37 protein-coding genes (1 of these 37 only partly in view) are annotated in these 53,510 nt (G+C 59.0%); 17 read left to right on the forward strand and 20 right to left on the reverse strand.

Translation table 11 applies throughout. The features are described 5' to 3' along the window. Together PZA18_RS14180 and PZA18_RS14185 are read right to left on the reverse strand one after the other, a co-directional pair. Nucleotides 1–324, reverse strand: the start of a protein-coding gene (locus PZA18_RS14180) for an aspartate aminotransferase family protein (RefSeq protein ID WP_284101512.1). It extends 1,032 nt beyond the left edge of the window; 324 of the gene's 1,356 nt are visible here — the first part of the coding sequence; the start codon lies at nucleotides 322–324; its stop codon lies beyond the left edge, outside the window. 34 nt (nucleotides 325–358) lie between these two features. Next, the gene (locus PZA18_RS14185) at nucleotides 359–1,159 is read right to left on the reverse strand and encodes a TatD family hydrolase (RefSeq protein ID WP_284101513.1); all 801 of its coding nucleotides are present in this window, start codon (nucleotides 1,157–1,159) and stop codon (nucleotides 359–361) included. A 104-nt stretch (nucleotides 1,160–1,263) separates the two neighbouring features. Here PZA18_RS14185 and PZA18_RS14190 point away from each other — a divergent pair, with 104 nt between their 5' ends. Both PZA18_RS14190 and PZA18_RS14195 read left to right on the forward strand, forming a co-directional pair. After that, on the forward strand, nucleotides 1,264–1,773 hold the full coding sequence (locus PZA18_RS14190; RefSeq protein WP_284101514.1) for a Crp/Fnr family transcriptional regulator: 510 nt from the start codon (nucleotides 1,264–1,266) through the stop codon (nucleotides 1,771–1,773). An 81-nt stretch (nucleotides 1,774–1,854) separates the two neighbouring features. Next, on the forward strand, nucleotides 1,855–2,313 hold the full coding sequence (locus PZA18_RS14195) for a DUF2147 domain-containing protein (protein WP_284101515.1): 459 nt from the start codon (nucleotides 1,855–1,857) through the stop codon (nucleotides 2,311–2,313). 94 nt (nucleotides 2,314–2,407) lie between these two features. Here PZA18_RS14195 and PZA18_RS14200 read toward each other — a convergent pair whose 3' ends face one another. From PZA18_RS14200 to apbC, 9 genes are all read right to left on the reverse strand, one after another. Continuing rightward, nucleotides 2,408–2,977: a chalcone isomerase family protein gene (locus PZA18_RS14200; RefSeq protein WP_284101516.1), complete on the reverse strand. Its 570-nt coding sequence runs from the start codon at nucleotides 2,975–2,977 to the stop codon at nucleotides 2,408–2,410. A 365-nt stretch (nucleotides 2,978–3,342) separates the two neighbouring features. Then, entirely contained in the window at nucleotides 3,343–4,548 is a 1,206-nt protein-coding gene (locus PZA18_RS14205) for an acetyl-CoA C-acyltransferase (protein ID WP_284101517.1), read from the reverse strand. Nucleotides 4,549–4,705: 157 nt separating this feature from the next. Next, the gene (locus PZA18_RS14210; protein ID WP_308447390.1) at nucleotides 4,706–7,081 is read right to left on the reverse strand and encodes a 3-hydroxyacyl-CoA dehydrogenase/enoyl-CoA hydratase family protein; all 2,376 of its coding nucleotides are present in this window, start codon (nucleotides 7,079–7,081) and stop codon (nucleotides 4,706–4,708) included. A 180-nt stretch (nucleotides 7,082–7,261) separates the two neighbouring features. Further along, nucleotides 7,262–8,710, reverse strand: coding sequence for an OmpP1/FadL family transporter (locus PZA18_RS14215; RefSeq protein ID WP_284101519.1), 1,449 nt, complete (start codon nucleotides 8,708–8,710; stop codon nucleotides 7,262–7,264). Nucleotides 8,711–8,958: 248 nt separating this feature from the next. Then, nucleotides 8,959–11,406, reverse strand: a complete 2,448-nt coding sequence (locus tag PZA18_RS14220; RefSeq protein ID WP_284101520.1) for an acyl-CoA dehydrogenase — start codon at nucleotides 11,404–11,406, stop codon at nucleotides 8,959–8,961. Between the two features lie 39 nt (nucleotides 11,407–11,445). Beyond that, complete coding sequence (locus PZA18_RS14225; RefSeq protein ID WP_284101521.1) at nucleotides 11,446–12,138, reverse strand: TetR/AcrR family transcriptional regulator; 693 nt, start codon at nucleotides 12,136–12,138, stop codon at nucleotides 11,446–11,448. A gap of 306 nt (nucleotides 12,139–12,444) precedes the next feature. Next, nucleotides 12,445–13,020: a dCTP deaminase gene (gene dcd, locus PZA18_RS14230; protein ID WP_284101522.1), complete on the reverse strand. Its 576-nt coding sequence runs from the start codon at nucleotides 13,018–13,020 to the stop codon at nucleotides 12,445–12,447. Between the two features lie 126 nt (nucleotides 13,021–13,146). Next, entirely contained in the window at nucleotides 13,147–13,800 is a 654-nt protein-coding gene (locus PZA18_RS14235) for a double zinc ribbon domain-containing protein (protein ID WP_284101523.1), read from the reverse strand. Between the two features lie 136 nt (nucleotides 13,801–13,936). Next, the gene (apbC, locus tag PZA18_RS14240) at nucleotides 13,937–15,043 is read right to left on the reverse strand and encodes an iron-sulfur cluster carrier protein ApbC (RefSeq protein WP_284101524.1); all 1,107 of its coding nucleotides are present in this window, start codon (nucleotides 15,041–15,043) and stop codon (nucleotides 13,937–13,939) included. Nucleotides 15,044–15,372: 329 nt separating this feature from the next. On the opposite strand from apbC, the gene metG reads away from it, so the two are divergent. Then, nucleotides 15,373–17,409 (forward strand): methionine--tRNA ligase, encoded by a 2,037-nt coding sequence (gene metG / locus PZA18_RS14245; protein WP_284101525.1) that lies wholly within the window; start codon nucleotides 15,373–15,375, stop codon nucleotides 17,407–17,409. 247 nt (nucleotides 17,410–17,656) lie between these two features. On the opposite strand, the gene PZA18_RS14250 is transcribed toward metG, so the two are convergent. The 4 genes from PZA18_RS14250 to PZA18_RS14265 all read right to left on the reverse strand — a co-directional run bounded on the left by PZA18_RS14250 (nucleotide 17,657) and on the right by PZA18_RS14265 (nucleotide 24,830). Further along, complete coding sequence (locus PZA18_RS14250; protein WP_284101526.1) at nucleotides 17,657–18,016, reverse strand: TfoX/Sxy family protein; 360 nt, start codon at nucleotides 18,014–18,016, stop codon at nucleotides 17,657–17,659. 245 nt (nucleotides 18,017–18,261) lie between these two features. After that, complete coding sequence (locus tag PZA18_RS14255; protein WP_284101527.1) at nucleotides 18,262–21,399, reverse strand: glycosyl hydrolase family 18 protein; 3,138 nt, start codon at nucleotides 21,397–21,399, stop codon at nucleotides 18,262–18,264. Nucleotides 21,400–21,735: 336 nt separating this feature from the next. Further along, nucleotides 21,736–22,062: a hypothetical protein gene (locus PZA18_RS14260; RefSeq protein WP_284101528.1), complete on the reverse strand. Its 327-nt coding sequence runs from the start codon at nucleotides 22,060–22,062 to the stop codon at nucleotides 21,736–21,738. A gap of 254 nt (nucleotides 22,063–22,316) precedes the next feature. Further along, complete coding sequence (locus PZA18_RS14265) at nucleotides 22,317–24,830, reverse strand: ATP-binding protein (RefSeq protein WP_284101529.1); 2,514 nt, start codon at nucleotides 24,828–24,830, stop codon at nucleotides 22,317–22,319. A gap of 318 nt (nucleotides 24,831–25,148) precedes the next feature. Between PZA18_RS14265 and PZA18_RS14270 the strand changes: the two genes are divergently transcribed. From PZA18_RS14270 to PZA18_RS14285, 4 genes are all read left to right on the forward strand, one after another. Beyond that, a complete protein-coding gene (locus tag PZA18_RS14270; protein WP_284101530.1) occupies nucleotides 25,149–25,988 on the forward strand; it encodes a CHAD domain-containing protein in 840 nt (279 codons plus the stop codon). A 136-nt stretch (nucleotides 25,989–26,124) separates the two neighbouring features. After that, entirely contained in the window at nucleotides 26,125–27,147 is a 1,023-nt protein-coding gene (locus PZA18_RS14275; protein WP_284101531.1) for a nucleoid-associated protein, read from the forward strand. 52 nt (nucleotides 27,148–27,199) lie between these two features. Next, the gene (locus PZA18_RS14280) at nucleotides 27,200–28,090 is read left to right on the forward strand and encodes a GNAT family N-acetyltransferase (protein ID WP_284101532.1); all 891 of its coding nucleotides are present in this window, start codon (nucleotides 27,200–27,202) and stop codon (nucleotides 28,088–28,090) included. 402 nt (nucleotides 28,091–28,492) lie between these two features. Then, nucleotides 28,493–29,506, forward strand: a complete 1,014-nt coding sequence (locus tag PZA18_RS14285; RefSeq protein WP_284101533.1) for a response regulator transcription factor — start codon at nucleotides 28,493–28,495, stop codon at nucleotides 29,504–29,506. A 21-nt stretch (nucleotides 29,507–29,527) separates the two neighbouring features. Here the strand turns inward: PZA18_RS14285 and PZA18_RS14290 are convergent, their stop codons facing one another. Further along, nucleotides 29,528–32,431, reverse strand: a complete 2,904-nt coding sequence (locus PZA18_RS14290) for an ATP-binding protein (RefSeq protein ID WP_284101534.1) — start codon at nucleotides 32,429–32,431, stop codon at nucleotides 29,528–29,530. Nucleotides 32,432–32,639: 208 nt separating this feature from the next. Here PZA18_RS14290 and PZA18_RS14295 point away from each other — a divergent pair, with 208 nt between their 5' ends. Further along, nucleotides 32,640–33,080, forward strand: coding sequence for a YybH family protein (locus PZA18_RS14295; RefSeq protein WP_284101535.1), 441 nt, complete (start codon nucleotides 32,640–32,642; stop codon nucleotides 33,078–33,080). Between the two features lie 10 nt (nucleotides 33,081–33,090). Here PZA18_RS14295 and rtcA read toward each other — a convergent pair whose 3' ends face one another. Then, nucleotides 33,091–34,113 (reverse strand): RNA 3'-terminal phosphate cyclase, encoded by a 1,023-nt coding sequence (gene rtcA / locus PZA18_RS14300; protein WP_284101536.1) that lies wholly within the window; start codon nucleotides 34,111–34,113, stop codon nucleotides 33,091–33,093. A gap of 607 nt (nucleotides 34,114–34,720) precedes the next feature. Here rtcA and PZA18_RS14305 point away from each other — a divergent pair. Further along, nucleotides 34,721–35,560 (forward strand): HEAT repeat domain-containing protein, encoded by an 840-nt coding sequence (locus tag PZA18_RS14305; protein WP_284101537.1) that lies wholly within the window; start codon nucleotides 34,721–34,723, stop codon nucleotides 35,558–35,560. A 142-nt stretch (nucleotides 35,561–35,702) separates the two neighbouring features. Next, nucleotides 35,703–37,001: a tryptophan--tRNA ligase gene (locus tag PZA18_RS14310; RefSeq protein WP_284101538.1), complete on the forward strand. Its 1,299-nt coding sequence runs from the start codon at nucleotides 35,703–35,705 to the stop codon at nucleotides 36,999–37,001. 204 nt (nucleotides 37,002–37,205) lie between these two features. Here PZA18_RS14310 and PZA18_RS14315 read toward each other — a convergent pair whose 3' ends face one another. Further along, the gene (locus PZA18_RS14315) at nucleotides 37,206–37,739 is read right to left on the reverse strand and encodes a GNAT family N-acetyltransferase (RefSeq protein WP_284101539.1); all 534 of its coding nucleotides are present in this window, start codon (nucleotides 37,737–37,739) and stop codon (nucleotides 37,206–37,208) included. Nucleotides 37,740–38,412: 673 nt separating this feature from the next. On the opposite strand from PZA18_RS14315, the gene PZA18_RS14320 reads away from it, so the two are divergent. From PZA18_RS14320 to PZA18_RS14340, 5 genes are all read left to right on the forward strand, one after another. Beyond that, nucleotides 38,413–39,153: a superoxide dismutase gene (locus tag PZA18_RS14320; RefSeq protein ID WP_284101540.1), complete on the forward strand. Its 741-nt coding sequence runs from the start codon at nucleotides 38,413–38,415 to the stop codon at nucleotides 39,151–39,153. Between the two features lie 25 nt (nucleotides 39,154–39,178). After that, entirely contained in the window at nucleotides 39,179–39,835 is a 657-nt protein-coding gene (locus PZA18_RS14325) for a response regulator (protein ID WP_284101541.1), read from the forward strand. A 2-nt stretch (nucleotides 39,836–39,837) separates the two neighbouring features. Further along, entirely contained in the window at nucleotides 39,838–40,854 is a 1,017-nt protein-coding gene (locus PZA18_RS14330) for a Tll0287-like domain-containing protein (protein WP_284101542.1), read from the forward strand. Nucleotides 40,855–41,077: 223 nt separating this feature from the next. After that, a complete protein-coding gene (locus PZA18_RS14335; RefSeq protein ID WP_284101543.1) occupies nucleotides 41,078–41,830 on the forward strand; it encodes a substrate-binding periplasmic protein in 753 nt (250 codons plus the stop codon). 25 nt (nucleotides 41,831–41,855) lie between these two features. Further along, nucleotides 41,856–42,299: a DUF4214 domain-containing protein gene (locus tag PZA18_RS14340; protein WP_284101544.1), complete on the forward strand. Its 444-nt coding sequence runs from the start codon at nucleotides 41,856–41,858 to the stop codon at nucleotides 42,297–42,299. Between the two features lie 131 nt (nucleotides 42,300–42,430). Here the strand turns inward: PZA18_RS14340 and PZA18_RS14345 are convergent, their stop codons facing one another. Next, nucleotides 42,431–49,690 carry a non-ribosomal peptide synthetase gene (locus PZA18_RS14345; RefSeq protein ID WP_284101545.1) on the reverse strand — a complete coding sequence of 2,420 codons (7,260 nt, stop codon included), beginning with the start codon at nucleotides 49,688–49,690 and terminating at the stop codon, nucleotides 42,431–42,433. A 701-nt stretch (nucleotides 49,691–50,391) separates the two neighbouring features. Between PZA18_RS14345 and PZA18_RS14350 the strand changes: the two genes are divergently transcribed. Next, complete coding sequence (locus PZA18_RS14350; protein ID WP_284101546.1) at nucleotides 50,392–51,504, forward strand: site-specific integrase; 1,113 nt, start codon at nucleotides 50,392–50,394, stop codon at nucleotides 51,502–51,504. 255 nt (nucleotides 51,505–51,759) lie between these two features. Here the strand turns inward: PZA18_RS14350 and PZA18_RS14355 are convergent, their stop codons facing one another. Beyond that, entirely contained in the window at nucleotides 51,760–52,008 is a 249-nt protein-coding gene (locus tag PZA18_RS14355; protein WP_016445613.1) for a helix-turn-helix domain-containing protein, read from the reverse strand. Between the two features lie 119 nt (nucleotides 52,009–52,127). Here PZA18_RS14355 and PZA18_RS14360 point away from each other — a divergent pair, with 119 nt between their 5' ends. Next, nucleotides 52,128–53,261, forward strand: coding sequence for a hypothetical protein (locus PZA18_RS14360; protein ID WP_284101547.1), 1,134 nt, complete (start codon nucleotides 52,128–52,130; stop codon nucleotides 53,259–53,261). Nucleotides 53,262–53,510 lie beyond the last annotated feature (249 nt).

Below are 53,510 nucleotides of genomic sequence, written 5' to 3' on the forward strand. Positions count from 1 at the left end.
GGCGGTCATGCCAAGAGCGACCTGCGAGGCGAGTGCGTCGGCCAGCGCTGGCGGGGCATGGCCAAACATCGCACCAGTATCGCCAAGGCAGAAGTCAACGTAGCGGTGGCCATCGACGTCAGTCAGGTGTGCTCCTTGTGCCTGGTCGATAAACAGGGTGAAAGGTAGTGGCCAGTCACGCATCCAATGCAGCGGGACGCCGTACAGCATGTGCTCGCTGGCCTCAACCGACAAAGCCTGGGACTGGGGGCGGGCCAGTGCAAATTGCCGTTGCTCGATCTGAGTCAGATCCTGGATACGCTGGGGCGAGAGTATCGCGGGCATCGGGATTTCCTTTCTGAAAGCGCAGCGGATGAACTCACTGCGGCAGGGATGCGGCCATCGGTTTCGTGATAGCCACGGGACCCAATACTTGGCGCGCATTCTCGCTGGTCTGGGCGGCAACGGTGGCGATGTCGATCTGGCGTAGCTCGGCGAGTACCGTGGCAATCCGGGGCAGGTAGGCCGGCTCGTTGCGCTGCTTGTAGGCCCATTCCGGAGAGATGTCAGGCGCGTCGGTTTCAAGCACGATGCTCTCCAGCGGCAGCTCAACGGCGTGACGGCGCAAATTCAAGGCTCGCTCGAAGGTCATGGCGCCACCGAATCCCAGCTTGAAGCCGAGTTTGATAAAGGCATCGGCCTGCTGCCGGCTGCCGTTGAAGGCGTGGGCAATGCCGGCACGAGGCCGATAGCGACGCAGCTCGCGCAGTACCTCATCCTGTGCGCGTCGCACATGCAGCAATACTGGCAAGTCGAATTCCAGTGCCAGCTTGAGCTGGGCACGAAAGACCTCCAGCTGACGCTCTCGATCCAGCCCATCCACAAAGAAGTCCAGGCCGATTTCTCCAATCGCCACGGGCATTTCCTGTTCGACCCTGGCTCTGAGCGTTGTGAGTGCAGCAGTATCGTGCTGGTCGACGTAGATAGGATGCAGGCCCAGCGCAAGGGGACAGCCATAGGCACGCCGCATTGCCAAGGTCAAATCGAGCGTGCCAGCAGTGATGGCCGGAACCACCAGTGTCTGTACGCCGGCTGCCTGGGCGCGCGCTACCACGGCGTCGCGGTCGGCAGTGAACTCTGGCGCATCCAGATGGCAGTGGGTGTCGATGAAAGACAACATGAAATGTCTGTAAAACCTGAACCAAAACTCCAGTATAAATCGGGCAGGGACGGCCTGATGGGACGAACTATACTTGGTAGATAGCCGAGCCAGAGGGCTGTGCCATGCTGCAGGATCACTCACTCAAGACTATGAAGGTGGATGTCTTTGATCTGCTGCGCGACAAGGCAGCGCGGGAGAAGCTCGACATTGCCGAGGCCCTGGCGGATTTGGATAAGCAGGAAATGAACTACTTTGCCGGCGTGATCAAGGCCTATCAGCTACCGGCTGGCACGGTCCTGTTCCGTGAGGGGGATCCGGCCTCATATATGGGGGTGGTGCTGGACGGCCGGTTGACCGTTTCCAAGCGGAATGACGAAAACACCGGCAAGCCGGTTTACAGCATGTCGGTTGGCAAAATGTTTGGAGAGATGGCCATTCTGGACGGCGAGCCGCGCTCGGCCACAGTAACCGCCGCAACGGACTCGGTGATTGCCATCCTGTCTCGCGACGCATTTCAGGCTTTGTGTCGGGACCGCCCTGGCATTGCCCTGAAGATCATGCTACGGCTTGGCCGCTTGCTGTCCCAGCGATTAAGGCGAGCGACTGGCTTGCTCGTAGACTACTTGCCTTGAACCCGGTGGATTGATGGATTGCATGGCGAGCGCTTGCTTTGTAATCTGCTGCTTTCGCAAAAATCAAACCGGAGACAACTGATGCGTGCTTTACCTTTGGCAGCCACCCTTCTTGCAGGTCTGCTCTGTTCCTCGGCCTGGGCCGCCGAATCCCCATCCCCGATCGGTAACTGGAAGACTATTGACGATAACACCGGCAAGCCTCGTGGCTTGGTGCAGATCTATGAAGAAGCGGGTGAGATCAAGGGCAAGATCCTTAAAAACTACCCCAAACCCGGTGAGCCCGATAACCCCGTCTGCGATAAGTGCAAGGGGGATCGCAAGGATAAGCCTGTGATCGGGATGGTGTTTCTGTGGGGGATGAAAAAGAATGGTGAGAGTTGGGCCGGCGGCGAGATCCTTGATCCGGATAATGGCAGTGTTTATAGCGCCAAGATGGAAGTGATCGAGGGCGGTAGCAAGCTGAAGGTCAGGGGTTTTCTAGGCTTCTCCCTGCTGGGCCGCAGTCAGATCTGGCTGCGCGATACCGAAGCGAAATAGGGCAGTAAGCAGGCCTCTGTCAGCGCGCAATGTGTACTGACAAACAAAAAGAGCGGACCTTGTGTCCGCTCTTTTTCAATGTGGCTGCTGTGGCTTATTTGCTGCCCAGCAAGCCGGCTTTCAGGTCATTGCTGACGGCATTCTTGCCAAGCCAGATTTTGAGCATGGCTTTCGCAAAGTCATCGCCACCGATAACGTCTTTGAGCTGGCCCTTCAGTGAAATCTGGGTGCCTTTGCCAGGCAGGAAATCCAGCGTCACCACATCCCCTTTGTTGACTTCCTTAACCGAAGAGAAAATGGCGTTCATTTCGCGGATTTTCGGTTGCAGGGCTGCGAGTTCTGATTCGCTGGTGTTGTCCTTGAGGCCATCCATCAGGGAGTCATGCAGCTTTTCCGACTCGACATCGCGCAGCATGGATAGGACGATCCGGCGCGGGGTATTGGCGTTGATGATTGCGTCGGCATTGGCGTTCTTCTGGGGCAAGTACAGCGCGGCCACGTATACCTTGGCAATGCCGAACTTGGTCCGCAAGCCTGCGCCATTCAATACCAGCTCGGTGTTGGCTAACTTGGTAGCGTCTTCGAGTTTGACTCCCTGCAACTCCAAAGCTGCAGCGGAAAGGCTCGCCGTGGCGAGGCAGGCAGCAACAAGCAGTTTGCGCACAATATTCTCCTTATCTGGCCATTTGAAACGTGGCAACGCCTATTGGGCTTGGGCGTTTTATGCAGCCCTGAAAACCGGATCCCGGTTTGTCAGGGGAGGCGAAACCACCACGCCGAGCGCTGACGGCGCCGAGCTATGATAGTCGAATGCAGTGAAATTGTTACAGCAATTGACGCAAAAAGCGGCCTTTTCATTGCACAACGAAGCGGATAGCGAATTTTCATCGCAGGTACGGTTTACGGCATAGATGCTTGTGCCAATCGCTTAAGCTTTGTTTATGCGGGGAAATTTTTTGCAGAGTAAAGGCCGGGTGTTTTGCGACGTGCCAAGAAAAAAGCCGGCGTCACAAACGCCGGCTTTTCTTGTTACAGGGCCTGGATGATCCCGGCGGCACCCATACCGGTACCGATACACATGGTGACCATGCCGTACTTGCCGGCCATGCCACGGCGACGCATGCCATGAACCACGGTAGCGGCGCGGATTGCGCCGGTTGCGCCCAATGGGTGGCCCAGAGCAATAGCGCCGCCCAGCGGATTGACGCGGCTGGTATCAAGACCCAGGTCACGAATGACGGCCAAGGCTTGAGCAGCAAACGCTTCGTTCAGTTCCATCCAGCCGATATCGTCGAGTGTCAGTCCGGCCTGGCGCAAAGCGGCAGGGATGGCTTCCTTCGGGCCGATCCCCATGATGGCGGGCGGCACGCCCTTGACGGCGAAAGTGACATAACGCGCCAGCGGCGTCAGGCCATACTGCTTCAGGGCCTTCTCAGAGACCAGAATGACGGCACCTGCGCCATCCGACATCTGCGAGCTGTTACCGGCAGTGACCGAACCTTTGGCCGCAAAAACAGTTTTCAGCTTGGCCAGACCTTCTGGTGTGGTATCACGGCGTGGGCCTTCATCGGTGTCGAGCAGCTTTTCGAGGATATCGACTTCACCGGTCGCCAGATTCGGGGTGCGATATTGCACCTTGAGCGGGCTGATTTCGTCGCGGAATTCACCAGACTCGATTGCGGCAATGGCACGGCGATGGGACTCAACGGCAAAGGCGTCCTGATCTTCGCGGCTGACTTTCCATTGTTCGGCTACTTTTTCGGCGGTCAGGCCCATGCCATAGGCAATGCCGACGTTTTCATCCCTGGAGAAAATGTCGGGGTTGAGGGCAATCTTGTTACCCATCATCGGCACCATCGACATCGACTCTGCACCTGCAGCGATCATTACATCAGCCTCACCCATACGGATGCGGTCTGCAGCCATCTGTACGGCGTTTATGCCGGACGAGCAGTAGCGGTTGATGGTAATGCCACCAACAGTATTGGGCAGGCCAGCCAGCAGAACGCCGATACGGGCAAAGTTCAGCCCTTGTTCGCCTTCGGGGAAGGCACAGCCGACAACGGCATCTTCCACGCTGGCAGGGTCCAGCGATGGCACTTGGGCCATGGCAGAGCGGATGACATGTGCCAGCATGTCGTCTGGGCGCACATGCTTCATCATTCCGCGCGGGGCTTTGCCGACCGGGGTGCGCGTGGCGGCAACGATATACGCTTCTTGTACTTGCTTGGTCATTTCGGATTCTCCAAATCGGTACGCTCATCCCTCGTCTCGAGGGGTGGTCGGGGGTCGTTTCCCCGACCGGTCAGCCTTCCTGACGGCAGAAGGCCGGAGGTTCAAACCGTTGCGGTCGGGCACGGTGGCCACCGACTGCAACGGATGTCCTGCGTGTTTAGTTTCTCAGTGGCTTGTTGTATTGCAGCATGTAGGCAATACGTTCCTGGGTCTTGGGGTTCTTCAGCAAGGTCAGGAAGTTGCGGCGCTCAATTTCGAGCAGCCACTGCTCGTCAACCAGCGTACCGGCTTCGACGTCACCACCGGTCATGACTTCAGCAATCAGGTCGGAGATGAAGTAGTCGTGCTCGCTGATGAAGCCACCTTCCTTCATATTGGTCAGCTGGCCACGGATCGAGGCACGACCGGTGCGGCCGGCTACGGCAAAGCCGGTAACGCGCAGCGGTGGGCGATAGCCGGACTCGGCCATTGCCAAGGCTTGTTGCTTGGCAACGTGCAGAAGTTCGTACTGGTTGAATACCACAAGGTCCGACTTGCGCAGATAGCCAATCTCCTGGCCTTCCATGGCGCTGGTGCCAACCTTGGCAGTCGCGATGGCCATGTAGTAGTCCTTGAGCGCGGCGAACAGGTCACCCTTCTGCTCTTGCGCGGCCCGCAGCGCAAATTCCTTGCAGCCACCACCACCCGGCAACAGGCCGACACCCACTTCAACCAGGCCGATATAGGTTTCGAGATGGGAAACCACGCGATCACAGTGCATCAGGAACTCGCAACCCCCACCGAATGCGTAGCCCTGTGTGGCGGCTACAACCGGAATCTGGCTGTAGCGGATGCGCATCGAGGTGTCCTGGAAGGACTTGATCATCGACTCGATCGAGGCCCAGTCCTGCTGCATGAAGGCGGGCAGCATCGAGGACAGATCAGCACCTACCGACCACGGCTCTTCGGTATGCCACATCACCAGGCCCTTGTACTGGGCTTCTGCAAGGTCAATGGCCTTGTTGACGCCTTCGAGTACCGCTGGGCCGATTGAGTGAGCCTTGGACTTGAACGAAACAACCAGCAGCTCGTCGCCAGTGGTCCAGGCGCGTACACCATCGTTTTCGAATACGGTTTCGCCATAGACGGGCGCTGCTTCGCCAACCAGACGGGCAGGGAACAGCTGGCGCTTGTATATATCGAGCTGGGAACGGCCAACCAGCTTGTTGCCGCTGGCACTGTAAGAGCCTTCCGGTGCGTGAACGCCGGTACGGCCATCAAACACCCATGCCGGCAATTCGGCATTGACAATGCCCTTGCCCGCGGCGATGTCTTCCTTGACCCATTCCGCAATCTGCTGCCAGCCAGCGGCTTGCCAGGTTTCGAATGGGCCTTCCGACCAGCCAAAGCCCCAGCGGATTGCTAGATCCACATCGCGGGCGTTATCGGCAATATCCGACAGGTGGTAGGCAATGTAATGCCAGACATCACGGAAGCAGGCCCACAGGAACTGGGCTTCTGCATTCTTGGACTCGCGCAGCTTGGCAAAACGCTTGGCCGGGTCTTTGATCTTCATCAGCTCCTTGACCGCGTCATCGCCCTTCTTGTTGGCTTCAACGTAGTTGCCGGCGGCCGGATCAAGGACCAGTTTGGTCTTGCCTTCCTTCTTGTAGATACCGACCTTGGTCTTGGCGCCCAGCGCACCGGCCTCAATCAGCTTGGTCAGCCACTCGGGTGACTTGAACAGCTCGGCATGCCAAGGATCGTTTGGCAGGGTGTCCTGCATGGTTTTGACCACATGAGCGAAGGTGTCCAGGCCAACGACGTCTGCAGTGCGGAAGGTGGCAGATTTGGGCCGACCGAGGCGCGGGCCGGTCAAGTCGTCAACCACATCAAAACGGATGCCGAACTTGGCTGCGTTGTGAATGGCAGCCAGCATCGAGAACACCCCAATGCGGTTGGCAACAAAGTTGGGGGTGTCCTTGGCGCGGACAACACCCTTGCCCAGTGTCGTGACCAGGAAGCCTTCGAGCTGATCCAGCATCTCGGCATCAGAGGTCACACAAGGGATGATTTCAACCAGATGCATATAGCGCGGCGGGTTGAAGAAGTGGATACCGCAAAAGCGGGGGCGCATGCTGGCCGGGCAACCTTCGGCTAGCTTGTTGATGCTGAGGCCGGATGTATTGGTCGCGAAAATCGTCTTCTCGCCCAGATGCGGCGCAACTTTCTCGTACAGACCCAACTTCCAGTCCATGCGTTCGGCAATGGCTTCGATTACCAGATCGCAGTCTTTCAGCAAGTGCAGGTGCTGGTCGTAATTGGCAGGTTTGATGGCCTCGGCACGGGACCGGACGCCAACTGGGGACGGATTCTGTTTCTTGAGGTTTTCAATCGCCCGCAGCACGATGCCGTTCGGGTTGCCCTCCTTGGCCGGAAGGTCGAACAGAATCGCTTCGACATTAGCGTTGGCGAGGTGTGCGGCGATTTGAGCGCCCATGACACCGGCGCCAAGCACCGCCACCTTACGGACGACGAACTTGTTATGAGACATCGTGCTTTGAGACATGGTCTTCCTCGAAGTCTGAGTGAGTCGGAGGCTCGCAAAATCCAGCTTTCTGCCAAGCGCTTGCTTTAAAAGTGCATGCAAGCTGAATTTTCCGAGCATCCGTTACGAGCGGGTTTCAAAACTGCTGGCGCGGCAGCTCGTGTTGTCGCGCCAGCAAAACGGCTATCAGAAGCGATAGTTGTACTGAATTCCAATGATGCTCGACTTGACGTCGTATTCACCGACGATGGTCGCGCAGCTGGAGGTGTTACGGGTTGAATCGCAAGTCGGCTTGCCATCTTTGTCGGTCACACCACCGTTGTCGAAGGTGTTGATCGTCGATTTGTTGAGCTTGACAAAAGAGTAGGCGAAGTCGAGCGAACTGTCTTTATTGATTGCCCAGTTTCCGCCCAGCGAGAACCACTTGCGGTCGTTGTCAGGAATCGACGGCGTGCGATTCTGATCGGTGACTGGCGAGCGGTCGTACGAAATACCGGCACGCAACAATAGAGCGTCGGACAAGCGATAGGTTCCGCCAAACGATACCTTGGTGGTGTCACTCCAGTTTTCCGGGGTGTTTGAATCCGCCAGGGTCGAATGGAAGTCGATTCTCAATTCCTTGAAGCGGGAATGGCGTGTGCGGGTGATGTCGGCCATCAGCGCTGCTTTGTCACCAATCTGCTTATAGGCGGAGATGGAGAATGATTCTGGTGTATCAATGTTGAGCGATGCACCGCTATCAACATAGCGGCCATTCAGATCGGCCAGAACCAATGCGCCTGCAGCCCCCAGAGGGCTAGTGGCCAGGGATTGCGGAACGGTCCAGTCAGCGGTACCAGCCAGCTCGTGCTTGATGGCAGAGCGGTAGGCGATGCCGAAGCGAGTACCAGCATCGAGTTCAAACATCAGGCCGAGGTTGTAGCCGTAGCCCCAGTCATCCCCCTTCACGACAACGCTGCCGTCATAGGTCGGGTTGCCAGACATGACGGGTGTCAGTGCGGCGGCTTGCGCGGCGCTGATCTGGCCGGCGCGGGCCAGTGCTGCAACGGCGCCAGAACCGAAATCGGCGCTCTTGGTCAGCTTGCCTTCAATATATTGGGCAGTTACACCCCCACCCAGCGTAATGCTGTCAGTTAGCTTGAAAGCCACCGAAGGGTTGATTGCCAGCGTCTTCAGATCGGTTTCCTTGACGTTGTAGCGACCTACCCAGTTGTCGTCATATTTGGTGTGCGAACCAAACGGAACGAATGTGCCAAGGCCAAACGTCACTTTGTCGCTGATCTGGTGCGACAGGAAGAAGTGCGGCACGGCAGTGGTGCTGGCGAATTTGCCGCCATCGCCGCCACCTGTAGGCTTGCCGAGCAGGGTACGAGAACCTTTGTCGGTGAAGCTTGCCTCAGGAATCACGATGTCGAGCACGGCTGAGGCAGTTGTGCCTTTGACGTGGCTCAGGCCGGCTGGGTTGGAGAAAATCACGGTTGCGTCGTTTGCCTCGACACCACTCGCATTCGCAGTCCCCTGAGAGCTGACGGACTGGGTACCGAAATGGTAGCCAGAAGCCATTGCACCGCCAGAAACAACAGCGGCGCCAAGGCCAATCAGCATGATGGAAAGGCTTAGCGGGGTTTTCCTCATTTTGTCATCGCTCCTTACTAATCAGGGATGGGTGTATCTAGTTGTTGCTCGGCCGGTGTTCCGGCTCGCTTTCAAACCAACCCACGACCGCTGGGCTATACAACTTGCGGCGGTGCTTGATGGCGGGATGCTTCGAATGCAGTCCGGAGGCACTTCCCAGACCGCCAAACAAACTGGCCGAGCATAACACAAGGCTAGAGTGTTTGATCTACGCTGCACGCGGCTTCCCGCCTGGCGTGACGTTCCCGCTACACTGCTTCGCGCACCCCTACGCCAGCGTCATGAGACTGGAGTTCCTGATCGAAGTCATCAACCATGACAACTTCACGTTTGAGCTGCCTTGCCCGCACCACCGCGTCGCGTTCGGCCGTGGTAAGCAGGCCTGCCGCAACCGCTTCGTCAAGGCGATCCTTGGCGCGTATAGCCTTCAGCTTGCCATCACGCTGTGCCTTACGAAGCTTGCCCTCTAAAGCCTCTGTTTCAATCACGGCTTTCAGGGCGAGATCCAGAACGCCGACCGAATCGGACTCGGACTTGGGCACAAATACGTTCTGCGTCAGACGTGCGCGGCTAGCGCTTGGCTCCATCAGCAGCCGGGCGATCTGGGTGCCCGTGTGATCTGACGGCTGCTGGAAGCGACGGCCCAATGGGAAAATCACCTTGGACAGCACAAAGGCCAGCGGACGACTTGGCAGGTTGGCCAGGAAACCGTCCATTGCTTGCTGGCAGTCATACAGTGCTTGCTCTACGGCCCAGCGTACCAATGGCAGATCTTCCTGCGGCGCGCCGTCATCCTCAAAACGCTTGAGCGAAGCGGTGGCGATGTAGAGGTTGGACAGCATGTCGCCCAGACGTGCTGACAGCTTTTCCTTGAACTTGAGCGAGCCGCCGAGGCTGAACATTGCCATGTCTGACAGCAGCGCAAAGGCTGAAGACAGGCGTGTGATGTCGCGGTAGTACCCGGCTGTCGGGCCGCTGCGTGGACTGCTGGCTATCAGCGAGCCGGTCAGGCCCAGAACCAGTGAGCGAATCATATTGCTGCCGACAAACCCGAGGTGTCCGACGAATGCGTCATCGAAATCCTTCAGGTCCTTGTTCATGGCAGCCCGCATTTCCCGCAGAACGTACGGATGGCAACGGATGGCGCCTTGGCCGTAGATGATCATGCTACGGGTAAGGATGTTGGCGCCTTCAACGGTGATGGCGACGGGAATGGCCTGATAACCACGCGCCAGGTAGTTGCGAGGGCCCACGCAGACACCCTTGCCGCCGTGTACGTCCATGGCGTCGTTGATGGTCTTACGCATGCGCTCAGTGTTATGGTACTTGAGGATGCCTGACAGTACGGAAGGCTTTTCGCCCATATCAAGGCCGCTCAAGGCCAGGCGCTGCGCGGCATCCATCTGATAAGTGAAGCCGCCAATGCGGGCGATTGCTTCGTCCACGCCTTCAAAGCGACCAATCGACAAGCCGAACTGATCACGGATACGGGCATAGGCACCCGTTGTGAATGAGGCGAGCTGACCACTGGCAACCGACATTGCTGGCAGCGAGATGCAGCGACCTACGGACAGACACTCCACCAGCATCCGCCAGCCTTGGCCAACGTAAGCTTGGCCACCGATGATCCAATCCATCGGAATGAATACGTCCTTGCCCCAGTTCGGACCATTCTGGAACACACCACCAGATGGGTAGTGACGACGGCCGATCTGGACACCTTCATGCTCGGTCGGGATCAGGGCGCAGGTGATACCCACTTCTTCCTTGTCGCCGAGTAGATGGTCTGGGTCGTACAGCTTGAAAGCCAGGCCGAGAATTGTCGCGATCGGACCCAGGGTGATGTAGCGCTTTTCCCAGGTCACACGCATCCCCAGCACATTTTCATGGCGTTGGCCGGTGCGCGGGTCGGTGTAACTACCACGACAGACGATGCCGAAATCGGGAATACCGCCAGCGTCCGACCCAGCCTGTGGGCTGGTCAGTGCAAAGCAGGGAATTTCCTTGCCAATCGCCAAGCGCGGCAGGTAGTAGTTCTTCTGTTCTTCGGTGCCATAGTGCTGCAGCAGTTCACCAGGGCCCAGTGAGTTTGGCACCATCACCGACACGGCCGCAGATCCACCACGTGTGGCAATCTTGGTCACGATCTTTGCGTGGGCAAAGTTGGAAAACTCCAGGCCGCCATACTGCTTCTTGATGATCATGCCAAGAAAGCCTTTTTCCTTGATGAAGGACCAGACTTCAGGCGGAAGGTCTTTGAGTTCGTGGTTGATTTTCCAGTCGTCGATCAGCTTGCACAGCTCTTCGGTTGGACCGTCGTAAAACGCCTGTTCTTCCGCACTGAGCTTGGGTGCAGGGATGTCATGCAGGCGCTTGTAGTCGGGCGCACCGGAAAACAGGTCGCGATCCCACCAGACTGTCCCGGCGTTGATGGCTTCCTGTTCGGTTTGAGACATGGCAGGGGTGATCTTGCGGAAAATCCCGAAGATCGGACCGGTGAGGATGGCGCGCCGAATGGGTTTAACGTTGAGCAGTACGCCCAGCGCCAGCACGACGCCAAGTGCAATATAAGAGCCGCATTGGTAGGAGGCCGCACCGGCAGCCGCAACGGCACCAATCGTCCAGACGATAAGCGGTGCGCGGATAAAACCGAGCACCAGGATCGCCAGCAGGGTGACCAAGAGTGCAATTAGCATTTCAGATTCCTTTTTAAATCAAACAACAGACCTATCCGCTTACATGGCGGACCGACCGACATTGACGGGAGGCGCAGTCAGGCCGGATACGATGAAAGGGACAAGGTAGGTAGCAACCATCTGCGGGTCTTTGGCATTGACTGCGTTCTTGGGAATGAACAGGCGCAGAATGTTGTTGCCGGCAAACGCGTTGAACATTGCGCTGAAGGCAAAGTGAATGCGCCACTGCAGCTCTACCTCATTCAAATGAGGAAGTGCCCGGGCCAGAGAAGCGGTAAACCTTCCGACCAACTCGGCGTAGTGTCTTGGCAGGGTTTCGCGCAGAACCGGGTGAGGTTCGATGAATGTGCGCGACAGAAGCCTGACGAAGATCACGCCACCGCGTTTCGGATCGCGGCTGACTTCGAGCGCTGCATCCATAAAGACACTGATGATCGAATCGACAGACGGAACCTGATTGCCGCTATCGCGTTCCAGCTTTTCAAGATTGGCAATTGCCAGCTGAGTAAGCGGGGTGAGCCGTCGGGTAAATACGCCTTGAAACAAAGCGTCTTTGGAGCCGAAGTGGTAGTTGACTGCAGCGAGGTTAACTTCTGCGCGCTGAGTGATCATGCGCATGGAGGTAGCTTCAAAGCCATGTTCGACGAACAAGGCCTCTGCCGCATCGAGAATCCGCGTTGCCGTGTCGAGCTGTCTGGCATCTGCGACCTTGGCGTGCGTGGCTTCACTCATATCCTCGTGGACTCCTGACTCAACAATAAACACGACATGCGGTTGCAGGTCGTCATCGTTTCGATCAAACGATTGTTTGAAACATACGTTTCGGACATGCCGCTGTCAAGCGTCTGACCAAGCAATCCGCCAGACGGTTAGTCATGCTGATTCAGCAATGTGTAAGAAATTCAGAAGTTTGTTTTGCGGATGCCGGGCAGGGCAGGCAAGAAAATAATTTGCAGGCGAGGGGGTAAAACGCAGGACGGTTTGGCCCGGTCTTGACGGGATTCGGCCGGGCCAGAGTTCGATCAAGTTTTAGTTCGATCAAGTTTTGGGTAGGGTGACGCCAACCTGTCCTTGATATTTACCGGCACGATCCCGATAAGAGGTTTCGCAGATATCGTCGGCGTCGGCTTCGAAGAACAATACCTGCGCGCAGCCTTCACCCGCATAGATTTTGGCGGGCAGCGGTGTGGTATTGGAAAACTCCAGGGTGACATAGCCTTCCCATTCTGGTTCGAACGGGGTCACGTTGACGATGATGCCGCAGCGGGCGTAGGTCGATTTGCCCAGACAAATTGTGAGTACATTGCGCGGAATGCGGAAGTATTCGACGGTTCGGGCCAAGGCAAACGAGTTGGGCGGAATGATGCAGTAGCCCTTGCCGGAGACGTCTACAAAGCTTTGCTCGTCGAAATTCTTCGGGTCGACAACGGTGGAGTTGAGATTGGTGAACAGCTTGAATTCATCGGCACAGCGGATGTCGTAGCCATAGCTGGACGTGCCATAAGACACGATGCGCTCGCCATTGGCTTCCTTGACCTGATTCGGCTCGAAGGGCTCGATCATGCCGTGTTCCAGTGCCATACGGCGGATCCACTTGTCGGACTTGATACTCATTTCAATGCTTCTTTCTTGCGGTTCTGATTTTTATGGAATGAATCGAAGGGGAACCGCGTTACCCCCTCGTGAAAGTGATGGTTCGGATTCTGCGCGGTGTGACTGGAAACAGAACGTCACCAGAGCCTAGTTATCGGAAGCCTTGCTGCCACAGTCACCACAGAATTTTGCGCCCGGAGCCAGCTGCGCGCCGCAATCTCTGCAGAATGCTTGAGCAGCCAGTTTGGCTCCACAGCCCGGGCAGAACTTGGCGCCGTGGGTTTCGGTGCCACATGCGGGACATACCAGCTGTTTGTCGGCCTTGACGTCTACACTGCCCGCACGATTGCGGCCTTCTGCGTGGGCGGCTTCTTCAACCGCTTGAACCAGTCCCTGCGCCTTGGCAGCTTCGCCGTGAACCTTGGCGTCTGGTGCGCAATTGCGGCAGAGCCCTTTGCTGGTGTCCCAACAAGGGTCACACACATATTGATAGCACTTGGCGCAGCGATGAAAATGCTGCTTGGCGGATTCGATGGCTTCCTTGAAGGCCTCGTCACGGGCTTCGCCAAACCCGGCATCGGCAAAGCCATCCGCCGCACGGCCTGCATCTCCCAGTACGCCGCCAAATATGCCGGCGGCACGCCCCAGCCATCCTGAAACCTGGCCTTTACGATAAGCCGAGAACGGCGTACGCCAGGTATCCTGGCAGCGTTCACAGTAAAACTCGAACTGAAAACCCGCGTCCACACCTTCCCTGCGACAAAGATCGCGATAGTTATTGGAAAACTTCACGTCAGACACGGCGTACCCCTTTCTACTATGTTGATCGGTTGTTCGGGTGGTGTTCGGCGGTTGGCCCGATCCGGCAAAGCGTAATCCGGAGGCAAAATGCCATCACGGCCGGGCTGTGGCTGGCCGGAAAAGGGCCATAAAGTTCTTAATTATTCTGGATGACAATTTTGGGGAACTTGTTGCTATGGTCCTGAGCCCTTTCCCCGACCTTCACAGCGACCCGCCTGGCGATTTGCTTATAGATTTCTGCAATCGGGCTATCTGGATTCGCGGCAACGGTGGGTGTGCCGGAATCCGCATCGCGACGAATCATCAGATCCAGTGGCAGCTGGCCAAGCAATTCGATGCCATAGTCCCCCCCCATCTTGCTGCCGCCCCCCTCGCCAAAGATCGGCTCGATATGACCGCAATTCGAGCAGACGTGCATGGCCATGTTCTCGACGATGCCCAGGATGGGTACGCCAACCTTTTCGAACATTTTCAGCCCTTTGCGAGCATCTATCAGGGCGATGTCCTGCGGAGTGGTGACGATGACGGCACCGGTGAGCGGGACTTTCTGTGACAGGGTGAGCTGAATGTCTCCAGTGCCAGGCGGCAGATCGACAACGAGGTAATCGAGTGCATCCCAGCGTGTGTCGTTCAAGAGTTGCATCAGTGCCTGGGTGACCATTGGTCCGCGCCAAACCATTGGCTGTTCCGGGTCGATCAGGAAGCCAATCGACATCACTTGAACATTGTGTGACAGGATCGGCTCAATGCTTTTCCCGTCGGGCGACTCCGGGCGCATGTCATCACACCCCATCATGATGGGCTGAGAGGGGCCATAGATGTCCGCGTCGAGCAAGCCCACCCGAGCACCTTCGGCGGCGAGTGCCAGCGCCAGGTTGGCGGCCGTTGTCGATTTGCCCACACCTCCTTTGCCTGAGGCAACTGCAATGACGTTCTTGACCTGTTTGAGTAAAGGCACGCCCTGTTGCACGGTATGAGCAACGATTTCGCTTCGGATGGTGATGTCAAGTGCGCGACTGCCCGCTGTATTGGCCAGGTGTGCCTCGGCCGCCTGTCTGCGCAGCGGGGCCACGCTCTGGCTTGGATAGGGCAATACCAGCTCCAGCGCTAGGCGATCGGCGCCGATTCGGATATTACGCACGGCCTTCATGCTGACATAATCTTTGCCGGTATCCGGGTCGATCAGGCTCGATAGCGTGGCCAGTACGGTGGATTCGGTCAGTTCGGGAAAAACAGTACTCATGGCGTTGCACTCCAGTGCTGTCCGCATCCAGACGAAGCTACGGCGTCGCGGACAGCAGGGTATTGATCATTATGGGGTGGCCGATTTTAGCTCGGAAGCTGCGTCTGTTGAGCATTTCATTTCCAGTTGCGCCAGAACCGGCATCGCAGCATGGCCTGACGAGCGGGTGTTTGGGGGTGAGCAGGGAAGGGCCGGGGCGCCGTCAAGTACTTAGCAACCGACAGGCACTTAGGAATATTGCGCGCCATGCTTGCACGGGTCCGCTGGCTTGGTGCCTGAATCGGCTATAATCACCGCCCCCTAATTGAATAATGAATGGGATGAACGTCATGTCTAATGTCTCTCCTCGCAAGATTCTGGTTACCAATGCGCTGCCGTATGCCAACGGCGCCATCCACCTTGGTCATCTGGTTGGCTATGTTCAGGCTGATGTCTGGGTGAGGTTCCAGAAGATGCGGGGGCATACCGTTCATTATGTCTGTGGGGACGACACGCACGGCACACCCATCATGATCAATGCCGAGAAGCAGGGTATGACGCCTGACGCTTTCGTCGCCAAGATGTACGACGAGCATGTGGTCGATTTCGCTGGTTTTCATGTCGGGTTTGATGAGTACTACCACACCAACTCACCAGAAAATAAAGAGCTGGCGCAGTCGATTTACCGGCGACTGAAAACGGACGGCAAGATTGCTGTGCGCACCATCAGCCAGCTGTTTGATCCGCAACGTGAAATGTTCCTGCCTGATCGTTTTGTGAAAGGCGAGTGCCCCAAGTGTGGTGCCAAAGACCAGTACGGCGATAACTGTGAAGTCTGCGGGGCAACCTACGCGCCTACCGAGCTGAAAAATCCATATTCGGCGGTTTCTGGCGCGACACCTGTGTTGCGGGATTCTGAACACTACTTCTTCAAGCTGTCAGATTGCGCGGAATTCCTTGGCAAGTGGACTCGTGAGCCCGGTCGCTTGCAGAAGGAGGCAGCGAACAAGATGGGTGAGTGGCTGGGGGCGGGTCTGCACGACTGGGATATCAGCCGCGATGCACCTTACTTCGGCTTTGAGATCCCCGATGCGCCGGGCAAGTATTTTTATGTCTGGCTGGATGCGCCGATCGGCTATATGGCCGCGACCAAACACCTGTTTGACCGGATCGGCGAAGATTTCGGCGCGTATTGGGGCAAGGATTCAGAGGCGGAGCTCTATCATTTCATCGGTAAGGACATCCTGTATTTCCATGCCCTGTTCTGGCCAGCGATTCTGGAATACTCGGGGCATCGTACGCCGACGGCTATTAATGTGAATGGCTTCCTGACGGTCGATGGCCAGAAGATGTCCAAATCGCGTGGCACCTTCATCACTGCGCGCAGTTATCTGGATGTTGGCCTGAACCCTGAATGGCTACGCTATTACTATGCAGCCAAGCTGGGTGGCGGGATTGAAGATGCGGATCTGTCTTTGACTGACTTTGTGGCCAGGGTGAATTCCGATCTGGTGGGCAAGTACGTCAACATCGCCAGTCGTGCTGCAGGATTCATCACCAAGCGCTTTGCCGGTCGCCTGTGTAACCAGTTGCCAGACCTGACGTTGCTTGATGGCGTACGCGCTGCTGCTGGCCAGATCGCAGCTTCGTTTGAGGCCCGCGAGTACGCCAAGGCGATGCGCGACATCATGGCGCTCGCAGACGAGGTCAATCAGTATGTTGACAGCGTCAAGCCGTGGGAGCTGGCCAAGCAGGAAGGCAAAGACGCCGAGCTGCATACGGCCTGCTCGTTGCTGATCAATCTGTTCCGTTTGCTGACGATCTATCTGAAGCCGGTATTGCCTGCGCTTGCGGCCAAGGTCGAGGATTTCCTCAATGTTGCCCCCTTGACCTGGGCGGATGCGCAGACTCTGTTGCTTGATCATGAAATCAAGCCTTATTCACATTTGATGACCCGTATTGACTCGAAACAAGTGGAAGCTCTCGTGGAAGCGAATAAACAAAGTTTGGCCCCTGCAGCAGAAGTAGTGAGTGCACCGGTTTACGAACCGATTGCCGAGACGATCGGCATTGGCGATTTCTCGAAAATTGACTTGCGTATCGCCAAGATCGTGGATGCCCGGCATGTTGAAGGGGCCGAGAAGCTCTTGCAGTTGACGCTGGATATTGGCTCCGGCACCCGTAATGTGTTTGCCGGGATTAAATCGGCTTACAAGCCAGAAGATCTCATTGGCCGACTGACTGTAATGGTTGCCAATCTGGAGCCGCGCAAGATGAAGTTCGGTTTGTCCGAGGGCATGGTGTTGGCCGCGAGCGGTGAGGTTGGCCCTGGCTTGTTCATCCTTAGTCCAGATTCAGGCGCCATGCCGGGGATGCGTGTCAAATAATCGACTTCTGATCAGGACATTGCAGCGCAAGGTGATTGGTGACTTATAGCCAGCGCATGCAGGTTTGGCACTACGCACAACGTTTCGTGTAGATCACTGTCGTTTTCCAGACAGCAAGCAGCCTTCAAAACAAGCCCCGACGCTTCGCGAAACTTGCGATGTGTCGGGGTTTTGCTTTGGTGGGGTGTAAAGTTTCCTGGCTAGATCGAAAGTTATGGTCATTCATTGTGCTGGGCGCACTGCTGGCTCAGGATTTTTTCTTTGGCGGCTTGGCATGGGCAGCGCGCAGGGCGACGCCTAGTGCCGCTCTGGCCCATTGCAATAACTCGGCTTGATCTTCGAGTGCATCTGCCGGAGCTGTGTAGTACGCCATCGACATCAAGGTTCCGTCTTTCTTTGGGTAGGTGAATGGCCCCAATCCTTTACCGGTAAAGTCGGGGATAGTTTCGGCATCGGCTTTGAAATAGAGCTGGTCTTTATCCACTACCGCGAATATCCGTTCATCACAATAAATGCCCCAGCCACCGAACATGGCCTTGGCCCGCAAGGTGCCAAGCGGTGCCAATTGTTCGAGCAGGTATTCCACAAATTCACTGCGTTTTGCCATAGCAACCTCCCGTCTGAATGTCTTTCAACATCATAGCCGGATGAGCGGTATTGGCGATGCGCAGGCTCTGGGGGAGTGACCCGTGTGCCGATTCCAAATAAAAACAGCACGTCACCGGGATGACGTGCTGTTTGTTGAGGACTGCCCTAAGCATGCCCAGGCACCCCCGCCGCGCATCGCTATCAATGGCAAGGTCGGACGGCCTGTTCGGCTGCTGGTGGCAGCCTACGCTTCAGGCTGGGGGATCAGCGCAGTTTTACTCCGAAGTTGTCTTCCACGCACTTCACGTAGTCTCCCTTCTGCAGTGCGCTGTAGGCGGTCTGATAACCAACCAGCTTACACTGATAGGATTTGCCATCAGGGCTCTTCGGGTTGTAAGACCAGTCCTGATCCCAGGCAACCAGCATGGCACCACCGCCGTCGGTGCTGAATTGCTTGCTGCCGGCGCAGCCGAGTACTTCGTCCGCAGGGATCGGCACATTCAGCTCGTGGGCAAACTCGCGATAGTAAGCGATGCGATTGCGTGACTGGGCTACTTCAGTACCCCCTCCGCACTCCACACCACCATTGATGATGACGGTGGTTGCCCCAAAGCCTGGCGACAGGTTGTTGGCGCGGTCTGCCGCATTCGGTTTCCAGGTGCCATCAATCACATGGATCATGCTGGGCTTGGGTGGCGCTGGGTAGGCAAAGAAGAAGGTTGCCGAGGCCAGATTGAGCCAGGTATCTGCAACCAGCTCGGGTTGCTGCAACAGGCGCATGTCACCAAAAATGGCTTGCGAGAACGGGCCATAGTTGAAGTTGTAAGACAGCTGCTTGGCGCCGCGACCGAAGTATTTCTTGCCCGGCGCACAGGCCCAGAGCTTGCCTTGCCAGGTGGTTGGGTCGCAGGTGCCGCCGGTGTATTCACAACCTGCGCCTGTCTCGCTACAACCCATTTCGCGGACGTGATAAAGCGCCTGCTTCCACTGAGGGGTGCTGGAGCTGCCGTCATGCGCGCCAGTTTCCTGGGCAAAGTGGGCAAACATGGTGGCTAAAGACTTGCGGCAGATTGCTTCGGCATTGCGGCCATCGCTGTAGTCATCACACACGCCAGGGAATTTGGCGATGGCCTTGAGGAAGTTGCTATATGAGTATGCGGCGTTGCGCATTGGCATCAGCTCATTCCAGCGGGCTTCGTTGATGATGCGTTCCACGCGCTTGACGTTGGACGGGTTGTTGGCATCACCGGGGCGTACCATTTCAACCTTGGCATTGTCGAGTGTGCGGATGGAGGCCTGAACCTGCTTGAACAACGATGTGTTGGTCAGCGCGGCTTCGTTGGCTTCTGCTTCGGCCTTGCTTGGAACGCCGCTGGTTGGGGTTGTGCCACCACCGGTTCCTCCGCCTGTGCCCCCGCCAGTCCCTCCGCCAGTACCACCACCTGTGCCCCCGCCAGTCCCTCCGCCAGTACCACCACCTGTGCCTCCGCCAGTGCCACCACCGGTACCGCCACCATTTCCTGAGCAGCTTCCCTTGTCAGACCACGGCCCCCACTGATCCTTGCCAGGTTGGTCGCCCTGAGTCCACCACTTGGCCGCCCAGCGCTTGCCATTAAAACTGGCCTCCATGCTCTGTGTGTAAACCGCCGTTGCATTCCAGGCGGTTGGACAGGTCGTGGTGCCCCCGCCCGTGCCACCACCGGTACCACCACCAGTGCCACCACCGGTACCACCACCAGTGCCACCACCGGTACCACCACCAGTGCCACCACCAGTGCCACCACCAGTACCGCCGCCAGTGCCACCACCGGTACCACCGCCAGTTCCGCAGCGGCCGTCATCGCGCCAAGCGCCCCACTGGTTCTTGCCGGGGTACTCACCTTGCGTCCACCACTTGGCAGTCCAACGCTTGCCATCGAAGCTGACTTGATTGTCCTTTACATAAACCGCCGTGTTATTCCAGGCAGTCGGGCAGGTGCCGGTGCCTCCGCCAGTACCACCGCCAGTACCACCGCCAGTGCCACCACCGGTACCACCGCCAGTGCCACCACCGGTACCACCGCCAGTACCACCGCCAGTACCACCACCGGTACCACCACCAGTGCCACCGCCAGTGCCACCGCCAGTGCCACCGCCAGTGCCACCGCCAGTACCACCACCCGAACCACCCACAGCCAGGTCGGCGGCGAGCTTGTTCAGCAATGACAGATTGGCTGCCTTGACGTCACCAGACAGCTCCCAGAACATGGCGCCGCCCAAGCCCTTCTGCTTGATATAAGCGGTTTTGTGACCGACAGATTCCAGATCTTCGTAGCTGATGACGACGCCCGTTGCCGCGTTGTAAGCCCAAGGTACCTTGGCTTCGTTGTCCCAGAAACGCTTGAAGCCCCCGCTGGCCAGTTTGCCGACCAGATCGTGGTAATCGAAGACGCCGGCTTCCCAGGTGCCTTGTGGCGCATTTGGCGTTGTGCGCTGGAACAAGCCGTTGTTGGCGCCTGCGGTGGCGGTCCAGCCTCGACCATAAAATGGCACACCAAGCACCAGTTTGCTGGCAGGGGCGCCGGCTTTGATCAGATTGTCAATCGAGGCGCTGGCGTTGTAGTTCTGCTTGATGTCGCGGCCGCTTGGGTCATTGCTGCTGGGGTAGAGCGGGGCGTGGTGATTACTGATCTGCTCCCAGCCGCCGTGGTAGTCATAAGTCATGACATTGACCCAATCAACGGCTGCCATGAAGGCAGGTACTTCCAGATTGGCAATCTTGTCGTGGCCGGCGCCCAGCGCTGCGGTCAGGTAGTAAGGTTTGCTGTCGCGCTTGCCCTGTGCGTCGAGTTCCTGACGCAGTGCCTGCATCAGCAAGGTGTAATTGTGCTTGTCTTCCGGACGGTACTTGTTGCTCTCCAGTCCGCCGCCAACCGGGTATTCCCAGTCGATGTCCACGCCATCAAAGCCATATTTGGCTGCGAACCCCACGCATGAGCGTGCAAACTTGGCGCGTGACTCAGCGGTGAGCGCAACATCCGAGAACCGGCCCGACCAAGTCCAGCCGCCCACCGAGATCAGGGTCTTGAGGTGGGGGTAGCGCTTTTTCAGATTCAGCAGCTGATTGAAGTTACCCCAGAACGGCTTGGTTTCGTTCCACGAATCACCCTTGTCGGTAAAGCGCTTTTCGATGTCCGCAAAGGCATCCCCGGTTACGCACTCGCCTTCAGGAGAAATATTGATAAAGGCGTAGTTGATATGCGTGAGCTTGTCGCCGGGAATGTCGGCAACCTGATAGTTGCGACCGTAGATGCCCCAATTGGTGAAGTAGCCGACAACTTTGGTGTCTGCTGCATAGAGATTGGCGGACATTGCTGCAATCAGTGCAGCGGTCAGCGGCCGAATACGCAAAGGTCGTGCCATGGTGAGCCCTTTCCTCGATTGTTTATGCCAAGTAAATACATTGTTACAGAATACTTCATTGTATTTGCTTATGTAAACGGCATATTTGGCGAGTGAGGCGCTTGTGAATGCTGGATTTCCCTTGGATTTTAATGAAATCCTTATTTATCAATGGTTTCCGAGATCAGAAAAAATTTCTTTCGGCAAGAAAATTCGACGAGTGGTAGCTAATTTTTCAAAAATACTGATCATTTGAAGGGTGGTCAGTGATAAATTTCCCGACTTCAGCGCAGATTCAACCCCCTTTTCCTGCGGGGAAGACGGGTGGGATGAATTGTTAAGAAAAGAAGAAAAGTTCTAACAGGGCCGGCCAAAGCGATGGCAGCGGAACATGAAGGGCCAATCCCTTTGGCGCTCGTCAGCTCGGGCGTCATCAATCTGCTCGCGCATCAGGTAATCCAGAACCTTGTCAGGCATTCCAGCGTCGTGAAGGCGGATAACCTCAGTAGCAGTAAGGGTGTAACGGGCGCGGGACTCGCGCAGGCGCTTGATCATCTCGTCGGGGTTGGCGCCCGTTTTGCCTTCTGCTGCCAGTTGGCTAAGGTCGAGTGGATGAACGGCGAATACGGCGCAGCCTGACAGCATGACGCTTGTTAGCAAGACAATAACGAGTGATTTGTTCATCATATTTTCCTCTGGGCTGAGCCTGATTGGCAGGGTGCGAAAAAATATTCTGAAAACCTGACTGAATTTGCAAAGGGCATCCGCTTGTCTGCGGTGACCGTTTGTCGAGTGCCTGCACGAGCGACTGCTGAATATAAGCGCCAACCGCGCCACCTTGGCTTATGACGGTTTGACTAAGCCGGCTTGCCAAGGTGCCCGGTTTTTGGCGGGTTAACGGCTGCCCGGGTGAATGAAACGGCTACAGAACCCGGTGTTCAGAAGTGCAGCAGGCCTGGCCGTGGAATGGAAAACCAGAAGGTGGTGCCATCGCCTGCCTCGGAGCGGAATGCCATGCTGCCGCCATGCCGCTCAATGATCGCCTTGGAAATGCTGAGCCCGAGTCCGGTGCCACCACGTTTTCGGATGGCTGAGTTGTCGGCCTGCGAAAAGCGCTGGAAGACTTTATCGCGAAACGCGGCGGGAATCGGGTCGCCCCAGTTGTGAACGCTGACCTTGATGGCGTCATCCACCTCCTGCACGGTGACCTGGACGGTCTGACCCGGATTGGAAAATTTGGCAGCGTTGGACAGCAGATTGGCCATGACCTGCGATAAACGGTGCTGGTCTGCGCCAATGGTTTCCAGTTTGTGGTCCAGGGGCAGGTTCAGGTTGAAGACGACGCCAAACTGGCGAGCATAGGCTTCGTTGGCGCGCGCGGCCTGCTCGACCAGTGCGACGATATCGACATCGGTGATCTGCAACGGCATCTGGCCGGCTTCCAGCTTTTCGATGTCGAGCAGGTCGTTGATCAGTAGCAGCAGACGTTCGCTATTGTCGAAGGCGATTTGCAACAGGCCCTGGATGCGCTCGTCGACTTTCCCCAGCACACCATTGAGTACCAGCGATAGCCCGCCCTTGATCGAGGTCAGCGGGGTGCGCAGCTCGTGGCTGACGGTGGCGATAAAATCCGCCTTGAGCTGATCCATGCGTCGTCGCTCTGAAATGTCGCGGCCGAAGACGACCAGGAGCACCTGGTCGTTGACGCCAATGACCTTCTCGATAGCGAGTTCCACCGGTACCCCCTCATCGGCATCAGACGATAGCGTGCTCTCAATACCAATCCAGCGCTCGGTGCCTTCCAGTCGGTGCAGGTATTCGGTCAGCTGTTCGGCCGACAAGGCTCGACAAAGCGCCACGGGCAGGATGGTGTGGATCGGCAGATGTACGAGCCCGGCGGCATTCAGCAGGCTGCGGTTGGCGTAATTCAGTGTTGCGCTGTGCGGGTCGATGATGGCAACGAAATCATGCGCATCGTCCAGCAGACGTTTGAACAGGCCAAGCGCCAGCTCGGCATCGCGCCGTTCGGTAATGTCGATCCAGCAGCCGACGCTACCGACGCCAGCGTCATCTCCCAGCCTCGGGGTGCCTCGGGCCAGCATCCAGCGCTGGGTGCCATCGCGGCGGCGCGCCCGCAGTTCCATGCTCGCCGTGTGGCCGGATGCGATGTACGTCAGCATCTCTCGATACCGGGCACGATCAAGTGGCTGGATGGTGTCGAGCCAGCCTTCGCCATGTTCCTGATCCATGTCTCGGCCGGTAAAACTCAGCCAAGGCTGGTTGACATAGCTGCACAAGCCGTTTGGGTCGGCTACCCAGATCAGCACGGGTGCCGAGTCGGCCATGGTCCGGAAGCGCTGTTCGGTTTCCTGCAGGTTGCGGGTATTTTCGTTCACCCTCAGCTCCAAGCCTTCCTGATAGCGTCGCAGTCGTTCCAGCATGGTACGCAGGCTGGTCGATAGCTGGCCCACTTCGTCATTGCCTGCCGCGGGAAGATCAATCGGGATGTCGGACTGAGTCGAAATGCTGTCGGCGGTGCTGGCCAGTCCCGAGAGCGTCTCGGTCAGGCGGCGTGCCTGCCTGTAGGCGATGACATAGGCGGTAGTGCCGGTCAGGCCGGCAGCGAAAATCCCGGGTAGCAGGAACTTGGTCCAGAAGTGCGACAGATGGGACGAATGGTCGCCGATGAAGACATCGAGCGTTGTTTCATAGTGAGAGGTTTCGCGGCTTTTCAGCCAGTCGTGACGGCCGAAGGTCAGGGTATCGCCATGAACATGGCTTTCGGCATCTAACGTTGAACCATATTGGGCGATGATGAGGCCGTCCCGACTGATTCGGGCACGGGTGCCGGGGCCCAAGGCCTGCAGCTGGGTCAACAGCAGATGGCTCAGATCCAGCTCCAGCCGCAGGTAGCCATCTGTCTTTCCGGTGGCTGGATTTGTAACGGGCTCGACCATGATGATCCAGGTATTGTCACCCCGGGTGACAAAGCGCAGGCCCTGCTGACGGAACCAGCCGGAGAGCAGGCTGGTGTAGTCGGTGATACCCGCTTGCTTGGTGGCCAGATGCTGGCCATGAACATCGGCCAACAGCAGGAAGTAACGGTCTACACCGGCGACGCGATGGCTGCGCACGATGGCTTGCAGGGTATCTGACTGTTGGGATGGCGTCTGCAGGGCCTGCAGTAACCCAGGGTGTTGCGCAAGCAGATGCAGGTCTTCCGCTGCACCATCCAGCAAGGCTCGGCTGTTCCGGATTACCAGCCGGGCGCGGGTTTGGCTGTCGTCATCCAGACTGGCATGTACCAGTGCGTACAAAAGGGCTGCCAAAGTCAGGGTGACGGTGATGGATACAGCAATGGCCAGCAATGCCGAGGCCACACCGAAGCGGCGAGCGATCGACGCGCGCAGCCAGGATCGTATGGCGCGTATGGCTGGCGGTTGCCAAATCATGCCGCGCAGCCTCGAAGGCTGTGGCATCGAGCCATGCCGTTACAGCGCTTTGGTATCTGCTGCAGCGCTGGGTGGTGGCTCGACTTTGTGTGATAGTTGGGTTTTATCTGCATCAAAGCGCACATCAGCTGATGTCGGTTAGGTTCTGTTGACGGTGTTCGAGGGGCGGCAAGAGAACACTGTATGGATATGCCAAGGCAGCGGACTTATCGACTTATTAAAAATAGCCAAGCCATTTGCCGGGTGCCAGGCCCTGTGCAGATATCCGGCTCGGCGAATTGATCGGGAGGCGGGCCGGCTTGGGCCCGATAGCATGCAATGCATAAGAAACGCACGATTCATCCTCGAATCCGCAAGGCGCTGGCCCGGCAGATCGAAGCGATTCAGCGAGCCAGAGTGCGTCTGCAGCAGGGAGATGACGCCGAGGCGCTGCACGACTTCCGGGTAGCGCTACGACGCACCCGCAGTCTGTTGCGACCGCTGCTCGATATCGAAAGCAAAGCGCAGCGGCTCAAACGCGCTGGCCGGCCGCTGTGGCAATACGCACGCCAAACCAACCCGCTACGCGATGGCGAAGTCCAGGCCACGTTGATTGCGACACTGCCCCCAGAATTGTGGGGCGCTGCGCAGCAGGCTTGGCAGGCGGACCGCCAACAACGACTCGATCAGCAACGGCACGAATTGATCGAAGCGCTGTGTCGGCCACGCCTCCTCAAACAACTCGATCAACTCAGGCGGGCCGGCAAGCGGGTGTTGGGGGAGCTGGGGCGGCGCGAACTCATGGATGCCGGCAGGCTGGACCTGCACATTCTGCGGCGTCGTCTGCTGCGTATGCTGGCGGATGGTGCGGAACATCCCGAGCATTGGCATGCGATTCGTCTCGACGCCAAACGCCTGCGCTATCTGCTTGAAGGGTTCGGCTATCTGGAAGGGACGGATTGGGCAAGCGAGCTGGCGGCATGCAAGGCGGCACAGGATAGCCTTGGCGAGTTGCATGACGTGGATGTGCTGATCGTTGATCTCAATGCTGCGGGCCTGCTCAACCCGGCGCTGGACGAGGCGCTGGGGGCAGAGCGTCAAAACCGGCTGGCATTGGCCAAGGTTGATCTGCAGACCCTGGCGGCAATACTGCGGCATGATCCGGCCCCGCCAGCCTGAGTCGCCTGTCTAGCCACCGGGTCGCCCAATCTCGTGTTTCAAACGATGCCTCCTGGTGTTCGGCACCTCAAGAAGCCGCCAGCAGACGGCTTGATGTGGGAAAATGGTGGATTATTCCGTATCCGCCAGAGTCCGCATGCAAGCCAGCCCCCTTTCTGTTTCCCATGTCATCGTTCATCAGTTGAGCAAGTCCGAACAGGGCGAGGCGTCTGTGCGCCTGCGCGATACCCCGTTGCCGCTGAATGCGGCTGCGCAGCGGTTGGTTGAACAGCTGGTTGGATTGTATACCGCCCGCCTGGGCAAGAGCTTTGGTCAGTTCGAGGAAGACGAAGCGAGCTTTCCTTTACCGCGCTGGTTACGACAGTATCTGCAGGCGCAGTCGCTGGATTTCTCTGGCCTGAGCGCTCAGATGGCCGAGGCCCTGCGGCAGCGCCTGGAACAGGAGGCGCTGGCAACCGGTGGCTACTTACTGATTGCCCACGCAAAAGAAGCTTCTTCCGACAGCCTGCTGGTTGCTTTGCTGACTGAAGCCCAGGGCTCGGCACTGACTGCCGAGCTGGATGTGACCGACTGCAGCTATCTCGACCTGTCCAGCCTGAAAGTAGCAGGACGAATCGACCTGACTGCCTGGCAACAAGGGGGAGAGCGCTATATCAGCTTTCTCAAGGGCAAGGGCGATGTCGCCCAGTATTTCAAACAGTTTCTGGGGTGCAGCGACGTGGTGTCGGCCTTGAAGGAAACCCAGAAGCTGGTGCAGGGACTGGGGCAATTTGTTGAATCCCGGAAACTGCAACCGGCACAGAGGGATGAAATTCTGGAACGCGCACATAGCTATCTGGAGGGACTGGGCGAACAGGACGTTCCGTGGAGTCTGGATGAGGTAGCCCAGCAGGTGTGGCCGCAGGAGCCAGCCTGCCTGCGCCGCTCTTTCGATGAACAGGCAATTGAGGTTTCGGGTGGTTTTGTTCCTGACAAACGCGCCATCAAACCGCTGGTGCGCTTCAAGGCGCAAGCCCAGCAATGGAAGCTGGAGTTCGATCGCAACAGCCTGCGCTCGGGCGCCGTCATCTACAACAAGCACAACGATACTCTGGTGCTGTACGACGTACCCGAACATCTGAAACGTGCCTTGCTCGAAGGCAGCGGGGAAGACAATTAGTCCCGACGCCTGCTGCGTTTCAATCAAACAATTTATAAATAAGGATTGCAGAATGACTTACCAGATTCGTCCGGCTGTCGTGGCTGATCACGACGCCTTGCTTGAACTGATTGCACGTTGCCAGCGCAACGATGCGCAACACTGCCTGCACTTTGATCGTACGGCGGAAGGCATTGCATCTGACCTGATCAAAGATGACATGGATCTTGTTGAGGGCTGGTGGCTCGCTGAGCAGGATGGCCGGCTGACGGCAGCCTTTGGCCTATCCCCCGACGAGGACGAGGCTTATGTCTATGGCCCTTGGTCCGACCAATTTAATGCCGAGTCGGCGCATGATCGGGAATTGCGTCGCGCCTTGATCGCAACCGCCATGCATGAGCACGGCTACAGCAAGATCACCGCGTTTGTTGATCAACGGGCACCAGCGATCATCGAGGATCTGCAGGCGGCGGGACTGCCTTTCTACAACTACACCCAGGTGATGCGTTGCGAACAGCCGGCCCTCCAGCGTGTCGAGCCGCCAACCGGGGTCGTGATCAGCCCGTTTGAGGCGACCCAGCGCCTGGGGGTTACCCAGATCCACGATGCCGAATTTGCCCATACCTGGCTCGACGCCGAGGGCTTGATCGAACGGGCTGCCAAGGAAGGTAGCCTGCTGGTAGCGACCAACAGCAGCGGAGAAGTGCTGGGTTACGCCCAAATCTGCCGCATTCCGGAACAAGCCGAGTTCGACCTGAACTATCTGGCAGTCAGCGCCGGCAACCGTGGGCATGGGCTGGGCGCGGCTTTGCTGGACGCAGCATTGCAGTGGGCTTGGCAGCAAGCCGACTGCGAGGCAGTCAATCTGACGGTAACCAGCGTCAATCAACAAGCTTTGCGGCTGTATGAGTCGCGTGGTTTTCAGCTGGTCTATGTTGGGGTCGGCATGATCTGGGAAGGCTGAACCCACCGACGGGATTTGCCCGTGGCAGCATCTGGCTCCCCGGGGTGCTTGGCCTTCAGGCGAGTCGCCGAATATCGCGGTGCGGCGCCGTGTCTCGGGGCCTGTCCAGATCGGGGCTCACAACTCAAGGCGTGATGCCTGTCCTGCAAGCGGCGTGGCCGATATGGCCCGCCGTTTGCTTTTGAGCTGCAGGCCTTATCTGACTGATGTGCTTTGTTCACAAAAACCGACGGTACAATTGCGCGGAGTACACATCGGCCTTTTGGGCTAAATTCAACACATTCAGAGGTTTATCCGATTTTTGTAATGGCTGTGAAATAATTCTCTCGATGCGGCAAAGTGGCGCATGCCCGGAAAGACATATAATCAGTCTTCTTTAAACCGGTTTACAGGAAATTTCCGATGGCTTTGTTTAACGTCCACAATCTCGAAAAGCTCGAAGCGCAGAATGTGTGCGAGCCGGATCGCCCGCTCGTTTTGGTGGTGGACGATGAGGAACATAACCGTCGCGTAATCCGGGCCATTCTCGAACCTCATTATCGGATTCTCGAAGCTGAAGATGGCGAAGCGGCATTGCAGTGCATAAATGCTCTCGATGAAACCGAAACCCTGGCATGCGTGATTAGTGATCAACGTATGCCAAGATTGACGGGTGTTGAATTATTCCAGCGACTGGCGCCTATTTTGCCGCGTGTATTGCGGATTATCGTGACCGGTTATCTCGATATTGATGCCATTGTAGATTCAATCAATAAGGCTGAGATTTACAAATTCATTGTAAAGCCGTTTGATCGCGATGACTTTCTGCTGACCGTAAAGCGTGCTGTAGAAGCTTTCGAGATGCAGAGAAAGCTTGATCGCTATCACAGTGATCTTGAACAAGAAGTAGAAGAAAGAACCCGGCAACTGCTTGAAAAGACACAAGAACTGGATGGGGTGCTGGCTGTTTTGCGACAAAACAGGGCGATTGGTGCCGATCAGCGCGGTGCGGAAGAATCGTGGAATCGTCGTTATTGCGCCATTTGCGATGCCAACGGCCATTCACGCTATATCGAACATGGTTTCGAAGCGCTGATCCACGCGGAATGGCCGAATATGGCCAATGGCTGGCCGATCGATAAAATCGCCAGCTTCCTGCATGCGGCAGAAGAAACGTTTGTTGGAAATGCCGTCATGCTGGCCAAACGCAATATTGAAGGCTGCTGGTTTATCTGGGCTCGCGGTAAATTACCGATTGATTCCCTGACCCCCCGGGAACTGACCGTGGTTGAGGCAATGGCGGAAGGATTAAGCCATAAGGAAATTGCCCAGCGGCTCGATCTTTCTCCTGCTACGGTGCGATCGCATATTCAGCGTATTCATGAAAAGCTGAATGTTAAAACCAATGCAGAATTGATTGCCAAATGCTTTGTCTGATATGGCTGATCAATTGAATATTTATGACAAATAAACGGGCAGTTTGACCACAAAGCGACTGCCCAATCCTTCCTGCGATTCCACCAGAATCGTGCCCCGGTGCCGCTCGACGATGCCAAACGAGATCGACAATCCAAGGCCCGTGCCTTCGCCAACCGGCTTGGTTGTGTAAAAGGGTTCAAAGATCCGCCTGACAACTTGTGGCGACATGCCGCAACCGTTGTCCTCAAATACGATGCGCAGATAGTCGCCATCCTGCAGGCTGCGGATGGTCAGCAGGCCCGGTGGGGGCGATACCTCGTTGTGGCGCCGGCTCTGGATGGCTTGTGCTGCGTTGGTCACCAGATTCATGAAAACCTGGCTCAGCTGCGCCGGCCAGCATTCCAGATGGGGGTTGTAGTCGAGCTTGCTGTCGATATGCATGATCGGCGCAAGGTGGCGGCTGACCAGATTCAGGGTGGATTGCAGACAATCGCCGATGTTGACCACTTTGCGCTCGGCTTCGTCCAGCCGGGCGAAGGTGCGCAGGTCTTTCACCAGATTGCCGATGCGTGTGGTGCCTTCGATGATGGTGCGGGATTGGTCGATCAGCGCATCAATCCGCTTGTTCAGGCTCTGCAACAAATTGGCCGGGGCATCTTCGCCGGCCAGATCCAGCAAAAAGCTCCGGAATCGCTCCAGGTCTATGGCCAGCGATTGCGCGCCAACGTGCGCAAAGTTGGCCGGATTGTTGATTTCGTGGGCAATGCCGGCCGTCAATGTCCCCAACGATGCCATTTTTTCCTGATGCACGAGCTGCGCCTGGGTCTGGGTCAGCTCACGCAGTGTGGCATCAAGTGTGCGGTAGGATTTGGCGTTATTGAGCGCAATCGCACCATAGGCGCACAGGGTGCGAAACACCATCTGTTCGACCTCGCCATAGGCATTGGCCTGTTCGGACTGTATCGACATCGCCCCTAGCACTTTGCCTTCGGCACACAGCGGTGCAAACAGGGTGGTGCGTATGCGGCGCGGCCCTGGAAAGCGGTTGGGAACTTCCTGCTCCGGGTCGATATGGCGCAGGATCTCGCGCTGCTGTCGCACGCACAGCGCGGTGTCGGAAATCGGCGAGTCGAGCGGGATGCTCAGGTAAGGCAGCGGCTCGCCGCGCAGCAAGCCGATGATCATGTCCAGCGTGCCATCTTCCTCGTTGAGCTGGTAGATCTGCACCAGCTGACAGTCCAGCATGTCGGCAACGTGGCGGGATAGCGCGTCGAAAACCCGTTCGCTATCAAGGCAACGGGTGATTTCCTGCCCGATATTTGATAGCGCCAACAGCGTATTTGTGCTGGCTTCCAGCGCCAGGGCGCGTGCCTTTTCGGCGTCTGCCAGCGCTTTCTGGTGTTCGGCAGCGAGTTTGGCCTTTTCTGCTTCGTTGCTCACCTGCAACGCCTTCACCCGGTCCATCGCTTTCTGGTTGCCGTGTCGCTCCAGCATCTCCGAGCGCTTGCGCTCGTACTCTATCGCCTTGGAAAGATTGCCAAGCTGTTCCCAGGCTTGGGCGTAGCGCGCCAGCAGGCTGGGTTCGGCAACATAGGTGGGGTCTTTCTGCTTAAGCGCCAGAAAGCGATCCAGATAATGCAGGGCGGGACTCGGGCTCAGCGTTGAGCCGGGGAAACGATGTCGCAGATGAATCTCGGCCAGCACTTCGAGCACCGTATCCTGCGCGCCGTAATAACCTTGCTCGGACGCAGTGAGGGCCTGCTGTGCGATCTCCAGGGCTTGTCGGTGCTGGCCAGACTGCGACAAAGCTTGCGCACGCCGTGCCAGGACAACAGGTAGCAAGCCCATGTGCCCACCGGCATGGATGGCCGCTTCACTGAGTGCAAGGGATTGCTGGGCGGCATCCAGTTGCTGTTCGTGCATCTGCACCACGGCCAGTTCAAACGTCACCACGGCGTATAGCCACGAACGGTTGAGGGCGGTCAGCCAGCTGGCCGCCTCTTCATAAATTTGCAGGGCCGAGCTGAAATTGCCGACAGCCCGCATCGACTCGCCCAGCGAGCGCAGGCTTTGCCCCATGCTGAATGGCCAGTGCCGGGGCAGGGCAATGGACAGCGCGTGCTCGGCCAACAACGACTCCCGCTCGTATTCACTCAGATTGCCGGCGGCGGTGCTGGCATTGTTCAGGCAGGTGATGGCCAGGCGGATCAAGCCATATTGCTGCAACAGCGTGGCGGCATCCTCCCAGCCCATGGCGGCATCGTGATACTGGCCGGCACTACAGGCGACAAACGCGCGGCAGAACAGCAGGAATCCGGCGGGCAGGCCGATGCCGGGATGCTGGTGCTGCCAGTGTTCGAGTACCAGCGTAGGTTCGATGTCCCGTTCGAAACTGGCGAAATAGGCCGTCCAGGCCAGAATGGCCGCCTGCCGGCACGGATCGCCGCTTGCGTCGTAACAGCGCTGGCAGGCAGCCTGCAATTGGCGTCGTGCTTCGGCTTCCCCCTTGTCCCACGCCAGCTGAACGGCCAGGAGCCGGCAATCCCCTTCGCCGGCCGGGTCACCTAGCTGGGTGAAGGCTGAAAGCGCCTGCTGCAGCGAGTGCTCGCAGCTCGAAAAATCACCAAACAGCCAGCTGCTTTCTGCACGCAATAGCGCCAGCCGCGCCTGCAGTTGGGGGAGAGAGGGGGCGTCCCCGGCGGCATTAAGCAACGCTGCGGCTTCATCGGCCAGGGCCAGTGCGCGGTGGGTATCGCGCTGGCGCAGATGCCAGGCCAGCGCCACTCGCTGCGCAATCGATAGCCCGGCAGGATTGATCCGGGCAGCTGTCTCCAGCGGCTGCAGGGCATCTTTATCCAGATAAAGTGGAAAGTCTGGCGTAAGGTCTGTGAGTGTCTGGGGCATGATGACAGGATGAATGGCAATCCGGGGTCGAACCGGCATGTTCCAATAATGCTTCAGCAGTGGCTAGGCTCTGTTGACGTTTTATTTCCGGATCGCGTTTCGTCGGATTTGGGCTTGATTCCAGGTGAGAAGCGCGCTGCTTGGTGATTCCTGCCTGCGCATCATCCCCCGGTCTGCGGCACGGCGGTAGGAATGGCTTTTGTGCTATGGCACACTGCCTGGCTTTTGTCACGCAAGGGGATTTGCAGTGAATCGATACCTGATGCCGTCACTTTGGCTGAGCCTGCTGTCGGTGTGTGCCTGGGCCGCCGAGCCGCTATCGCCCGCCCAGCAGATTGCCCGCTTCCACAGCGCCATGCGGGAGGGCGACAAGGCCACGGTAGAAGCCATGCTGAGCCCAGACCTGCAGGTGTTCGAGGCGGGCTATGTCAACCCGAGCCGTAGCGACTATCTGCAACACCACCTGGGCGATGACATGGCTTATGCCAAAACCTCCACCACCCGGGTGTTGCAGCAGAAAGTCGTTGAAACCCCGGACATGACGCTGGTGCTGTCAGAAACCGAGACAAAAGAACACGGCAAGGCGCCTGTCACCTTTACCGGGACCGAGACGATGGTGCTGAAGCGGGTGCAGGGTGAGTGGAAAATCACCCACATCCACTGGTCTTCACACCGTCAGAAGCCCTGACCGGCCTTAATCAGGCAACGCTGACCTTGATGGCGTCTGCCTGCTCGGTCAGCGTGAATTCAACGGGCAGGAATTTCTCGATGACTTCGATATTGGTGGAAAGATGCCCGGAAACGCGGGTGGTGGTAAAGCTGCCACTACCGGCCAGCGCAATGGCCAACGCCAGTTGATCGGCCAGATGTTCATCGACACAAGCGCTGCTGGCCATATAGAGCCGGGCCTGCTGGCCGGCGTCGTCGGCCACCAGTTCGGCCGAGCGACCCTTCTCGCCAAACGCCGTCAGGACTTCTGTCACATTGGCATATCGCACTTCCACCAGCGCCACATTGCCGGGCCCTTCGCGCGCCGGCAACTCACGAATCTGCCGCTCTATCGCGCCCAGCTGCGCGCTCAGCCGGTCCAGCTCGCGGTTGGCAACCGTCACCGGCACCGCCGCAACCAATGCTTCGCCGCGCACCCCTAACAGCTCACCCCGCTCACACAGGTCCAGTGGCTGCGGTTTGCCTGCAGGTTCGATGCTGGCGACGATTTCTCCCCCGCCTGCCGGATAGAAGCCATGCCGGTTCAGCTGCAGGGATTGGCGGATGCCCATGCGTGCCAGCAGGGGTGCCCAGGCGCGTTGCAGAAAATCAAATGGCGGCGCGGCCTGATTATGGGTGCCACCGCTGACGCTGATGCGGCTGGCACTGTCAGCAAACCAGAGTGCGGGCAGGGCGGTTTGCAATACCAATGTGCAGCTGCCGGCGCTGCCGATCGCAAAGCGGTAGTCGCCGCCCTGGATCGGTCCGGGGATGAATTGCAGGCTGGATGAGCCAAGCTCGGCACCTTCCACCTTGGCCCCGCAAATGGCGCGTGCGGCTTCAACCGCTGTCAGATGTTGGCGCAACAGGCCGGGCTTGGCGCGCTTGGCGCGGATGCGGTCGATGCGAAAGGGTGTGCCGGTAATCATGGACAGGCTCAGCGATGAGCGCAGCACCTGGCCGCCGCCTTCGCCTTCACTGCCGTCTAGTGCTATCAGATGTTCTGGTTTCATAGGTTTCAGGTATTTCTATTTTCAAGTCGGATTTGGCTAGGTTCTGTTGACGTAAGGTTTGCAGATCGCGTTTCGCCGGAAAACGGCCTGACCCTGCGTTGCAGAGCGCTTGCATAGAATGACTATGCGGCACGCTCTGCGCCTTGTTCCAGGCCGTTTTCCGGCGAAACGCGATCTGCAAACCTTACGTCAACAGAACCTAGACGGTTCCGAATGGATTTTCACTTGAGCAAGTTCATGCCCCTCCGGTGTCTGCGCCGGACGACGGGTATTAAATGTCAAATTAGGTAATGCTTGCCGGTTGTTGCCGTGTCGAGGTCTGGTTCTGCACCGGTTTTCCGGGGCGGAGGTAGCCAGCCACAGGGGACATGCAAGCAGCCTTCAACAGGGTGCGGGTTTCGAACCCGTCTGCTTGCCAAGACCCCCATTTAAACCATGCGTAACGCAGATTGCAAGCTGAGCGTATCGCAGGCTGGCTGGTAACAGCCACCATCTATACTGATGAGAACCCGCCCGACCCGGCGAGGGGCATGTTGTACTGCAGCAAAATGGCGGAAATTTGCTATGAAGGTCAACAGAGCCACCAACTACTGACTGGATGATGCCCATGAGCCAACCACGCGGCAGATATGCCCCCAACGACCGCAGTCTGGTGCAGACCGCGCTGCAGGACTGGAATAGCCAGAAAAGCTGGGATGCCATTGATCAACTGCGCCTGCACGCCAGCCCTGACACGGTCGCCCGCCTGGGCCGACTGGCGGCGAGTCGTAACTGGCGCAAGCGCGTATTGGCGCTGGAAGTGGTCGGAGAGCTGCATCAGCTTGATCCGCGCCACCTGATTTTCTCTGAATACGCCACGGAAGAAGCCCATAAGCTGCTGCTGGCGGCGCTGGATGATCCACATCCCAAAGTGGTTGAATCGGCGATTTTCGGACTCGGGCATCGACCGCACCCGGCCGCCATCGACAGGCTGGTGGCACTGGCCAGTCACCCAAGTGTCGATATGCGCAATGCGGTGGCCTATGCCTTGGGCGGATATGACAACGAGGCGGCAATTCATGCCCTGATCAAACTGGCGACGGACAGCAGCGACATCGTGCGGGACTGGGCGACGTTTGCACTGGGTAGCCTGAGTAGCAGCGACATGCCGGCGATTGGCGAGCAGTTGTGGGTCAATACCCAGGACCCGGTCGAGGATGTGCGGATTGAGGCCTATATGGGGCTGGCGGCCCGTCGCGATTCGCGCATCATTCCCGCACTTGAAAAGCTGATGCACGATCCCGACTGCCATAGTTGGGTATTCGATGCAGCCAATCAGCTGGCGGATGCCGCGCTCTACCCGGCGCTGGCGGATGCCATGGGTCGAATCGACCCCGAGCATGCCGCCGACCAGCACTGGTATCGCCACTTGCAGTCTGCCATCGAAGTGTGCAAACCGGTGATCTAGGCACAGCCACCTTTCCCTTTTTCCTCTGGATGGTTGGTCGGGACTGGCGCGGGTGTCTGGTTCTGGCTGGAATTGATTTGTTCTGTCGGCACGGTGCTTGCTAGACTCGGCGTCTATTCGTCATGCAACAGGAATTCTGGCAATGAAGCAGCGCATTCTTACCGGGGTGACCGCCACGGGCATTCCGCATCTTGGCAATTACGTTGGCGCCATTCGTCCGGCTATCGCCGCCAGCCAGCAGGCTGATACCGAAAGCTTCTTTTTCATGGCTGATTATCACGCCCTGATCAAATGTGATGATCCGGACCGGATCGAGCGTTCCCGCCTGGCGCTGGCCGCCACCTGGCTGGCCGCTGGCCTCGATCCGGCGCGCGTGGTGTTCTACCGCCAGAGCGATATCCCCGAAATTACTGAACTCAACTGGTTGCTGACCTGCGTGACCGCCAAGGGCCTGATGAACCGTGCCCACGCCTACAAGGCAGCTACCGACGCCAATACCGATGCCGGTGAAGAGCCGGATCATGGCGTGACCATGGGTCTGTTCTGCTACCCGGTGCTGATGGCGGCCGATATTCTGATGTTCAACGCCCAGCGTGTTCCCGTGGGGCGCGATCAGATCCAGCACATCGAAATGGCACGCGATGTGGCACAACGCTTCAATCATCTGTTTGGCCAGGGCAAAGAGCTGTTTGTGTTGCCCGAAGCCGTGGTGGAAGAGCATGTGGCCCTGTTGCCCGGTCTGGATGGCCGCAAGATGTCGAAAAGCTACGACAACACCATTCCGCTGTTTGAAGGTGGTGCCAAAGGGCTCAAGGAAGCCATTGCACGGGTGGTGACCGACTCCCGCTTGCCGGGAGAGCCGAAAGACCCCGATAGCAGCCATCTGGTGCCGTTGTACGAAGCGTTTGCTACGGCAGAAGAGTCTGCCCGCTATCGTGCCGCATTGCGGGAAGGCCTGGGCTGGGGTGAAGCCAAGCAGCAGCTGTTCGACTTGATTGAGCGGGAAATCGGCCCCAAACGTGCCCATTACGAGGCGCTGATGGCAGATCCTGATCAGATCGAGGCGATTCTGCAGGCGGGCGCCGTCCGTGCGCGCAGCTACGCCACGCCATTGCTGGCCACGTTGCGCGAGGCAGTCGGCCTGCGCCGGTTCCGTACCATCTCCCGTCAGAATGCTGCGGTTACAACCGAGAAGAGCCTGCTGCCCGTGTTCAAGCAATACCGCGAAGCGGACGGACGCTTTTACTTTAAGCTGACCAGCCACGACGGCCGAGTACTGCTGCAAAGCCAGGGGTTCGAACAAGGCCGCGAGGCTGGACAATGGGTAGGCCGACTCAAGCAGGAAGGCGCTGCCGCGCTGGCCGGGGCTCCCGTCAGCCTGGGTGAAGGCGTGTCGAACGACGAGTTGGTGACGGCTCTGGCAGCGTTGAATCAGGAATAATCCCTTCTGCAAGGCGCGGTGGTGTTGCATTGCCGATTCGTTTGAACGGCCAATGCAACGCCCACGGCGCATGGCAATCCCCGCGCCACCTCAAATGCCCGCTCACCTCGACCACGCTATGTGAGCGACTTGGGCAGAGCGTGCTTTCATACTTTCGGCGCAAGCGATTTCACGCTTTGTACGCTGCCGGCTTGAGATTGGCTGCTATCTGCCGTCACGGTGTAGGGGGCGGAGGCTTTGCAGATCCAGCCGATAATAGCTGCCTTCCCACCATTGAAACCCCATACGCGTGAACAGATTGATGGAGCGTTGATTGGGGGCGTCAATATCCGCTTGCAGCTGCTGCAAACCCAAGTCGTCACGGGCGAAGGTCAAGAGCCGCGACAAGGCTTCGTACATATAGCCTTGCCCCCAGGCTGCACGCGCCAGCATGCAACCCACCTCGGCAGTGTGATGATTGGCATCGAAGCTGTGCAGGCCGCAGGTGCCGATCAGATTACCGCTGTCGGCAATCACTACCCCCCATTCCAAAGACTCACCCTGTTGCAGGAGCTGGGCGACGCTATCGAGCATCTGTCGCACCGTGGCGAGGTCGGCGAAGGCGGGATCACTGGCATAGCGCATGACTTCAGGGTCACCGTAGATGGCAAACAGGGATTCGCAATCCTTATCGGCAAGTGGTCGTAGGGTCAGGCGCTGGCTGCTGAGGACGGGCAGGACGGTAGGGAGTGGGGACATGGTTCTGGGCGAGAAATGTACCGGGCAGGGCTCAGGACAGTTGGCTGAGAATATTTTGTTTGTCAAAAAAATTGATGTTATGATCGTTGCCAGACCGGAATATTCTGTTGGCCTCTTGTGTTGAGTCAGGTTTTGCCGGCTTTGCTATGACCACGCAATTGAAAGATTGGCGTTGTCTAGATAAGTGTGAGCTGGCGGATTCATCCCTGTCAACCGTGCCTGCATAAATCAAACAAAAAAATTGTTGGAGGAAATATGCAATCGCCACATTTCCATCATCTCCCGCTTGTTGCCTGGGCGGCAAGCGCTGTTCGACCCACGCAGAGAAACTGCCTGACAGTTTCTGTGTGCCCACCCCCTCAAATCACTTCTGATTGCCTGACATCTGGACCTGGCTAGCGCCGTCATCTGACTGGCGGCCTTGTTGGCTGCATTGTCCGGCATGACGTATTGCCGCCAGCTGCACCGATATTTATTCGACTTGGCAAGTCACGATGGTTGCTGCAGCGAATATCGCTCAACCTGCCTGAGTGCCGGGCCTGCGTCCCTGATGTGGTAGTCACCACAGCCGGGGAGAGCACTTGCAGAGATTTCGGGAATACCTGCTCATCGCAGCGGGTGTTTTCCACTTGCAGTACCTAAATTGGCCATTCCCATTACAAAGGAGAAAACAATGAATAGACGAGACATGCTACGGGCTGGTGCTGGTGTGAGCGCTTGGCTGGCGACGGGAGCGACCGGATTGCCCGTGCTGGCCAATACACCGGCCAGTGCCGTGCTGCCGACGGGTGCTGGCGGGCAGTCCAGGCTTGAAATGCCGGCCCTGCCTTGGGATGTCGCCAGCCTGGAGCCAGTGATTTCAGCGAATACCGTGGGGTTTCACTACGGCAAACATCAACGCACTTATCTGGATAATCTGCTCAAGCTGGTGAAAGGCACGCCACTGGCGGATGCCTCGCTGGAGTCGATCATGCGCAGCACGGCCGACAAGCCGGAGAGCCAGGCTGTTTTCAATAATGCTGCTCAAGTGTGGAACCACACTTTCTATTGGCACAGTCTGTCCCCCAAAGGGGGCGGCAAGCCACCCAAAGAGCTGACGGAGCGCCTGGAACGTGACTTTGGTTCGCTGGAAGTGCTGAAGAAAGAGTTTCTGGCCGCAGCAGGTAGCCAATTCGGCTCCGGTTGGGTCTGGCTGGCGTTCGACCGCAAAGCCGGGCGCATCATCATTACCAAGACCGGCAATGCCGGTTCGCCGCTGACGCAGGATCAGCTGGTGCCTTTGGCCGCCCTGGATGTCTGGGAACACGCCTATTACCTTGACTACCAGAATCGCCGGCTGGATTACGCCACCGCCCTCTACGACAAATTGCTGAATTGGCAGTTCGTCAGCGACAACCTGCAAAAATCCACCTGAACCGTGTCTGCCCGAGGAAAATGTGATGAATGCTCCCGTAATAGATCGGCAGCAAGAAACGTTGCCCGATTCCCGTACCCTGGCTGCTTCGGCTTACTCCCCCAATCTGGTCATTGTGACTGCGTTTCGCGAGCTGTTTGAAAATGTCGCGCTCGATGCGATATTGCTCAACGACTATGAGCAGGCGATTGCCGTGATCCAGGGGCCGGGGTGTGACGCGCTGTTTTGCGATGTCGGTTCACTCGATGGCTCAGGGGGCGGCTTTCGCTTTGCCAAACGCCTGCGCAAAGCCGGTTACGACCGGCCGCTCTATCTGATGACCACCGAGCCCAAGCCGCACGACGAAACCTGGGCCATCACCTGTGGTGCTACCGGTCTGATCCGGCGTAGCGTCGCGGCGATCCTGGCGGTGGCGCCCGTCAGCCAGCCGGCAGCGGCTGCCACCGCGCTTCAGCCGGCAACGTCCGGCTTTGACCGACTGGTGGTCAGGGTCCGCGATGCGCTCAAGCTGCACACCGGGCCGGTTGCCCAGCTGATTGTCGAGGACGCAATCGGTACACTGTCGCGCCGCTATGGGTTTTCACCGATCCCGGCGGCTGAACTGGTAGAGGCGGTTGCGTTACATATCAAAGATGGTCGGGCGCGTGCTGCCTTTGTCCAGGAATTCAATCACAAGGAGTAAGGATGTTGGGTCTATGGAAGCGGCTGCCGCTGGCGGCGCAGTTTGTGGTCTTGTTGCTGTTTACGGGCCTCGTGGCTATTGCCTGCGCATACCAGATCGGTGCGGCCATCTATCAGGCCGAGGTGCGCAATCAGGCGCGCACCGTGGCCGACATGGTGGATAACTTCGGTAAATGGGCGTCGCAGTACAAGGGCATCTGGGTTAAGGGGGATGTACAAGACCCGTCCATGCAGGTGGGGGATTATCTGGAGCGGGAGCTTTACGCCAAGGCTGGCAAGAATATTGCCAACTTCAGCGAGAGCGAGCTGTCGTTGATGGCCGATGTCGCCAGCTTTCACCGCAAGAATCCAGCCCTGATCCAGCGCGAACTGTCGGAGATCACCCAGGCCTCAGAGACCAAGACCAAGTTCCGTATCACGTCTGATCGCTTCATGAACCCCAACAACGCACCTAACCACTTCGAGCTTTCTGCCATGGAGAGCATGAAGGCGCAGGGGATCAACGAAGTGTCGGAGGTGCGCAACGGCATGTTTCTGTATGCGCGACAGCTGGTGGCAACCAAGGCATGTCTGAAGTGCCACGACAGCCCGGCCACAGCCCCCAAGGCAGTGCGCACGCTCTACCCGGAAACACGCGGCTATGGTTACAAGGAGGGGCAGCTGGCCGGGGTGATCAGCGTTTCGGTGCCGATGAACTACACGCCCGATTCATTCGTGCGGGAGTTCGATGCCAAGTCCTGGCTGGCGATTCTGGGGCTGTTGCTGGCGATCTGCGGTGTCCTGCTGTTTGTCCGCCGCGCCATCATCGCACCGGTGCGCCGCCTGCAGCGCTTTGCCGCTCAAGCTGCGAATGCGGATCTGGGCACATCCTTGCGCGAGCTGAGCTTCGACGAGAACGAACACAAGTCGAAGAATGAGATTCACCGACTGAATGCCGCCATCAAGGCCATGCACTCGTCGATTGAGTTCCTCTATCAGCGCAAACGCTCCGAATCGAAATCCAAGTCGCCCAATAACTGACACTCAAGCGCCTGCTGGGTAGGCCGGCCCCGCTGATGGGGTGAGCTCTGTAAGCCGATTGCGCCACTGGCGTGATCGGCTTTTTGTTTGGTCAACAGCGCCCGCTTACCCGATTGGGCGGCTGCAAGATACAGATGCTCAAAGGCTTCAGAGCGGAGCAGGGCAGTTGACCCGCCGGTGGGGGCGGGCTATATCGCAATGAATCCCTCTATCGCTGGTGAAAATGAACCGACTGCACCGTTGGGTCATGATGGCCATCTCGCTAACCCTGTTATGCCCTGCGTTGTCGGCACACGGGGTCGTGGTGGCCTACAACACCTATCAGACGCCCCCTTTCGTGCTGAATGATGGCCAGCAAGGCTTGGCGGCTGATCTGGTGTCCTATCTGAATCAAAGACTGGCGGGACAATATTTCTTCGAGCTGCAGAATGTGCCGCGCACCCGCCTTCTCAATGGCGTGCTCTCCCGGCCTGCATTCAATGGCGTGGTCCTGTTTCTGTCGCCCAGATACGTTGATGACCTCGAACAAACCCACTATCACTGGAGCCCGCCATTCATGGAAGATGGTGGCGTGTTTGTTTTCCGTACCTCTCAGCCGGCCAGCCAGACCCGGCTGGAAACCCTGGCGGGCCTGAGGTTCGGCGGAGTTGTCGGTCACCATTATCCGTCACTGGAGGCCCGCCTTGGCCGTGACCTGCAACGGATCGATGCCCGTAGCGAGCAGGTCAACCTGCAGAATGTCCAGCTGGGTCGGATCGACTTCACCCTGTTGGCAGAAAGTACCTTCCTGTTTTTCAGCCATACCGAGAATTTTGATCAGCTGCAGAAGGTGGATTCGCCCGAGGGCCGATTCGGACGGCACTTCCTGGTTTCCCTGCGCAGCTACAAGCTTGGGATGGCTCTGGACCGGGTGGCCCGTTCAATGCCGCAAGACCCGGTCTGGAAAGCCATTCTTGTCAAATACCATCTCAATTAATGGGGCCATGCTGGGTTTAGGATGTTTGAGTGCAGTACAAACCGCCACGGCAGCGGAGCCTATTCGATTCGCAACCTATCATGGTCAGTTTGTTTATGTGGCGAATGTATATCGGGGGGCCTTGGGTCGTGGTCCTGAGATTCGCGAATTAACCAATCATCTTTATACCTTGGCCGGACAAAACTGTTCAGCCAGTCAGGCTGCGGGTCTGGCCCGCAAGATATTTGGTTCTGCTGAATTTTCCGGGTTGGGATTGAACGCTACCCAGAAAGTGACACGCGCCTATCAGGCCGTATTGTCCCGCGCACCCGATCAAGATGGCCTGGCCTATTTCGTTGGCCGCCTGAACCAAGGTGCCGCCATTTCGGAAGTTGCCGCTTCAATGGCCATGTCCCCTGAATTTGCCGACACACAGTTGCCGGCTTTCTGCACCTTTGAAATGGTCTGGCCACATCCTTACGAAGGCTGATTGTCTGTCTACCACCATCAAGGGGGGCCTTATAGCGGGCACTGCTTTGGGGTGGGTAGTCTTCGATGCTGCAAAGCCCTTGCATGGTTGCCATGCAAGGGCTTTGTGCATTGAGGGGTTTGGCTTTTCGTTTAACCTTCCATCGCCCAGATCAGTGCCGCGACCGTTTCGCGCAGGTGGCTGCCGGATAGCAGGGCGTGGTGATTGGCGGGGATAGACCGTTCACGATAGCCACGCAGGGCCAGCGGGTGCCAGTTGCGATGCATTGACGCGGGAATCGGGTCGTCCACCTTGGCCAGCAGGTGGGTGATCGGGCTGCTGAGTGCCAGCGTGGGCGAATACAGATCCAGCATGCGGCAGTAGCGTGCATCCTGCTCGGCCAGCCGTTCGCGAGCCTCCTCCAGTGTCTCGTCAGCCTCGGCGGCCAGCGCCACCAAGCCATCGCCCAGCGGCGTTGCGGTCAGCTCGGTCAGTGCCTGGCCGGTGTTCTGCCAGCAGTCGAGCAGGATGACAGCATCGACGACCCGGCCATGCCCGTGCAACAAGCCCGCCAGCCCCAAGGCCAGCTTGCCGCCGCCGGAATATCCGAGTAGCACCAGCTTTTCGCCTTGCGGAAGCTGGCAAGCCTGCTCGCACAGCGCCTCCAGCCAGGTTTCGATTGACTGATCAAAGTCAGCATCCAGGCTGTACAAATCACAATCCGGCAGATGGGCGGCCAAGCCCGCATAGACCACACCCAGACCCGGTGCAGGGGGCAAGGCGATCAGCGTGATGTTCTCCGGGCTGATCGGGGCGCTGCCGTAGTGACGCAGCTGCCCGGCCACCAGTGGCGCCGGCCGGTGCAGGCCGTCGGCCAGCTGGCGTGCGGTTGGCAGCTGAAAGATCAGGCCGGCCGGGCAGGGGAGTGACAGATGCTGTTCGATGCGCCGCGCCAATTGCATGGCGGCCAGGCTGTTGCCTCCGCCCGTAAAGAAGTCCGTATCCGGGCCGATGCCGGGCAAAATCTGCTGGAACACCTGCAACACCTGCTCCGCCAGCGGACTGAGGTCCAGGGCTTCGGTCTCGATCGGTGTCGGTGCGGGCAGCGGCAGCTTTGCCAGTGCCGAGCGGTCCACCTTGCCATTGACTGTGAGCGGCAGCTGATCAAGCCAGCGTACATGGCCCGGCAGCAGATGCAGCGGCAGGATCTGTGCCAGCCGTGCCCGTAGCACCTCGTCGGAAATACGCTGGCCTTGCAGGCAGGCCACCAGCTCGGCGCCAGTCGGGCCCTGCTGCACCAGTACCGCCGCCGCGCTGATGCCCTGCTGAGTGAGCAAGGCGGCTTCCAGCTCGCCAGGCTCACAACGCTGACCCCGTATTTTTACCTGATCATCCTGCCGGCCCAGATAGCAGATCTGACCATCAGCCAGCCAGCAGGCGAGGTCGCCGGTACGATAACCACGCAAGCCATCGTTGCTCAGGTAAAACCGGGCGGCGGATTCCTGCGGGCGGTTCAGGTAGCCGAGGGCGACGCCCACCCCTTCGACCCAGAGTTCGCCCGGCACGCCCAGCGGTTGTGGCTCGCCAGCCGGATTGACGATACGTACCCGGCTGTTGGCAACCGGTCGGCCGATTGCCAGATGGCCCGCCTCATCGACCGCCCGGCTGGCCATGCCGAGAGTAGCGCAGACGGCGGTTTCGGTTGGTCCGTAGGCGTTGAAGACGCTGAGGCCGGGGCGGGCAATGCGGCTGAGATCGTGGCCAAATGCGGCCTCGCCCGCGAGGATCAGACAGCGCAAGGTATTCAGATCTGCCGGCTCGATCTGGCGTAGATGAGAGGGTGTGAAAGTGGCAACCGTTACCCCGCATTCACGCAGGAAGCGGCCCAGGCGCTGGCTGTCGCGGGTGGTCGGGGTGTCAACCAGAGCGACCGTGGCACCGGCCAGCCATGCCATGAAGAACTCGGAGAGCGAGGCATCAAACGCTGCTGCCGCCAGCTGGAGCACGACATCGCCGGGTTGCACGCTGAAGCTGGCTATCTGGTCGGCGATCATATTGGCGAAGGCGCGGTGCGATACCCGCACGCCCTTGGGCTTGCCGGTCGAGCCGGAGGTATAGAGCAGATAAGCTGGGGCTTCGTCGGCCAGGTGGGCGGAAAAATCGGGCAGGGCGGGCAGGGGGGCGCCATCGTCGTCGCTGTCATCCCAGATCAGTATCTCAACTGAAGCGGGCAGACCAGCCCGGCGCATGCGCTCGCCCAGCTGCGGCGACGTCAGTAGCAACTGGCAGTCCGCGTCGGCCAGCAGGTCCAGCAGGCGCGCATCGGGGTGGCGGGCATCCAGCGGCAGGTAGACACAAGCTGCCTTGAAGCATGCCAGCAAGGCGCTGGCCCAGGGGCTATCCCGATCCATCAGCACGGCCACTGGCAGGCCGGGCTGGCCGCCAGGGCGCTGCAAGAGCTGCATGGCCAGCTGATGTGCCCGCCGGTCGAGCGTCTGGTAATCGACCGTACCTGACCGGCAAATCAGCGCCTGCGCGGCGGGACGTTGCCCGGCCAGCATGGCGATGCGGTCGGCCAGCGACCACTGCGGCACCGGCATGGTGCGACCCCGTCCGAACTGGTCAAGCTGGCGCGCTTCTTCGATGGTCAGCATCGGCAGCTGGTTGATCAGGCAATCGGGGGTGGCAATCGCCTGCTCCAGTAGCATCTGCAGGCGGCCCAACAGGCGTTCGGCGCTGGCGGCCAGATAGAGGTCGGTGCTGTAGCGCAGGGTGCAGCGCAGCCGGTCGTCGGCGTCGATGCCGAATTCAAATACCAGATCGAGATCGGCGGTGCGTGTCGGCAAGGTGACGTCGCAGACCTGAATACCCTCCAGGCCACTGGTGGAGCGGGGGCTGTTCTGCAAGACCAGCAGCACATCGAACAGGGCATGGCGGCCTGGCTGGCGAGGCGGTGCAAGAGCATGCACCAGTCGATCGAACGGCAGGCTGGCATGGTCGAGCGCCGCCTGACTGCGTTGGGTGGCCTCTTCAAGCAGGGTGGCAAAGCTGTCTTCCTGGTCGATGGCGAAGTCGAGCACTACGGTGTTCACGAACAAACCGATCACCGATTCCAGCTCCGGCCGGTCGCGACCGGCTACCGGGGTGCCGATCCGCACCTGGTTTTCGCGATCATGGCGGAACAGCAGGGCAGCCAGACTGGCGGCCAGAAAGCTGAACAGGCTGCTGCGCTGCTGGGTCAGCTGGTTTTGCAGTCGGCTGACCTGGGTCAGCATGGTCCGGCTCAGACTGTGGCCCTGCCCCGACGGCTGCAATGGCCGGATATGGTCGGCCGGAATGCGGGCAATCGGCGGCAGGTCGCCAAGCCGCTGCTGCCACCAGTCGAGCTGGCTGGCCCATTCGGCTTCTGCTGCCGGGCTACGGCTCCAGACTGCGTAGTCGTGGTAGCGCAGGCCGACACTGTCAGCGCAGCTGCCACCGTTGTAGGCATGGGCGAGCTGTTCGAGCAGCAAGCCAAAGCTCCAGCCGTCGCCGGCAATGTGGTGCAGGACGATGCCCAGCACGGCATCGGTCGGGCTCAACCGGTACAGCACAAAACGGATGACCGGATCGGAATCGAGCTCAATCGGCTTGTGCGACTGATGCACCATGTCTTCCACCACGGCCTGCAGTGGCTTGCCGAGCCAGTGCATGACTTCGAGCACCTCGCAGTTCGGGGTCAGCCGCTGGCGGATGCCATCCGGGGTGTCGTGGTAGACCGTGCGCAGAATGTCGTTCTGGCTGACCACCTGCCGGCAGGCCTCGGCCAGCGCGGCCAGATTCAGCCGGCCAGCAAGGCGGAATGCCGCAGCCAGCTGATAGGCGGTGCTGCCCCCCAGACGGCTCAGCATCCACATGCGCTCCTGCTGCGGCGAGCACGGGAAATCCTGCGCATCCGCACTGACGGTGATCGCCTCGCGCGGGCTGGTCGGGCTGCTGGTCTGACCATCGAGCCAGCTCGCCAGCTCGCGTACCGATTCGTGCTGGAAGAAATCGACAAGCGATACCTGACGGCCCAGGCTGCTTTCGATGCGTGACACCACGCGGACAGCGTGCAGGCTGTGCCCGCCCTGTTCGGAAAAGCGCCGCACCACATCCACCGCGCCTTGTCCCAGCACCTCGGCATAGAGGGCGGCCAGCGCCTGTTCTGTCGGTGTTTCGGCCAGCGTTGCGGCCTGCGTGATGGCCGGGCCGAAGTGGGGGGACGTGGCGGTCCAACCTTGGCAATAGGCGAGTAGTGGCAGGTAATGCAGCCGGTGGCGCAGCCTGGACTCGTTGCTCAGTACCAGCGGAAATGCCGGGCGCTGCGTGGGTGTGGCACCTGGGGTTTCCAGCCGTGCGCTCAAGCCCGCCAGCGTACTGGCATGCTGCGCGCCGCTGCCCGGATCTTCAACAAACTGATACTGGTCGAGCAGGCTCACTGCGTCGATCTCGGCGGCCAGCATGCCCACTTCGCAGTAAAAAAGATTCTGATCATCGGTCTGCCAGGGGGCGTGGCTGAGAAAATCGCGCAAGGGCTGGTTGCGATCGGTCCTCAGCAGGGGCGCCGCGATGCGGCGGCAACCAGTCTGCCGGGCCAGTCGGCCCAGTGCACACAGAATGGCCCACTCAACTCGCCGGCCCAGTACCCGGCAACTGAGCAGCAGAGTATCGAGCAGCAGGCGCTGCTGGCTGTTATCCACCTGCACCAGCACGGCACCGGTCAGGCCATAACGGCCGAAGCGGTCTTCCACCTCCACGGCCAGCACCTGCCAGTCCTCACACGCCGCCAGTTCGCGGATCTCCTCTTCAGTGCGCCGCGTGCCGCTGAGATTGAACTGATTGGTCCGCTGGGTCAGCTGGGCCAGCCGTGCAAACTGGAAGGGCTGTGCCGGGCCGATACGCAGAACCAGGCCGATCTGCCTGGCGAAGCTGCCATCATCGACGCTGGGCAAGCCTTGCCGCAGCGCATCGCGTTCACGCTCCGCCCGCATCATGTCGGCACGCTCGCGGTCTTCGGCGGTGATATTCGCGACATCGAACGCCCAGATGCTGCCAAGCCAGGCCGCAAACTGACCGGCATCAGCCGGCAGTGGCAGCGCCAGGGCTTCCGGACAGTTCTGCATGACTTCGGTGCACTCGACCAGGCTGTCGTCGAGCAGGATGACGCTATCGACCCCGACATTCAGCTCAGACGCCAGCGCGCGCAGATTTTCGGATTTCGGCTGCCAGTTGATGGCGGCTGCCGACAGATGTTCACGCTTGAGCAGCATGTCGGAACGCTGCTCGAAAACTGCCCAGACATCCTCAGCGACATTCTTGCTGGCCAGTGTCAGCAGCCAGCCTTCAGCCCGGCGGGCCAGCAGGAAGGCCTGCAGGGCAAGGTGGCCGGCAGTCAGAACGATGCCTTGCGGGCCGGCTTCGCCACATACCCCTCCCCACAGCGTGTTGTCGCAGTCGATGGCGAGCACTTTGAACGGGGGTCGGGCCCGGCACAGTATCTGCCGGGCGATTTCAGCGCCCAGGGCCGCAAATGCGGCCGGCGAGTAGGGCAGATGGCCCACGTGGTCGGCAACCGGGTCGAACAGGGCGCCATCCACCGCCCGTCGCATACCCTCCCCGGCTGGCCAGACACTGACGCCGGGCAACTGGCGGCACTCGGCCTGCAGGCGTTGTTGCCATTGTGCGGCGGCCTCGGCCAAGGTCGAAGACAGGGCGGCGGCGGGTAGATCCAGAATCACCAGCGGTTGCTGGCTCGGGCGGTGACGGATGGCCTGCAGCAGGGTTTGCCCCAGCTCATCCAGTTGGCGCTGACCTTCCGGGCTGTCCGGCAGATCGCGCAGGGCATCGGCAAAGCGAAAGGCCAGAATGCCCAATCGCGCCTGATTCAGCGGGCTGTCCGCATGGTGCAAGGCCTGCAGGCACTGGTTGTAAGGCGCAAGCACCAGCGTGCTCGGGCAGGCCCATTCCCGCAACCAGCGGCGGGCGGCCTCGACGGCAGGTTCGGCGGTAAAGCTGGCCGCCAGGGCCACACTGGCAGGCGCCTGCAGACGCTGCTCAGCCGGCCACAGGGCATCGACCCCGAGCTGCGGCTGCGCTGCGGCAACGCGGGCCAGCGCCTCGAACTGCGCGGCAATCGTCGCCATGACGGCCGGGTCGTAGCAACGCGCATCAAAGCGAAAACGCAGCACCGTTTCCTCGCCGGGCAGGAACTGGCATTCAAACGGATAGTGGGTGTACTCGAACAGCTGGACATCGTCGTTGCGAACCCTGGGCAGGGCCGGATCGGCTTCGGCATTGGCGCCGAGCGGGTAGTTCTCGAACACCAGAATATGGTCAAGCAGCGCCTGCCGCAGCGGATGGGCGTTCATGACCTCCGCCAGGGGCTGGTGGTGGTGGGGCTGGGCGACCAGATTGCCGGCATGAACCCGTTGCAGCAACTGGATCAAAGTCGGTTGATCGTCAAATCGCACTCGCACCGGCACGGCATTGATAAAGATGCCGACGGTGGTTTCGGCGTTCGGCAGATCGGCCGGCCTGCCCGAAACCGTGGCGGCAAACACGGCATCGCGCCGGCCATTGAGGCGACCTAGCAACAAGCCCCACAGGGTCTGAACCACGCCATTCAGGGTAGTGCCGGCGGCCTGGGCCAGCTCGCTCAAGCCTTCTACGGTGGCGGGGGCCAGACCATGGCGCCATTCGGCGGCCTGATACTCGCCCGCTGGCGTGGCGAAACGGGCTTCAATGCGGCGGGGCATCGGCGTGGGTTGCTCCAGCCCGGCCAGCGTCGTTTGCCAGAAAGCTTGTGACTCAGCCCGGTCGCGCCCGGCCAGCCACTTGATGTAGGCCACAAATGGCGGCGGCGGCGGCAGGCGCAGGGTTTCTTCGCGCAGCCCGGCCAGATACAGCGCATCCAGATCGCGCTCCAGCATGGCCAGACTCCAGCCGTCGAGCAGAATGTGGTGGAAACTCCAGACCACCCGATGCGAGGCCGGACCTTGCCGGAACAAGGCGAGCCGCAGAGGGACTTCGGCAGTCAGATCAAATCCGCGCGCAATATCTTCGGCCTTGTAGCGCGCAATGACTGCCGCCTGTGCCTCAGCCTCCTGCGCACTGAGATCTTGATAATGAAATACCAGTGGCGCTGACTTGAGCACAATCTGCACCGGCTGTGGCACTTTGCGCACGGCAAAGACGGTGCGCAGGATGTCGTGACGGTCTACGAGCCGTTGCCAGGCGGTTTGCCAGGCTTCCACCTGCAAGGGGCCTTCCAGCCCGTAATCCAGCTGCTCGAAGTAAGCGCGCGAGGTGGGCTCGCGCAGGGCGTGGTAGAGCATGCCTTCCTGCAAGGGCGAGAGGGCATACAGATTCTTCACATTGGAACGTTCGATCATGGCTGTGTGTCTGCGCGAAAGGGCAGGCACCCCTGGCACGCCGGCAAGCCGCGCCGGTCACGCGGGGTGCCCTGTTTGTTTATTGGGCTCCCAACAGGTTTGTAGATGGTTTTGGCAGATTTGCAGAGATAAAACGTCGATTTATGCAGGGAATGGCAGATTTGCATGCCGAAAGCACACTGCTGCGAGCGGAGCAGGATTTTTTATTAGGCTCTGTTGACGTTTTGTTTCCGGTCGCGCCGGGTCGAGTTTTGGGGCAGGGCGAGGCAGGGTGAGTGCGGTTTAGCGAGCTAAATAAACGAACCCTAACGACGCCTTGCCCCAAAAATCGACCTGGCCCGGAGGGTTTCGACGGATTTGGGCCTGCTGCGGTGTTAAAAATCGCTTGCTTAGCCCACTAAGCGGCGCGCTTTTCGCCTTGCATCAGGCCCAAATCCAACGAAACGCGATCCGGAAATAAAATGTCAACAGAGCCTAGGTTCTGTTCGCTGCCACACGGGGCTTGAAAGGACACCGCAACAATGAAAAAAGCCGGAGCTGTTGGCTCCGGCTTTTTCATGAATTCTGGTCGGGGTGAGAGGATTCGAACCTCCGGCCTCTACGTCCCGAACGCTTAGCCCTTGTGCCGGTTTTACTGGTGTTCTAAGCTGTTCTCTGATTATTTGGGCCATTCTTGGGCCATTGGGCCATCAGGGAGACGTATGGGGCAGATCACGAAGCGTGGGGAGTACCAGTGGCGGGCCAAGGTCAGGCGCAAGGGCTTCCCGGAGCAGTCGCGCACCTTCACCTACCGGGAGGACGCGGAGAAGTGGGTTCGCATGGTCGAGAGCGAACTGGAGACCACGGGCTTCATCGACAGGCGAGAAGCAGACAAAACCACACTTGCGGCAGTCCTTCAGCGCTATCAACGCGAGGTCACCCCCTCTAAAAAGTCGGCAGCCATCGAGTCCGTGAAGATCGATGTGCTCCTGCGCGACCAAGCGCTGGTCGGCCTGAAGATGACCGCCGTCACAAGCGCGGAGGTCACCAAATGGCGGGACCGCCGACTCAAGGATGTTACCGGGGGGACCGTCAACCGTGAAATCGACGTGCTCTCGACTGTATTCAACCATGCTCGGCGTGAGTGGGACATCCACGTCGAAAACCCGATCCAGTCCATCAAGCGTCCCGAAAAGGCGCGCGCGCGGGATCGCCGCTTTTCGTCTGAAGAAGAGTCCTACCTGCTGGCCGCGCTGACGGGTGGGGAGCGCCTGGTCGATGGAACGTTCAGCAAAGGAGCTCGCAACCCGTGGCTGTTACCTCTTGTGAAGCTCGCCATTGAAACGGCCATGCGGAGGGGGGAGTTGCTTTCGCTGACTTGGGAGAACGTAGATCTGGAGCGCCAGACCGCTCATTTGCCCGACACCAAAAACGGCGACGCGCGAACGGTTCCGCTCTCGACGCGTGCTGTGGCCATCCTCAAAGCGCTGCCAACACCAGAGGCCGAGGAGGATCTTGAGGGCAACACGGAAGTCCAGCGCTCGGGGGCTGTGTTCCCGACAACTGCACTCGCCCTGCGAAAGGGCTTTGCGAGGGCCATTGAGCGCGCGCAGGAGCAGTATCGGGCCGACTGCAAGCAGGCCAAGCGCAGGCCCGCCCCGGGCTTCCTCGAAGATGTTCACTTCCATGACACGCGGCACGAGGCTGCGTCACGGCTGGCTGAGAAGCTTACAAACGTTCTGGAACTGTCGGCGGTCACTGGCCATAGAGACCTGCGCATGCTGAAGCGCTACTACCATCCACGCGCGGAAGACCTTGCCAAGAAGCTGGGTTGACGTGGATAAGCTCGTGGACAGCAAAAGTTGTCCACGTTAGATCGCCCCGGCTCGGCTCGATAGATCGCCCCTGCTGTAACCCCGGTTCCTCGATAAATCGCCCCAGTCAGGGTCGATAGATCGCCCCTGTTCTATACAGATAGGGGTTCTGATAGCTCTTCAGATACTTTTACTGGTAGTTGGGCTGCGCGAATCTGTGGAAATCCGCTCGTAGCGCACTTGGTCCATCCCACAGAGCATTTGGGGACTCAACCCTCAGTCCAAGACCTTGAAGCGCTCCGGATCGACAAGGTCTTTGAGCGGGATCTGCAGGGCGTCAGCTAGCAGCCCCATGTTGTCGATGGACACGTTTCGCTCTCCGCGCTCTACCTCGCTGACGTACGTCCGTGACAGCCCCGCATCAAGTGCCAGGGCTTCCTGAGAAACGTCGCGCAGACGGCGGGCCAGGCGCAGGTTGGCCGCAAAAACCATTCGAGCTGACTGCTTTTCCTTGTTCTTCTTCATGCAGCCAAGCGTGACTACTCGCGCCCGCGTCGGCTACAAGCTATGAGAGACTTACTGTCAACCATAAGTGACATTAAGTCGTTAATGGGCAGATGAAAGTAGCCTATGGGAGAAGATGAATGAGGATTGCTATTGGCCTATTCTTCGCCGCCATGATCGTGGCTGGCTGCGCGACGACAGAGCAGCCGGATGGCAGTACCCGCGTGTCGGTGTCGTTGAGTGACAAGCTCGGCCTGCAGCCTAGGAACACAGCCAGGGCACCGGCCAGCACTACTGAGGCCACCCCGGCCGCTGACGCCGCACGGGCTCCTGCACCGGCTCCCGGTGCAGGGAGGCAGAGTGATACCCCTTCGAGCGCTCCTGCTGCACCGCGCGTCTCGGCGACAAAGCTGGCGGATGTCTTCGCGAAGCATCCCTACGACGGAACGCCCAAGACCTACTTCCCACGCGTGGCTGTCACGGTCACGGACTGGTCGCGTAACGACTGCTGGGTCGGCACAGCCACCATTTGGTGGAGCAAGTCCAAGTCCGAACCCGTGCCCGCCTTCTCGGTGTGCTGGGGACAGTCGGTGGGGTACGCGGTCAACAACGCCGCGAACCTGCACCTCTTCATGCAGCAGATGGCGGTCGAGCACAGCGGCAATGTCCGCACTGTTGGCCCCAAGCCGCCCATGCTGGCCATCCCCGACCGGCAGCCGATCAGCGAGCGGCAGCAGCTCGCCTTCCAGGGGTTTATCCAGCAACTGGTGCTCGACACCGGATGGCAGCCGGGCGCACCGACCAATCTCTGGTTGGTAGGGTATGACGCCAACGCGGTCATCAAGCCAACCGTGCCTCCTGCCTCCAGCAACGGAGCGTCGCAGCCCGTGGACGCCAAGACCAAGGCGCAGCTCGAACAGGCGCTGAGCTGCACGGCCATCGGTCCACGATTTGAACTGGCTGAGTCGCTGCTCAAGCAGTCGGGATGGAATCCAGATCAAGGCGTCACTCCGGTCACGCTCGCCGAGCCCGTCAAGGTCTATGGGTTCGGCGTCCGCAAGGTAGCGGTGTCACGTGACGGGGGGGAGCAAACCTACCGCAGCTACTTGCCCGGCCTTACGGTCCAGCAGCTTGCGGGATCAGGCTCGCTGAAGCTGGGCAAAGACGGCAAGATCTATGGCCGTTTGACCAAAGTCGGCGTGTTGTCGGCAGGTATGGAGGGCAGCGAAGCCACGCTGACCTGCACAGTCAATACCGAAGGCTCGGAGGGCTGACCATGGCGATGCAATGCCCGAGCTGCGGCAGCACGCACATCCAGCCTATGGCCGTTGTGCATGCGGGCGGCACGCAGCACCTCCACGCAACGCACACGGCGGTCACTTCAGATGGGCAGTTCGTAAGCGTCCGACCGTCCCATCTACCGATTCCCGCGTCAAGCCACCACACTCTGAGATTTCCTTGTCAGGAGCGGAGCGATGGCGCAAGAAAGTGAATCCTGGGCGCAGCGAGAGGCGCATGTTGAA

The organism is Parachitinimonas caeni, assembly GCF_030129945.1.
GTDB classification, from domain to species: domain Bacteria; phylum Pseudomonadota; class Gammaproteobacteria; order Burkholderiales; family Chitinimonadaceae; genus Parachitinimonas; species Parachitinimonas caeni.

Excerpts from the sequence above, each read along its gene's own strand:
- PZA18_RS14185 (WP_284101513.1), bottom strand. The coding sequence starts at position 1,159 with ATGTTGTCTTTCATCGACACCCACTGCCATCTGGATGCGCCAGAGTTC.
- PZA18_RS14190 (WP_284101514.1), top strand. The coding sequence starts at position 1,264 with ATGCTGCAGGATCACTCACTCAAGACTATGAAGGTGGATGTCTTTGAT.
- PZA18_RS14195 (WP_284101515.1), top strand. The coding sequence starts at position 1,855 with ATGCGTGCTTTACCTTTGGCAGCCACCCTTCTTGCAGGTCTGCTCTGT.
- PZA18_RS14205 (WP_284101517.1), bottom strand. The coding sequence starts at position 4,548 with ATGACCAAGCAAGTACAAGAAGCGTATATCGTTGCCGCCACGCGCACC.
- PZA18_RS14210 (WP_308447390.1), bottom strand. The coding sequence starts at position 7,081 with ATGTCTCATAACAAGTTCGTCGTCCGTAAGGTGGCGGTGCTTGGCGCC.
- PZA18_RS14215 (WP_284101519.1), bottom strand. The coding sequence starts at position 8,710 with ATGAGGAAAACCCCGCTAAGCCTTTCCATCATGCTGATTGGCCTTGGC.
- PZA18_RS14220 (WP_284101520.1), bottom strand. The coding sequence starts at position 11,406 with ATGCTAATTGCACTCTTGGTCACCCTGCTGGCGATCCTGGTGCTCGGT.
- PZA18_RS14225 (WP_284101521.1), bottom strand. The coding sequence starts at position 12,138 with ATGAGTGAAGCCACGCACGCCAAGGTCGCAGATGCCAGACAGCTCGAC.
- dcd (WP_284101522.1), bottom strand. The coding sequence starts at position 13,020 with ATGAGTATCAAGTCCGACAAGTGGATCCGCCGTATGGCACTGGAACAC.
- apbC (WP_284101524.1), bottom strand. The coding sequence starts at position 15,043 with ATGAGTACTGTTTTTCCCGAACTGACCGAATCCACCGTACTGGCCACG.
- metG (WP_284101525.1), top strand. The coding sequence starts at position 15,373 with ATGTCTAATGTCTCTCCTCGCAAGATTCTGGTTACCAATGCGCTGCCG.
- PZA18_RS14250 (WP_284101526.1), bottom strand. The coding sequence starts at position 18,016 with ATGGCAAAACGCAGTGAATTTGTGGAATACCTGCTCGAACAATTGGCA.
- PZA18_RS14255 (WP_284101527.1), bottom strand. The coding sequence starts at position 21,399 with ATGGCACGACCTTTGCGTATTCGGCCGCTGACCGCTGCACTGATTGCA.
- PZA18_RS14260 (WP_284101528.1), bottom strand. The coding sequence starts at position 22,062 with ATGAACAAATCACTCGTTATTGTCTTGCTAACAAGCGTCATGCTGTCA.
- PZA18_RS14265 (WP_284101529.1), bottom strand. The coding sequence starts at position 24,830 with ATGATTTGGCAACCGCCAGCCATACGCGCCATACGATCCTGGCTGCGC.
- PZA18_RS14270 (WP_284101530.1), top strand. The coding sequence starts at position 25,149 with ATGCATAAGAAACGCACGATTCATCCTCGAATCCGCAAGGCGCTGGCC.
- PZA18_RS14275 (WP_284101531.1), top strand. The coding sequence starts at position 26,125 with ATGCAAGCCAGCCCCCTTTCTGTTTCCCATGTCATCGTTCATCAGTTG.
- PZA18_RS14280 (WP_284101532.1), top strand. The coding sequence starts at position 27,200 with ATGACTTACCAGATTCGTCCGGCTGTCGTGGCTGATCACGACGCCTTG.
- PZA18_RS14285 (WP_284101533.1), top strand. The coding sequence starts at position 28,493 with ATGGCTTTGTTTAACGTCCACAATCTCGAAAAGCTCGAAGCGCAGAAT.
- PZA18_RS14290 (WP_284101534.1), bottom strand. The coding sequence starts at position 32,431 with ATGCCGGTTCGACCCCGGATTGCCATTCATCCTGTCATCATGCCCCAG.
- rtcA (WP_284101536.1), bottom strand. The coding sequence starts at position 34,113 with ATGAAACCAGAACATCTGATAGCACTAGACGGCAGTGAAGGCGAAGGC.
- PZA18_RS14305 (WP_284101537.1), top strand. The coding sequence starts at position 34,721 with ATGAGCCAACCACGCGGCAGATATGCCCCCAACGACCGCAGTCTGGTG.
- PZA18_RS14310 (WP_284101538.1), top strand. The coding sequence starts at position 35,703 with ATGAAGCAGCGCATTCTTACCGGGGTGACCGCCACGGGCATTCCGCAT.
- PZA18_RS14315 (WP_284101539.1), bottom strand. The coding sequence starts at position 37,739 with ATGTCCCCACTCCCTACCGTCCTGCCCGTCCTCAGCAGCCAGCGCCTG.
- PZA18_RS14320 (WP_284101540.1), top strand. The coding sequence starts at position 38,413 with ATGAATAGACGAGACATGCTACGGGCTGGTGCTGGTGTGAGCGCTTGG.
- PZA18_RS14325 (WP_284101541.1), top strand. The coding sequence starts at position 39,179 with ATGAATGCTCCCGTAATAGATCGGCAGCAAGAAACGTTGCCCGATTCC.
- PZA18_RS14330 (WP_284101542.1), top strand. The coding sequence starts at position 39,838 with ATGTTGGGTCTATGGAAGCGGCTGCCGCTGGCGGCGCAGTTTGTGGTC.
- PZA18_RS14335 (WP_284101543.1), top strand. The coding sequence starts at position 41,078 with ATGAACCGACTGCACCGTTGGGTCATGATGGCCATCTCGCTAACCCTG.
- PZA18_RS14345 (WP_284101545.1), bottom strand. The coding sequence starts at position 49,690 with ATGATCGAACGTTCCAATGTGAAGAATCTGTATGCCCTCTCGCCCTTG.
- PZA18_RS14350 (WP_284101546.1), top strand. The coding sequence starts at position 50,392 with ATGGGGCAGATCACGAAGCGTGGGGAGTACCAGTGGCGGGCCAAGGTC.
- PZA18_RS14355 (WP_016445613.1), bottom strand. The coding sequence starts at position 52,008 with ATGAAGAAGAACAAGGAAAAGCAGTCAGCTCGAATGGTTTTTGCGGCC.
- PZA18_RS14360 (WP_284101547.1), top strand. The coding sequence starts at position 52,128 with ATGAGGATTGCTATTGGCCTATTCTTCGCCGCCATGATCGTGGCTGGC.